Origin of the sequence: Bacteroides sp. K03 (assembly GCF_019734355.1) — a bacterium.
Lineage (GTDB): Bacteria > Bacteroidota > Bacteroidia > Bacteroidales > Bacteroidaceae > Bacteroides > Bacteroides nordii.
In genome coordinates this window covers 57,672-115,342 of record NZ_JAASHC010000015.1, presented here as the reverse complement: position 1 = coordinate 115,342, position 57,671 = coordinate 57,672, and the positions used below count along the sequence as shown (strand labels likewise).

At 38.5% G+C, this 57,671-nt stretch carries 58 protein-coding genes and 3 tRNA genes (2 of these 61 cut by a window edge); 18 read left to right on the top strand and 43 right to left on the bottom strand.

Annotated features, from left to right (window positions below; all coding sequences use genetic code 11):
• From HCG69_RS12310 to prmC, 23 genes are all read right to left on the bottom strand, one after another.
• Nucleotides 1-130, bottom strand: the 5' portion of a protein-coding gene (locus HCG69_RS12310; protein WP_221650271.1) for a DUF3137 domain-containing protein. It extends 803 nt beyond the left edge of the window; only the first 130 of its 933 coding nucleotides appear in the window; its start codon is at nt 128-130; the stop codon falls past the left edge of the window.
• Nucleotides 131-139: 9 nt separating this feature from the next.
• Nucleotides 140-691: a LemA family protein gene (locus HCG69_RS12305; protein WP_221650270.1), complete on the bottom strand. Its 552-nt coding sequence runs from the start codon at nt 689-691 to the stop codon at nt 140-142.
• 128 nt (nt 692-819) lie between these two features.
• A tRNA-Leu gene (locus HCG69_RS12300) sits at nt 820-899 on the bottom strand.
• A gap of 248 nt (nt 900-1,147) precedes the next feature.
• A complete protein-coding gene (locus HCG69_RS12295) occupies nt 1,148-2,791 on the bottom strand; it encodes a trypsin-like peptidase domain-containing protein (RefSeq protein WP_221650269.1) in 1,644 nt (547 codons plus the stop codon).
• Between the two features lie 2 nt (nt 2,792-2,793).
• Nucleotides 2,794-3,480, bottom strand: a complete 687-nt coding sequence (locus tag HCG69_RS12290) for a hypothetical protein (protein ID WP_221650268.1) — start codon at nt 3,478-3,480, stop codon at nt 2,794-2,796.
• A 734-nt stretch (nt 3,481-4,214) separates the two neighbouring features.
• On the bottom strand, nt 4,215-4,802 hold the full coding sequence (locus tag HCG69_RS12285; RefSeq protein WP_008021212.1) for a tyrosine-type recombinase/integrase: 588 nt from the start codon (nt 4,800-4,802) through the stop codon (nt 4,215-4,217).
• 306 nt (nt 4,803-5,108) lie between these two features.
• Nucleotides 5,109-6,134 (bottom strand): DUF3871 family protein, encoded by a 1,026-nt coding sequence (locus tag HCG69_RS12280; protein ID WP_221650267.1) that lies wholly within the window; start codon nt 6,132-6,134, stop codon nt 5,109-5,111.
• Nucleotides 6,135-7,134: 1,000 nt separating this feature from the next.
• Nucleotides 7,135-7,635, bottom strand: coding sequence for a hypothetical protein (locus HCG69_RS12275; protein ID WP_259010511.1), 501 nt, complete (start codon nt 7,633-7,635; stop codon nt 7,135-7,137).
• 64 nt (nt 7,636-7,699) lie between these two features.
• Nucleotides 7,700-7,900 (bottom strand): hypothetical protein, encoded by a 201-nt coding sequence (locus HCG69_RS12270; RefSeq protein ID WP_061447999.1) that lies wholly within the window; start codon nt 7,898-7,900, stop codon nt 7,700-7,702.
• Nucleotides 7,901-7,941: 41 nt separating this feature from the next.
• Nucleotides 7,942-8,106 (bottom strand): hypothetical protein, encoded by a 165-nt coding sequence (locus tag HCG69_RS12265; protein ID WP_002559005.1) that lies wholly within the window; start codon nt 8,104-8,106, stop codon nt 7,942-7,944.
• 324 nt (nt 8,107-8,430) lie between these two features.
• Nucleotides 8,431-10,248, bottom strand: coding sequence for a DEAD/DEAH box helicase family protein (locus HCG69_RS12260; RefSeq protein ID WP_221650266.1), 1,818 nt, complete (start codon nt 10,246-10,248; stop codon nt 8,431-8,433).
• Nucleotides 10,245-10,700 carry a hypothetical protein gene (locus tag HCG69_RS12255; RefSeq protein ID WP_151210502.1) on the bottom strand — a complete coding sequence of 152 codons (456 nt, stop codon included), beginning with the start codon at nt 10,698-10,700 and terminating at the stop codon, nt 10,245-10,247. Before HCG69_RS12255 ends, HCG69_RS12260 begins: the two co-directional genes overlap by 4 nt.
• A gap of 55 nt (nt 10,701-10,755) precedes the next feature.
• Nucleotides 10,756-11,265 (bottom strand): hypothetical protein, encoded by a 510-nt coding sequence (locus HCG69_RS12250; protein ID WP_221650265.1) that lies wholly within the window; start codon nt 11,263-11,265, stop codon nt 10,756-10,758.
• Between the two features lie 188 nt (nt 11,266-11,453).
• The gene (locus tag HCG69_RS12245; protein ID WP_131797394.1) at nt 11,454-12,302 is read right to left on the bottom strand and encodes a hypothetical protein; all 849 of its coding nucleotides are present in this window, start codon (nt 12,300-12,302) and stop codon (nt 11,454-11,456) included.
• 67 nt (nt 12,303-12,369) lie between these two features.
• Nucleotides 12,370-13,575, bottom strand: coding sequence for a site-specific integrase (locus HCG69_RS12240; RefSeq protein WP_002559000.1), 1,206 nt, complete (start codon nt 13,573-13,575; stop codon nt 12,370-12,372).
• A 158-nt stretch (nt 13,576-13,733) separates the two neighbouring features.
• Nucleotides 13,734-13,817, bottom strand: a tRNA-Leu gene (locus HCG69_RS12235).
• Nucleotides 13,818-13,831: 14 nt separating this feature from the next.
• Nucleotides 13,832-13,904, bottom strand: a tRNA-Gly gene (locus HCG69_RS12230).
• Nucleotides 13,905-14,422: 518 nt separating this feature from the next.
• The gene (locus tag HCG69_RS12225) at nt 14,423-14,872 is read right to left on the bottom strand and encodes a hypothetical protein (RefSeq protein WP_221650264.1); all 450 of its coding nucleotides are present in this window, start codon (nt 14,870-14,872) and stop codon (nt 14,423-14,425) included.
• Between the two features lie 20 nt (nt 14,873-14,892).
• Entirely contained in the window at nt 14,893-16,233 is a 1,341-nt protein-coding gene (gene argH / locus HCG69_RS12220) for an argininosuccinate lyase (protein WP_221650263.1), read from the bottom strand.
• A gap of 166 nt (nt 16,234-16,399) precedes the next feature.
• Nucleotides 16,400-16,810, bottom strand: coding sequence for an SRPBCC family protein (locus HCG69_RS12215; protein ID WP_221650262.1), 411 nt, complete (start codon nt 16,808-16,810; stop codon nt 16,400-16,402).
• 96 nt (nt 16,811-16,906) lie between these two features.
• Nucleotides 16,907-17,545, bottom strand: a complete 639-nt coding sequence (pyrE, locus tag HCG69_RS12210; protein WP_221650261.1) for an orotate phosphoribosyltransferase — start codon at nt 17,543-17,545, stop codon at nt 16,907-16,909.
• A gap of 80 nt (nt 17,546-17,625) precedes the next feature.
• On the bottom strand, nt 17,626-18,105 hold the full coding sequence (locus tag HCG69_RS12205; RefSeq protein ID WP_025868077.1) for a regulatory protein RecX: 480 nt from the start codon (nt 18,103-18,105) through the stop codon (nt 17,626-17,628).
• Nucleotides 18,102-18,938: a peptide chain release factor N(5)-glutamine methyltransferase gene (gene prmC, locus HCG69_RS12200; protein WP_221650260.1), complete on the bottom strand. Its 837-nt coding sequence runs from the start codon at nt 18,936-18,938 to the stop codon at nt 18,102-18,104. The genes HCG69_RS12205 and prmC overlap by 4 nt, the downstream gene beginning before the upstream one ends.
• Nucleotides 18,939-18,992: 54 nt before the next feature.
• Between prmC and ribD the strand changes: the two genes are divergently transcribed.
• From ribD to murI, 8 genes are all read left to right on the top strand, one after another.
• Complete coding sequence (ribD, locus tag HCG69_RS12195) at nt 18,993-20,033, top strand: bifunctional diaminohydroxyphosphoribosylaminopyrimidine deaminase/5-amino-6-(5-phosphoribosylamino)uracil reductase RibD (RefSeq protein ID WP_221650259.1); 1,041 nt, start codon at nt 18,993-18,995, stop codon at nt 20,031-20,033.
• A 138-nt stretch (nt 20,034-20,171) separates the two neighbouring features.
• Complete coding sequence (locus tag HCG69_RS12190; RefSeq protein ID WP_221650258.1) at nt 20,172-21,578, top strand: DUF6242 domain-containing protein; 1,407 nt, start codon at nt 20,172-20,174, stop codon at nt 21,576-21,578.
• Between the two features lie 65 nt (nt 21,579-21,643).
• Complete coding sequence (locus HCG69_RS12185; RefSeq protein WP_002558991.1) at nt 21,644-22,348, top strand: DUF6089 family protein; 705 nt, start codon at nt 21,644-21,646, stop codon at nt 22,346-22,348.
• 5 nt (nt 22,349-22,353) lie between these two features.
• The gene (locus HCG69_RS12180) at nt 22,354-23,088 is read left to right on the top strand and encodes an isoprenyl transferase (RefSeq protein ID WP_221650257.1); all 735 of its coding nucleotides are present in this window, start codon (nt 22,354-22,356) and stop codon (nt 23,086-23,088) included.
• Between the two features lie 25 nt (nt 23,089-23,113).
• The gene (locus HCG69_RS12175; RefSeq protein ID WP_221650256.1) at nt 23,114-25,762 is read left to right on the top strand and encodes an outer membrane protein assembly factor; all 2,649 of its coding nucleotides are present in this window, start codon (nt 23,114-23,116) and stop codon (nt 25,760-25,762) included.
• A 26-nt stretch (nt 25,763-25,788) separates the two neighbouring features.
• Nucleotides 25,789-26,304, top strand: coding sequence for an OmpH family outer membrane protein (locus tag HCG69_RS12170; RefSeq protein WP_221650255.1), 516 nt, complete (start codon nt 25,789-25,791; stop codon nt 26,302-26,304).
• 56 nt (nt 26,305-26,360) lie between these two features.
• Nucleotides 26,361-26,876, top strand: a complete 516-nt coding sequence (locus tag HCG69_RS12165; RefSeq protein ID WP_002558987.1) for an OmpH family outer membrane protein — start codon at nt 26,361-26,363, stop codon at nt 26,874-26,876.
• A 129-nt stretch (nt 26,877-27,005) separates the two neighbouring features.
• Nucleotides 27,006-27,848, top strand: coding sequence for a glutamate racemase (murI, locus tag HCG69_RS12160; RefSeq protein ID WP_221650254.1), 843 nt, complete (start codon nt 27,006-27,008; stop codon nt 27,846-27,848).
• 88 nt (nt 27,849-27,936) lie between these two features.
• Here the strand turns inward: murI and HCG69_RS12155 are convergent, their stop codons facing one another.
• Together HCG69_RS12155 and HCG69_RS12150 are read right to left on the bottom strand one after the other, a co-directional pair.
• Entirely contained in the window at nt 27,937-28,707 is a 771-nt protein-coding gene (locus HCG69_RS12155) for a fimbrillin family protein (RefSeq protein ID WP_221650253.1), read from the bottom strand.
• 24 nt (nt 28,708-28,731) lie between these two features.
• Nucleotides 28,732-30,693, bottom strand: coding sequence for a HAMP domain-containing sensor histidine kinase (locus tag HCG69_RS12150; protein ID WP_221650252.1), 1,962 nt, complete (start codon nt 30,691-30,693; stop codon nt 28,732-28,734).
• Between the two features lie 314 nt (nt 30,694-31,007).
• Between HCG69_RS12150 and HCG69_RS12145 the strand changes: the two genes are divergently transcribed.
• Nucleotides 31,008-31,241, top strand: coding sequence for a DUF2007-related protein (locus HCG69_RS12145; protein WP_002558983.1), 234 nt, complete (start codon nt 31,008-31,010; stop codon nt 31,239-31,241).
• Here the strand turns inward: HCG69_RS12145 and HCG69_RS12140 are convergent.
• Nucleotides 31,210-32,361, bottom strand: a complete 1,152-nt coding sequence (locus HCG69_RS12140) for a pyridoxal phosphate-dependent aminotransferase (protein WP_221650251.1) — start codon at nt 32,359-32,361, stop codon at nt 31,210-31,212. The two genes, HCG69_RS12145 and HCG69_RS12140, sit on opposite strands and share 32 nt — an antisense overlap.
• A gap of 188 nt (nt 32,362-32,549) precedes the next feature.
• On the opposite strand from HCG69_RS12140, the gene proB reads away from it, so the two are divergent.
• The 3 genes from proB to HCG69_RS12125 are packed head-to-tail and all read left to right on the top strand — an operon-like array spanning nt 32,550 to nt 35,889.
• Nucleotides 32,550-33,632, top strand: coding sequence for a glutamate 5-kinase (gene proB, locus HCG69_RS12135; protein WP_195448772.1), 1,083 nt, complete (start codon nt 32,550-32,552; stop codon nt 33,630-33,632).
• A gap of 16 nt (nt 33,633-33,648) precedes the next feature.
• A complete protein-coding gene (locus tag HCG69_RS12130) occupies nt 33,649-34,899 on the top strand; it encodes a glutamate-5-semialdehyde dehydrogenase (RefSeq protein ID WP_221650250.1) in 1,251 nt (416 codons plus the stop codon).
• Between the two features lie 33 nt (nt 34,900-34,932).
• Nucleotides 34,933-35,889 (top strand): acetylornithine carbamoyltransferase, encoded by a 957-nt coding sequence (locus HCG69_RS12125; RefSeq protein ID WP_221650249.1) that lies wholly within the window; start codon nt 34,933-34,935, stop codon nt 35,887-35,889.
• Nucleotides 35,890-35,991: 102 nt separating this feature from the next.
• On the opposite strand, the gene HCG69_RS12120 is transcribed toward HCG69_RS12125, so the two are convergent.
• From HCG69_RS12120 to rpmH, 7 genes are all read right to left on the bottom strand, one after another.
• Nucleotides 35,992-38,172, bottom strand: a complete 2,181-nt coding sequence (locus HCG69_RS12120) for a pectate lyase (RefSeq protein ID WP_255585904.1) — start codon at nt 38,170-38,172, stop codon at nt 35,992-35,994.
• Between the two features lie 204 nt (nt 38,173-38,376).
• Nucleotides 38,377-38,772, bottom strand: coding sequence for a rhodanese-like domain-containing protein (locus HCG69_RS12115; protein WP_025867691.1), 396 nt, complete (start codon nt 38,770-38,772; stop codon nt 38,377-38,379).
• 33 nt (nt 38,773-38,805) lie between these two features.
• Nucleotides 38,806-39,951, bottom strand: a complete 1,146-nt coding sequence (locus tag HCG69_RS12110) for a 1-acyl-sn-glycerol-3-phosphate acyltransferase (protein WP_221650248.1) — start codon at nt 39,949-39,951, stop codon at nt 38,806-38,808.
• Nucleotides 39,952-39,957: 6 nt separating this feature from the next.
• A complete protein-coding gene (locus HCG69_RS12105; protein ID WP_221650247.1) occupies nt 39,958-40,944 on the bottom strand; it encodes a D-alanine--D-alanine ligase in 987 nt (328 codons plus the stop codon).
• Nucleotides 40,941-42,017 (bottom strand): RluA family pseudouridine synthase, encoded by a 1,077-nt coding sequence (locus HCG69_RS12100; protein WP_221650246.1) that lies wholly within the window; start codon nt 42,015-42,017, stop codon nt 40,941-40,943. The genes HCG69_RS12105 and HCG69_RS12100 overlap by 4 nt, the downstream gene beginning before the upstream one ends.
• A gap of 40 nt (nt 42,018-42,057) precedes the next feature.
• On the bottom strand, nt 42,058-42,696 hold the full coding sequence (locus HCG69_RS12095; RefSeq protein WP_221650245.1) for a PASTA domain-containing protein: 639 nt from the start codon (nt 42,694-42,696) through the stop codon (nt 42,058-42,060).
• A gap of 418 nt (nt 42,697-43,114) precedes the next feature.
• Nucleotides 43,115-43,276, bottom strand: a complete 162-nt coding sequence (gene rpmH, locus HCG69_RS12090) for a 50S ribosomal protein L34 (protein WP_002558970.1) — start codon at nt 43,274-43,276, stop codon at nt 43,115-43,117.
• A gap of 191 nt (nt 43,277-43,467) precedes the next feature.
• Here rpmH and efp point away from each other — a divergent pair, with 191 nt between their 5' ends.
• Together efp and HCG69_RS12080 are read left to right on the top strand one after the other, a co-directional pair.
• Nucleotides 43,468-44,034 (top strand): elongation factor P, encoded by a 567-nt coding sequence (efp, locus tag HCG69_RS12085; protein WP_002558969.1) that lies wholly within the window; start codon nt 43,468-43,470, stop codon nt 44,032-44,034.
• A 137-nt stretch (nt 44,035-44,171) separates the two neighbouring features.
• Nucleotides 44,172-45,569, top strand: coding sequence for an alkaline phosphatase (locus HCG69_RS12080; protein ID WP_221650244.1), 1,398 nt, complete (start codon nt 44,172-44,174; stop codon nt 45,567-45,569).
• Nucleotides 45,570-45,643: 74 nt separating this feature from the next.
• Here HCG69_RS12080 and HCG69_RS12075 read toward each other — a convergent pair whose 3' ends face one another.
• The 10 genes from HCG69_RS12075 to HCG69_RS12030 form a co-directional block, all read right to left on the bottom strand.
• A complete protein-coding gene (locus tag HCG69_RS12075; RefSeq protein WP_221650243.1) occupies nt 45,644-45,886 on the bottom strand; it encodes a winged helix-turn-helix domain-containing protein in 243 nt (80 codons plus the stop codon).
• Nucleotides 45,887-46,131: 245 nt separating this feature from the next.
• Nucleotides 46,132-46,896: a UDP-2,3-diacylglucosamine diphosphatase gene (locus HCG69_RS12070; RefSeq protein ID WP_221650242.1), complete on the bottom strand. Its 765-nt coding sequence runs from the start codon at nt 46,894-46,896 to the stop codon at nt 46,132-46,134.
• 33 nt (nt 46,897-46,929) lie between these two features.
• Nucleotides 46,930-47,241: an iron-sulfur cluster assembly protein gene (locus tag HCG69_RS12065; RefSeq protein WP_221650241.1), complete on the bottom strand. Its 312-nt coding sequence runs from the start codon at nt 47,239-47,241 to the stop codon at nt 46,930-46,932.
• A 432-nt stretch (nt 47,242-47,673) separates the two neighbouring features.
• On the bottom strand, nt 47,674-48,369 hold the full coding sequence (gene radC / locus HCG69_RS12060) for a DNA repair protein RadC (RefSeq protein ID WP_221650240.1): 696 nt from the start codon (nt 48,367-48,369) through the stop codon (nt 47,674-47,676).
• On the bottom strand, nt 48,366-49,355 hold the full coding sequence (locus HCG69_RS12055; RefSeq protein WP_221650239.1) for a glycosyltransferase family 2 protein: 990 nt from the start codon (nt 49,353-49,355) through the stop codon (nt 48,366-48,368). The genes radC and HCG69_RS12055 overlap by 4 nt, the downstream gene beginning before the upstream one ends.
• A gap of 104 nt (nt 49,356-49,459) precedes the next feature.
• Nucleotides 49,460-50,656, bottom strand: coding sequence for an acetate kinase (locus HCG69_RS12050; RefSeq protein WP_221650238.1), 1,197 nt, complete (start codon nt 50,654-50,656; stop codon nt 49,460-49,462).
• A gap of 19 nt (nt 50,657-50,675) precedes the next feature.
• Nucleotides 50,676-51,695: a phosphate acetyltransferase gene (gene pta / locus HCG69_RS12045; RefSeq protein WP_002558957.1), complete on the bottom strand. Its 1,020-nt coding sequence runs from the start codon at nt 51,693-51,695 to the stop codon at nt 50,676-50,678.
• A gap of 131 nt (nt 51,696-51,826) precedes the next feature.
• On the bottom strand, nt 51,827-53,377 hold the full coding sequence (locus HCG69_RS12040; protein ID WP_025867686.1) for a hypothetical protein: 1,551 nt from the start codon (nt 53,375-53,377) through the stop codon (nt 51,827-51,829).
• Nucleotides 53,378-53,416: 39 nt separating this feature from the next.
• Nucleotides 53,417-54,214 carry a DUF4384 domain-containing protein gene (locus HCG69_RS12035; protein WP_002558955.1) on the bottom strand — a complete coding sequence of 266 codons (798 nt, stop codon included), beginning with the start codon at nt 54,212-54,214 and terminating at the stop codon, nt 53,417-53,419.
• Nucleotides 54,215-54,244: 30 nt separating this feature from the next.
• Nucleotides 54,245-54,928 (bottom strand): hypothetical protein, encoded by a 684-nt coding sequence (locus HCG69_RS12030; RefSeq protein ID WP_002558954.1) that lies wholly within the window; start codon nt 54,926-54,928, stop codon nt 54,245-54,247.
• A 207-nt stretch (nt 54,929-55,135) separates the two neighbouring features.
• On the opposite strand from HCG69_RS12030, the gene HCG69_RS12025 reads away from it, so the two are divergent.
• The 4 genes in view from HCG69_RS12025 to HCG69_RS12010 are tightly spaced (at most 55 nt apart) and all read left to right on the top strand, a layout consistent with a single transcriptional unit that may run on beyond the window.
• A complete protein-coding gene (locus HCG69_RS12025) occupies nt 55,136-55,474 on the top strand; it encodes a CidA/LrgA family protein (protein WP_002558953.1) in 339 nt (112 codons plus the stop codon).
• The gene (locus HCG69_RS12020) at nt 55,471-56,166 is read left to right on the top strand and encodes an LrgB family protein (protein ID WP_002558952.1); all 696 of its coding nucleotides are present in this window, start codon (nt 55,471-55,473) and stop codon (nt 56,164-56,166) included. Before HCG69_RS12025 ends, HCG69_RS12020 begins: the two co-directional genes overlap by 4 nt.
• 55 nt (nt 56,167-56,221) lie before the next feature.
• Nucleotides 56,222-57,139: a DUF2156 domain-containing protein gene (locus HCG69_RS12015; protein WP_002558951.1), complete on the top strand. Its 918-nt coding sequence runs from the start codon at nt 56,222-56,224 to the stop codon at nt 57,137-57,139.
• A 9-nt stretch (nt 57,140-57,148) separates the two neighbouring features.
• A protein-coding gene (locus HCG69_RS12010) for a GNAT family N-acetyltransferase (protein ID WP_195349481.1) crosses the window boundary here: on the top strand, nt 57,149-57,671 show its 5' portion. Its footprint extends 491 nt past the window's final position; 523 of the gene's 1,014 nt are visible here — the first part of the coding sequence; the start codon lies at nt 57,149-57,151; its stop codon lies beyond the right edge, outside the window.

Sequence of the window (57,671 nt, the reverse complement as noted above, 5' to 3'; positions counted from 1 at the left end):
TAAAAAAGAGAATACCGCCCCATAATCCCGCTTTATGACCTTGAGATTTAAGTTCCCGGCGTCTATCTTCCAAAGCCTGCAAAACAGAAGGTAATTCCTGCGACAATGATTCAAAGCGTGACTGTCCCATAGTAAGCTTTTATGAATTAAGTAATTCTTTTACATCAGGAGTAGTACGTTCCGATTCCTGAATAGCCCATGTCCCTTTACGGTTAAACCCAAAGACACCAGCCAATAAGTTAGATGGGAAGGTCTGCACTGCATTATTATAATCAGTGACACAGGCATTATATGTACGCCTTGCAGCAGCCAGTTGCTCTTCAGTTTCATTAATAGAACGCTGTAATTGCATAAAATTACCAGAAGCCTTTAGTTCCGGATAACTCTCCGCTATTGCCAATAAACCGGTATGGGCATGAGTGAAAATATCGTCCAGATTTGCTTTTTCACTATTTGAAAGAGCAACATAAGATTTGCTCCTCATTTCGGCCAGTTTTGTAAATACTCCCTCCTCATATTTAGCATACTGCCGAACCGTTGCTACCAAATTAGGAATAAGATCATATCTCTTCTTCAACATAACGTCAATCGTAGCAAAAGCATTTTCCGCTTGGTTCTTTTTCCTCACAAGGGAGTTATAAACAACTCCAACAAAAATAATCAGAAGTACAAGAATAATCACTATGACCATAAACTAATAGTAACGGCATCCTTTTGCCGGAATTAAACTCAATTGCCATGAAATAGATTGAATTCCCAATAGTAAAACAAAAAAAGCTCTGTAAATTTCTTACAGAGCTTTTTCACAAAGAACACTCGTACTCGAAGCGGGACTTGAACCCGCACAGCCGCAATGGCCAAAGGATTTTAAGTCCTTCGTGCCGGGTCACCATTCGAGCACCCTAATGACTATAAATCAGCTCATTACCCTTTTTACATCTATCAATACAACCATGTGGTTTACATATTGGTTTACATCAATCATGTAAAACAAGATAAGTTATTCAATAAGTTAATACCCTCTTTGCAGCGTAATACTGCACTGCAAAAGTAATGAAATTATTTGTTCCAATAGTCAAATTACAGCATATTGATAATAAAAAAACAGCAAATGAATTTCTTCAAATGCTGTTCTTATTATTATCAATCAATAACAACCACATTTATTCCACAAGTCATTTAACTCCTGTTCCAATTCCGTATCACTAGTTAGATTATACGCAATCTGAATGTCTTCACAAGCTACCTTTTTCTCATTCAAATAGATACGACAGATAGCCCTATTATAATACGCCATTGCATCTCGTTTAAAATCATCTGTACTCAATGCTTTAGTCCAATCAGATTCAGCTTTATCCCACATATTCATATCCATATAAATAAATGCCCGTTGAGTATAATTATCTGGCTGTGCATTATTCAAATTTATCGCTTTTGTTATATCTTGCAAAGCTTCTTCATTCCTTTTTTGAGACCTATATAGGTGACAACGGTTTATATATCCTATTGGATTATTAGGATGATATTCTACTGCTTGACTGAAATAAGACTCTGCATCTCTATTGTTATCAACAACATAAGATATTATACCTAAGGCATTTAGGGATTGAATATCTTCGGCTTTCTCATTTAATATACTTGTAAATATATCAATAGCTTCATTAAAGTTTCCTTCATGCATAGTAGAATAAGCATATTCTTTTTGATAACTATCCATATCAACAGTAAAATTTGATTTGTATTTATCTAAATCAATATTTCTAAATTGCCATCCTCTTGAGGTATTTCCATAAGTAATACTAATTTTATGCAAAGTCGATTTGATTGGTGGAAAAAACACTTTGAACTTATAATTAGAAGCCAAAGATACTTTTGTCCCATTCATTTTATCTACTCCTATCGTTGATGAAGTAACATAATATTTACTATTGTTATCTAAGTCATGAATAAGAAAACCGTCATCGCCTTTATCTATCTCGCACCATATATACATTTCCCCCATAGATAGATTCAGATTCGTATATGAAAGATATGCGATTGTTACATCATCTTTAAATTCTATAGCATTCAAAACAACTTCACTATTCCTTTCATTAGGTATATTCAAGATAATAAAATTTTCTTTATTGTTAAATTTGGGATTAAAGCGATTAAAATCATTACTCGTCAATGCGGTAAGTCTTTCTTTATTTATAGATACCCCAAAATTAAGATTTTGCCCTCCTGTACGATTAAATGTCGCAACAGCAAACACTTCACCTTTTTCATTCAATAATGCACTACCACTACTTCCTGGAGAAATAGGTGCAGTTACCTGTATAATATCACCATGTTGTTTATCATTCCTTAATGACGCCACAATTCCATCAGAAACACTTTTCTCTAATCCTAAAGGACTACTTATATTATAAACTTTATCTCCTTGTTCTATGCCTTTAGTAGCAAATTCTAAATAAGGAAATTTTTGATTAGATAGAGCTATTATCGAAAACTTAATAATATCCCATTTTTTATCAGAAGCCAATACCTTATCTATTTCGTACTCTTTCCCATTGCTAGTTTTAAGCATTGCTTTTACAGCACCATCCAACACGTGGTAATTTGTTATCCCTGTACCATCACTATCAATAAAGAAGCCAGAGCCACTACCTAATGGAGCTCCGTATTCATCGTAAGTATAGATTATAAATGTTGCACTCTCTGTATCATGTATAATATCCTTCAGATTCTTTTGGCATGAACTAAAGAATGCTAATATAACACCAAGTATCAAAAATATATTCTTATTCATATTTATTCAATTTTAAAATTAGGATTCTTTTGTAATGTTCTCCGTTTATTTGGTGTATTTGAATTCTTTGATTTGGGTGTATGCGTTTTCACATTTTTATCTCGTTGTATAATATCCATGTTCCCTTGAATCTCTGTTGTGTAATGCAGAATTTTATTATCTGTTGAGATTTGTACAAAAGCCATATTGGTATATTCTCGTTGACCTATTGCAACTAGTGCAACACCTGTTTTATTATCATAAGAATTTTGATAGTACCATTTTGCATAACTAATTTTATCTATATTCCCATCATTAGTTCTTGCTCTCTCATAGTCTTCAACAATCAGTTTTCCCCACGATTGGCTGTTATGTAAAGGATGTACATTAGCCAAACAAAGCTCACCGTTATCTAAGTATAACGTTAAATACGCCCTTCTGCTCTTAATAATAGAAGTAATGTCTCTGTCATTTTCGTAAGCGTTAATAATACTAAGTCGACACAATTCCTGTTGATTAGTATTATTGCTTTTTAATTGAACTCCAAAGAAATGCCAAGACCCTGTGTCTCCTTCAAGTATATCCAATTCTTCTGTGTTTTCAGGTATAGCTTCAAAAATTGCAGAAAATTCAATTTCTTGCCCTGGGTGACATACTGTTTGTCCATCTTTATTAGCTATTCCATTTGTAAATAAAAGTTTATATTTCATATTCTTCACCTTTAAATACATAGAGTTGTTTCCATCTTTAGGGAGTGATAAATAGATATAACGTGAATTACTCTCATTAGACTTGTACAGGAAATCCACTTGTGTATGTGCACTCAATATCGTTATCTTCTTTATAAAAATATTATTTTGCGATGCATGTCTTACGTTAGGAAATACAATATCTTTAGAATATGAATAGGTGCATTGCCATATTGCTAATATGAATGTTATGACTGGTAGAATTTTTCTCATAAATATAAAAATTGGTATTCTTTAATAGAAATGGATTACGATTGTTTTTCAAAATTGGCAACATTGCTTAATAAGCCTTGCTACAGTAGGTATAATTATATATTTGTTTCCATATTATTCAACATATTTATGTACCCTGTTCCCTTTGGATAGCATTATACAATAAAAAAGGTGTGGGAACTATATTTGTTTTATCCTTAGATTAGGTCTTCGCATTACCTTTAGCATGGATAAAACAATAGCAACCCACACCAGTTTGATAATATCTAAAGCCTTATAAAACATATAAGATAGGTATATATCAAATGATGTGGTGCTATTGCTATCATCTTCATGCTAAAAATTAAAGTTGCGAAGTTTAATCTAAGAAGATAATTTCAATAACACCTTTCGTAATATGTCCTTTCAGCCCTAACACATTAGGTATCTGAAATTGCCACAAAGTTACGAAAAGCGTTCGTAATAGCAAGAACTATTGTTTATTAAAAAGTAAGGCAATCATAAGTATTTAATAGCTCTTCTTGTCTCAATCCTAAATATCTCTTAGTAATAGATACACTAGAATGATTAAATAATTCCATTAGCTTAACAAGTGCCAACTCTGAATTATCGCTATTCATATTATACACCTGTCTACCAAATGTTTTTCTTAATGAATGGCATGAAAAGTTTTTAACCGATAGCTTGTATTTGATTTGCATCTTTTTCAATAATACATCAATACTTTGCACCCTGTAAACTGTTCCTTTCTGACTTACCAAAATAGGTGCATTTATTCCAATCGGTTGTATCTGTTTATAACAATCTGCAATGTGTCGTTTTAGCTGTTGGTTAATTCTGATAGTACGCTGCTTTCCTGTTTTCTTCTCTACTATCGTAAATTCATCAACATTTAAAATCTGCTTCCAATGTAAGGCAAGCATATCACTTATTCGTAGTCCCCAAAAACAACCTATTGCAATAAGTAGGGACATCTTATAATCTTCATCTTTATAAAGAGAACGAACTAGATTCATAGCTTCTCCCCATTGTAGGTAATCGGCTGTTGTATTACTATATTTCAAGCTCATAAATATTCAATTTTATAGGTAAATAAATAAAAGTGAATATTCCACCAATACCACCAAGCAACCTATAAAGCTAACTTACTGATTTATAATGAAACATTCACTTTGTATATTAGTGACGATTATTCGCTTCTTCCACTGCCCATAAGCCAACTAAAAGAATAAGTAGGATTAACGGAACACAACCTGTTATAAAAGACAATACCACCCAAAAGAGCCAAACGAGTATCTTATAATAGAACATGATTCTTTATTTTACGTAGTTAATAAAATAGGAGAATACCCATTTCTGAATATTCCCCTGTTTAATCAATCAATAAACCACTTATATTTAGTGTCTCCATGCAAAGCGGCATTTATTCCCGTTGCTATTTCGGTTGCATTTACCGCTCTATCCAAAAATGAATCGATATAACTGCTTTTGTTTGCCCCTGTCAATAGATTGTATAATTTCCACATACTAATATCATTCCCCAAGCTCCCAAAGTTCTTATCATTAATATATGCTTTTGCAACTGTATTTATTTGCGAATCAGTGATAAGCATTTTAGGAATATCTTTCTGATAACCTTGTGGCAATGATTGATAAAGTCTCATTCTCCCAAGTAATTGACAAAATTGATGTTCTGTGAGATATGAGTTACCAAGTGTTTGCAACAAATGTAGATGTTTTGCAGGTTGGTAACTCTGAAACATTTCCAATACCGCCCGATATAAATCTTTGGTATTAGTAACTTCCAAGCAACTAAGAAAACCGTCTGTTGATACACACAAATTTGTGCATACTTTACAGGTAAAGCCTATAAATACTTTAAATCGTTCTGCTCCTTTCTTTGAATACAGATTTGTGTGATTATAAGCTCTCACACCACCAATAGTAAGAGTTAGCTTATTTCCGTTCACCGTTTCGTAAATCGTAGGAATCTGAATAATAAAAGCACATCTTTCGTAGTAGATAGTCTTATCACTTTCAAGAAGTTGATTTGCAGGTTTGTGTATTGCTTCGGGCACTCTCCCCTTAATAATGTGACTTACACGAATATCGGGCTTATCAATACTTTCACCACTGAAAAACGTATTTGCAGCGTCATAAACAGTATCAATAAATGCAGGGTGAGGAATTGTAAGCTCATTGTCTTTGGCGAATACGGGTGTAATACAATCTTCTTTTAAATGTTGCATTGTTACCTCTAACGTATTGGCTTCCAAGAAATGAGGATTCTCTTTTTTAACTTTTGGTTGTTCTTCGATTATTACCGCTTCTTCTGCATATTCACCAAAGTTACTTTCCCTTCTTACCTGTGGCACATTGCCAATAATTTGTAAATTTCTCATAACGAATAAAATTTTAAATGATTTATAAATTGATTACGTGGATTGAAATATATTTCGTTTCTCTCCAACTACTCTAGGGGGGGCATAAAAGGGTACTCTTTTCACCCGTACGTAACTTTCAATTCAGTAAATCATAGGAGAAGTAAGCTGATATATATTTAAGCTCCTATTTTTATAGGTAGGGGGTATTATATATAAAGTACCTATACTTTATTGCGTGCCTATGTATTACTATGCACTATAATAGAAAGGAGAGTATTATACTGCCATATAAAGATATGCTAAGTAGTAATATCAAAGAATGAGAATTATTTATTTTTTTACCTTGTTTATTATGAGTAACTTTGGGTATTCTTAAAAATCAAGAACTACCTGTTTGGCAATGGTTCAACTCCTTGAATTATATGTAAATCAAACAGGTTATATTTGCATTTTCCCACCCTTCCATTGGGAAAATTAACTCCCATATTTAAAATTGCGAACTGCTATATCCCTTGTATTAGACAAGAATTTAGAAGTTCCACAAAAAAAGCCGCAGTTAAGCACATTTGTAAGTGTACTCGCTTGCGGCTATTTTTGTTTTTAGTTGGGAGTAGACTAATTTATTCGTCAAAGTCTCTATAATGAGCTTATTTGTGGGCATTGACATATTTTTCAGTGTCTCATACTTCAAGTGCAGGATTAGCCTATATAACTCTTAATCTTTAAAAATCAGAACGGATACTCTGTCACCCTAAAAAATGAAGTTCATGCGCACATAAAGTTTAAATTCTTTAGTAGTAGGGGAAAATGTGTGTTATAATATATAATTAATATCAGATACTTTTTCCCCACTACTTTACCTATGTAAAGCTAAGGATGACTTATAGTACTAATAATCACATTTCTCTTTACCTTACACAGAAAAAATCACTTTTATTGCATCCTATTCTATAAAACAGGTAGGTACAAGGGAAAAAATACTGTATATTAATATATTAATAAAGAACACTTTTTCCCCTTATTTGGGAATTATGATATTCCCATTATCATCTATCTCTACTATTTTATTTACTTTCTTCGTGGGCAGTTTTTTCTGCTTGGAAAAGTCGTTTTCCAATAGAATATTTTCAGTATGTAAGATTAAAGGATTGCCAAACAATAGTAAATCAACAACTGCCAGCTCTATTATATATTTCTCATAAGTGTCTTCGTCAATTTTTATCGCTTTCAATATATTAGCTTTTGTCAATTCAACATTGCCACATCGAGATAATAGTAGTAATTGGATAAAGAAGCCTTTTATTGCTGCATCCAGTTCGATTAATGCAAACTTATTGGAGATAGTGATACATTGTTCTTCCATTGCAGGAATATGATAAATATTCCGTCTAGTTAGATAATAATAACCATTATCCACAAAATAAGGCTTTATATCCAAGTACTCCTCAAATTTCTTATTAAAACTGCTTACTGATTTACCTCCACTTGTTCTTTTTAATTCATCTAAAGTGATTCTCACATTATACCAATCATCTCTTGAAAGAGACAAACAGAAAAATCTATAAATATTGGCAGGTTTGAATCTATTTAGAATGGAATAGTTGACGGTTGCATTGCTTCTGCAAAATTGGGGTAGAATATTCATTAGTAGCGGATTGAATATTGTTTATAAATAGTAAATCTTTCTTCTCTTTTTCTATCTTGTAGTAATAAGCACTACCAAAGTAAATCTTTGCTTCTTTTCGATTATTGAATCGCTTTCCCGTAGGAATATGAATAATCATAGGTCATTGGTTTATTTTATAAATGATGTATCTGAATCTAATTAATGTTGTGGTGCAAAATAAATCGTATAGACTTTCCCTTGTATCTTTCTTTTGCTTTTAATATAGCCATTTGAGCTAGCCCATAAGCCAACTCTAAGCCTGTTATCTGTAATTCCTTGTTTTAGTGCTTTTTCTCTGATTTCTTCATAGGTGAATGTTTGCATAGTACTGTTTTAAATAAAAAATGGTGATAAAATAGTGTATCTTTTGTGCCTGTGCTATCTTATATACTATTTGTAATATATTGATACAAAGGTACTAAGTTTTTAGGGAGTGACCTAATACTAGTACCACAAACTGAAAAAATCGACTAGAAGTATTCATACAGCGAGAATATGGTGAACTATGAAAACAACATCGCAAAAAAATTATGAATAAATTTCTTTTCTGTTTACTAAGCCAAATCTTTTAGCCTGTCACTTCAAGATGAGGAACATTTTTCAAACAGGGTCTATAAAAGTATTTTTCCGATAAAAATGTCCTTCACATTATAATATTTCTTCAATCAGCAAATAACATCTTTCACCTTTGATTTTACATTCGGACACCATAAAAAAATCGCATATAGTCTTACTTGTTATGGCTTTAGGGGGATGTATATTCAATAGAGCATAAATTCTCTTTATTTCTTCTTTTGTATATTTACAGGTGTATTTTCGACCAACAGTAAATGAGTTCTTTATTAAGCGGATTACCTCTGTTCCGGTTGCCTTCTCGCTGTATTGCTTCTGTATCATGGCTTCCGTGATTTTCTTTTTGGAATATTTGAGTTTTTCAATCACTTCCTTACCTACCGTATCATAAGCTTCAACAATAAATGAATCAGCCGCAATCAAATCCCGCTTGTATTCCAGTTCCATTTCAGTAACACAATCTCCCAACATCTCCAACTGGCGGACTATCTCTTTACGCTTGTCTTTAATGGATTGAGATTTATTTTCCCTCTTTAACCGCTCGCTATCACCCAACGGACAATAGTAGCCCGCATGATAAACAATAAAAGAATCACAGTTATCGTATGCTTTATATAGAGAATTTTCATCATGGAAATAATTTTTCATCAATTCCTCATCCATGTAGTTGTCTATTGCAAACCAATTCTCTCTCCCGTTCCTATCAAGCATCCTATTGAAAGGAAGACTTTCCAATGCAGCACGATAAGCATCACGGGAAGCCCTGTCTATTGCACAATCATAAAAGTTCTTCATCGTTCGGTATATCTCCTTGCTGTAAACAAGATAATCTTTTATCTCCTCTTTGCTTCTTTGGGGCAATCCTTTTTTGGTATTACTTATATAGGTAATTGACGAGACACCATTTCTGAATCGTCCTACTATTTGAATTGCGTCTGTATATGGGTCTATCATAGTATGTTCCGCAAAATAGACATCGGTTAGCATTATAACATGAGGTTGCTCTTCCAATTCCATATCCACAGCATTGAAAAAACGGCTTGTGAAAAAGTTGTACCGCTTCATTTTATCCTTGTTCCACTGTTCGTAAACATTACAAAATCTGTTCTTTTTTAGTTTATCAACACTTTTTGGAGCACAAAAGACTGCGGAATCTTCCAACAGGTCTAGTTGCTTCATCAATGAATATATAATATCGGTTGAATTGATAAACACACAAATGGGAAGTGGCGCAGTTTCCTCATTGTCTAGTTTGGATAATACAGTTTTTAATGCTTGCAGTGTATTATTCGTATGATGCAGCCAAAGTTCCTTTTTATAATCGAAGGTCGGCTGTATTTCTATCATTTTAAAATTCTGTTCCTTAAATCGAGGGTCATTCAATTCTATCGGTGTGGCAGAAACCAATGCTTTTTGGTCAAACTTAAAGAAATCATCTATCGGTAGTGTTATGTCACTCCGGTAATCCGCATCCTTCACTAGCTTATGACATTCATCAAACAGAAGAAAACAAGAACAATGCGCACTCATTTCCTGTTCTTCAAATGCGTCCTTTACTTTCTGAAAACTTTCAGGAGTAGTAAGTATCTTATAATACTTCTTCTTGCTCTTCTCCAAGTAGTTTACAATATCGTCAGTATATACACCTTCATATACTCCGAACAGATTATCATCTTTATGCTTAGGGTCATTGCACTTACCAATTATAACAGGAACATTCGGCTCAATGATAATCGAGTTACGTTTTGCTGTGATTTCTCCATAGGTAGCACCAAGTCCGGTCAACTTCTTATAAAGAATAGTATTCGTGGGAATTTCGGGAAGAACTTCGGGAAGGTATTGCACCTTATCGAGTTCATTCTTGCTTACTTGAATCTGTTTCGTTGTTGTCATGCCACTGCTTTTATCGTTTCAATGTAATTCATTATTATATCCGTTCGTCTCATCCGGAAGAATATTTTTCCATTGTTTAGAGATAGTAATGCAGAAACGAAACAGAACGTTTCTCGCAACGTGGGAACAAATTGTATTGCATACCCCATATCTATCAGAGATTTCAATGTATCAAATTGAAAGTCAAAACCTTCATACGGATTGACCTTCATCGGAAATATCCCAAAATCCTCATCATCTCCATTCTTCAAATATTCCCACAGCCATTTCCATGACTGTGGAGAAAGCTGATACATGAAACGTCGAGTATTAATAGTTTCAACCCAAACGCTAGGGATATTATCACTGTTTTCCATAAATTCGATATTGATTCGTAAACGACGTTTCATCATAAGTTTTATTTGCGAATGAGCCGCCTCATTGTCGTATGGTAACCGGAAATTTATTTTCATATAAAAAAGAATTAGGAAAGGGAGAGAATAAACTCTCCCATTGGATTCAACATTATTAGGCAATCAGCTTGAAGGTTACAAGATTATTCTCTGCAAGGAATTGTTCAATCTCGTCAGTACGCTTCACATAGTAGTTCACTTCCCCTCGGAAAAACTTGGATACAACATGCAGGTAGCTTGCATCTTCTGTTACAAAATCCTTAAGAAAAATCAACTTTCTACCTGAAAGAGCATCTTGCTTGAACATTTCCGTTTCCAGTGCTTCAATCTCCAATGCGAGATGTTCTGTCATTAGATACTCATCCACCTTCATTTTTCCGTTCAAAGCGTTCACCACAATTTCGAGTAATGCTTCGTCAGCCCATGTTGTTATTTCCTCTTTTCTATTCCCGAAATCTGCCATGATTCGAACCTGTGCCTTGCCAGCAACTGTCTTAAAACGCACTTTCAGCTTAGCATTTCCAGCCCATGCATTAGCAAGACGTTCCACTGCGTTGCTATCCACTACTGCATTATTATTCACTCCGTTTTCAATTTGTAGTTTAATTTCAAAAAAGTTTTTCATTGTTTATTATTTTTATTCCGCCTTCTGTTCTGTTCGGGCATTCAGGCAAGGCATCACTTAGTGCACATCAGTTTTGCGCTTACACCGATAAAGCTGCAAAGGATATGCTCATGCCACAAAAAAAGGGAACAAGAAAAATACGATTTCCTGTCCCCTTTTTATCGGTCTAAAATAAAATGAATACTATATCACATATAAATGCTATTAAATGTATTTATTGGAGTATCTTTATATCGTCTCAAAATGACTTTTATATAATCACAACTATCTAATAGACTTTTATTTACGAGTATTCCGGTATAGTATATAAGATTAGATATTAATCGCTTCTCTTTATCTGATATTCCTTTGGTCTTTTTCCCTCTTTTTGCTACTATATTTTTCCGGGAATCAAGAAAGCGAATTATCATATTAGCAAAGAAATATGCCACAATGGCAGAAGAAAAGCTGACATTTTTACTTGGGGAAATATGACTAGTTGTCAGTCGACTATTACATTCAACAGTATCAAGCCGTTCATGGCACAATGACGCTAAGTATGAAATAGTACGGTTATTTTGCATCGTTATCACCTTCTTCCCCCCTATCTTCAATGTCAGTTCAACGGGCACATCAAATACAGTATCCATTGGTGTTTCTTTACTATAAACTTCAAGGATTGAATCAGAAAAGATTTGCAGTTCTTCTAGTGGACTTAATGAACACTCCCACCCATTGGCAAACTGCCCACGACAATAATCATGTACAAATAGAAGTAGATACCAAAATTTATCGCAATCAAGTTGTAATTGATGTAACAAAGAAACAATCTTGCTACTCTTTACATAAGATGAATAAGTAAATGGAATTTTGAGAAGTCCGTTATTATATCGTACCTTAAATATCTCCGGTGCAGACGAAGGAAGTTCATACGTTTGTTGACTTTCCTCGTCAAAATCAAAATCCGGTGTATATATCTGTGCAAGTAGAGAAACATACTCTAAAAGTTCGTATTCCTCTTTCACATACTGGTAAAGTGTGAATTTCTGAATTGGCATATCGTAATAATTATGCTGTAAAGATAAAAAATGCCGCTTCACCATAAAAGTAAAGCGACATTTTATTTCAAAGAAGATTCTTCATTGCTTCATCTAACTGCTTATTTTCAAAACTATCCAAGTAAATCTGTGTCACCCGTTCGGAGCTATGTCCCAAAGACTCACTGATTACAGACGTTGAAACTCCCGAACGCTTCAAGACTGTCGCATAAGAATGTCGAGCCGTATAACTGGAAATCTTCAATTCAATACCCAACTCCTTCCCAATATCAGCTAAATATCCGTTGACATTATCCAGTACATCATATATTCGGTTTCTTATCTGTCGTGGAGTTCGCTCTCTATTATCCAGTATGGGAAAGATATATTTACGCTGTGAGGAACGATAACGATTTACTATCTCAATCGCCTTCTCCTGTAATGGTAACATTATTAGCTTCTTCGTTTTCTGACGAATATACACCAAACGCTCACCTTCAAAATTCTTATCGGTAAGAAACGCCATGTCAGTGAAATTGATACCACCCATTAAGTAAGAGAACGCAAACATATCAACTGCCAATCTCTTATAAAAGCGAGATTTCGACACATCATACTCAATAACCTGCTTCACCTGCTCTTTTGTTATTGCACGCTTAGCTGTCTCCTTGTGTAACTTAGAAACCTTATACTTTTTGAATGGATAATTATCTGCTTTTACCAATCCCTCCACAAGGGCTAGATTATATACAGCCCGCAAAGTTCTAAAACGGATACCAATTGTATTATCAGCCAACTTATTACACCTCAACCATGATTCATAAGATTTCAGCCAATTAACATCTATATCAGAGAAATATATATCCAAATGACCTCTGAACTTACACAATGAATTATAAACTTGCTGAACAGAAAGCGCATACCCTAACCTGCCTTCACTTTTCAGTTGAGCTATATATTCATTAAATAAAATACCAACAGTCTTTACCTTCCTTACCGGAGTAACCGCTTCAACCAAGGTAGTAGGCGAATATTCTCGTTGTTCCATAGAAAATTCCAGTATCTGTTCTGAATACTTCTGTTCTTGCTCGTTTAGAACCTTAATAATTTGCTCCCTATTAGGACAATTGCGCTTAGGTTTATTCTTCTCAAAGTCCCAATTATTAGGTTTTACTGAAATCCCAAGACTGATATACTTTCGTTTACCCTCTTTACACACACAAATCATAAGCGGATGCTCTCCATTACGAAGAGTTTTTGACTTGTAGCACAACACATTAACTGTCGCTTTCATACATTTTTCGGTTTACATCTTGGTTTACATGAACCACATAATTCGTAGGAAATGTTGCTTAATTCAAAGCTAAAGGACAGTTCTTCTTAAGAAAATGCAGAAAAACAAAAAGCCCCGTAAATCAATGATTTACAGAGCTTTTTCACAAAGAACACTCGTACTCGAAGCGGGACTTGAACCCGCACAGCCGCAATGGCCAAAGGATTTTAAGTCCTTCGTGTCTACCATTCCACCATTCGAGCATCCTTTCAAAGAGAGCGGAAAACGAGACTCGAACTCGCGACCCTAACCTTGGCAAGGTTATGCTCTACCAACTGAGCTATTTCCGCGTTTTTTCAACGAGTGCAAAGATACAGAGTTTCCTTGTTTCTGCCAAATATTTTTAAAGGAAAGTTTATAAATGAAAGATACAAAGTTCATCCGGAGGATACGTAGTTATCAAAAAAGTAATTATAGAAATCTTTTAAGAAAGAAGAAAAGCATCAAACAAAAAGCCCGTTTACATGTAATCAATTGATCTACAATGACATATTTCTCTTATTTTAAATATGACCAAAGTGTACACTTTGGCATATGTTAATTGTACACTTCAGTCATACCAAAGTGTACAATCCTGATATGCTAAAGTGTACAATCCTGTAAAACGAAACCGGAGTGTTAAAATTAGAATTAACATCCTTAACAAATTACCTGTTTTTAGGATGAACCTAATACTAAGAGGAGATTAACGTATGAATTATGTATACCTAATAGTATTAAAGAAGGTACAATCAATTCATTACCCAAAAGCAGTCATACTTTTATATAACAGAGCAAGAGTTACTGAAAAAAGAGAAATATCCGTTATTTAATTACGAACTTGCAATGTAGTACCGCTCACAATCACATTGTATCGTTTCAGATACTCTTTTCCTTCTCCTTCTACCGGAGCTCCACTGCTACTCAGATTATACTTTGTTTTGCATTTGGGACAGATAGCAGTGCCCAGTCCATCATCCTGTACATCTATTGAAACATTACGACTGGCCTCCACCGGACAGGCTGCATCAAAAGCAGTGTAATCATACCCCTGAGAATAGATAGATTGCCCAATTATCAGACCTGCATATCCAACAGGAATACCGTTTACATTTTTTGCTTTCTTTATAAATTGCCCAGGGATAGCCAATTTAGAATACTCACCCTGTACCAGATCGCACGAGAAATAGAACGAAACATCCGGGATAGTTGATTTATAGGAGTCGTCACAAGCAACGACACCTATAAATAGCAATATGACAAGAAATAATCTACGCATCTATATTCTCCTTTCTTTAATTAACGGGCAAGTAAAGCTTTCTCTGCTTCTTCCATTCCGCGGAAATTAAACTCTTCTACCACCTTCTGCATCAAAGCAGAGATTTCCGCATTGCATAGATTACCAATACTTCCCTCATGCGTATGATGTACCTGTTTGCTATGTGAGAAATTTCCAGCTTCAATATCAAGTCCCACCTTTTTATAAGCATCCCGGAAAGGCATTCCCTCACGAGCCAGACGATTCACCTCTTCCACGCTAAAAATAAACAGATATTTATCATCATCAAGAATATGTTCATTCACCTTGATTTCATTCATAATATAAGTAGTCATCTGCAAGCAGTCCTTCAGTTCCTGGAAAGCAGGCAAAAAGACTTCCTTAATAATCTGAAGATCACGAAAATATCCTGAAGGCAGGTTATTAGCTATCATCATGATTTGTTGTGGAAGTGACTGAAGTTTGTTACACTTGGCACGAGTTAACTCAAAGACATCCGGATTTTTCTTATGTGGCATAATACTGGAACCTGTGGTACAGTCGTCCGGCAACTTCACAAAACCAAAGTTCTGGCTATTGAACATACAAGCATCAAAGGCAAGTTTAGAAATAGTCCCTGCAATAGTAGCAAGTGCAAAGGCAACATTACGTTCCAGCTTACCACGCCCCATCTGGGCATATACCACATTATAATTAAGAGAATCGAAGCCCAACAAACGAGTAGTCATGGTACGATCCAACGGAAAAGAAGAACCATACCCCGCAGCTGAACCTAATGGATTGCGGTTACACATCTTAAAAGCTGCCTGTAGAAAAAGCATATCATCTACCAGGCTTTCGGCATAAGCACCAAACCAAAGTCCAAAAGAAGAAGGCATAGCAATCTGCAAGTGAGTATAACCAGGCATCAACACCTCTTTATATCTTTCACTCTGAAGAATAAGTACATCAAACAGCTGTTCCACTGCTTCGGCCACCTCTTTCAATTGTGTACGGGTAAAAAGTTTTAAATCAAGAAGTACCTGATCATTGCGAGAACGGCCGCTATGTATTTTCTTACCAACATCACCCAAACGCCGGGTCAACATCAACTCTACCTGGGAGTGCACGTCTTCTACTCCATCTTCTATTACGAACTCTCCCCGTTCCGCTTCTGCATAGATATTTTTCAGTTCTGCCAACAACAGAGTCAGCTCCTCTTTTGTCAATAAACCGATGCTTTCGAGCATAGTGATATGAGCCATGGACCCCATCACATCATGTTTAGCAAGATAAAGGTCCATCTCACGATCACGTCCAACAGTGAAACGTTCTATCTCTTTATTTACCTGAACGGATTTCTCCCAAAGTTTCTGTGCCATACTATTTAGTAGTTAGTAGTAAGTAATTAGTAGTCAAGTAGTAAGTAGTCAAGTAGTAAGTAGTGTAGATACTTTTAATAATCAAAGCAAAAGGAGAAAAGAGCAAATGAAACATTTCTACTTAACTACTTGACTACTTACTACTTAACCTCTTACTACTACCCCATTAATATTGAATCATTGCCAACATATCCACCATTTTCTCCAATCCTTCCTGAAGCGGTTTCTGCACCATGGCTTTCATAAAAGGATTTAGTTCCATACCGATAGTAACCTTCAGCTTACACTCTTCATCAGTTGTTGCAACAAGCTGAATCCAGAGATTGAAAGGTAGCGGAGAGTTAGTGGTCTCAAACTTAATACATTTACTTGGCTCACGTTCCACAATCTTCAATGTCAACTGCCCAACAGGAGCCACACTGAAACTCAAGGTATCAGAATCAAAACTTATATCCTTCACCTTATCTTCCGGCAAACGATCTTTTAAGGCCTCCAGATTGCTAAGATCGGACAATTTCTCATAAACCCGCTCCTGGCTGTAAGGTATCACTTTTACAGTACTTTCAAATTTAGTCATCTTATTTTCATTCTTATAAAGACAAAAAAAGAACTATCCGAACAAAATCTGTCCGAATGGCTCTCCTTTAAATCCATCTATAATTAAATATCTTTGTTACTTTCCAGCGTCCCAATGTGCAGGGTCTTTACGCCATTCGTTCAAAGTCGCAATATCCGTATCCTCAATATAACCGGTTTGAAGTGCAACTTCAAGTACAGCTTCGTAGTTTGTCAAAGTCACCAAAGGCACTTTTGCATCCTTGAACGCTTTCTCTGCGACAGGGAAACCATACGTATAAGCAGCAATCATACCTATTACTTCACAGCCATCCCGACGAATTGCTTCTACTGCCTTCAAACTACTACCACCGGTGGAAATCAAATCTTCTACAACGACAACCTTCATTCCGGGACGAAGTTCTCCTTCAATTAAGTTTTCTAATCCATGATCTTTCGGGGTAGAACGAACATACACGAACGGAAGATTCAATGCATCAGCCACCAACGCTCCCTGAGGGATCGCTCCTGTAGCAACACCAGCAATGGCATCTACCTGCCCGAATCGTTCTAATATCAGACGAGTGGTTTCAATCTTCACAAAATTACGAAGAGACGGATAGGAAAGAGTTTTACGGTTATCACAGTAAAACGGTGATTTCCATCCGGAAGCCCATGTAAAAGGATTGGCTGGTTGAAGCTTAATCGCTTTAATCTTCAGTAACTTCTCAGCAAATAATCTCTCTAAGTTTTTCATAACTAAACTAACTTGATAATTATAGAGTGCAAAAATACAGAAATAGAACGAAACAAGAAAGAAGATTCCGGTTATTTTTTTTAATCGTCCTGTGCTTCATCATCCGACACCTCTATGCAGCACTTGATATCTTTCATTTCAAAGCCACGACTCATAGCAAAACGAATTAGTTTTCCATTTAATTCGTATTCATCTTTCCCGCGAACACTCTTACGTTTGGAAGCAAGTAAATCACGCAGCACTGCAAGATATTCTTCCTGATCGATCTCATTCAAATGACGCCAAGCCACATCGGACGGTATTTTTTTCATATATAAGCCCTGTCCTATTTTCATCTTTCCCCATTTGGCAAAGCGAAATTTATCACCAATAAAAGCACGGCAATAACGCTCATCATCAATGTATTTTTCAGCTTCGAGACGGGCAAGTATGCGCTCTATGGCATCGTAGGCAATACCCCACTTTTGTAATTTATCACTCACTTCTGCCCGGCAATGTTCTGCGGCAGAGCAATAGGCAGCTACACGGTTTAGCGCCTCTTCTTCGGTCATTGTATTCATTTATGCGTAGTTACAATTCTATCGTTTCCTGATATATCTTTTATAATACAAGGATGACAATACCCTAAATCAGTAAGCATACAGACGATTTCGCAACCGTATGCACGGTTTATTTCAAAGTAAAGTTTTCCTCCGGGGTTCAACAATTGTCTTCCCAACACAGCAATCCGGCGATAAAAGCGTAATGGATCATTATCGGGCACAAACAAGGCAAGCTCCGGTTCCCAATCAAGTACATTAGGCTCCATGTCTACCTTTTCAGATTCGGTCACATAGGGAGGATTACTAACAATAATATCAAAACGTTGCCTAGAATCTGTCTCTGCCAATACATCTTTTCGCTCAAAAGAAACGGCTGAACCCAGAACTTCATTGTTTCGCCGGGCTACAGCAAGTGCTTCTTCCGAAATATCCCAGGCTGTCACTTTAGCTTGTGAAATGGCAAGAGACAAAGAGATAGCAATACACCCACTTCCCGTACCAATATCCAATATCCGGGGAGCATCATTCAAATTCTCTCTAACAACAAGTTCCACTAATTCTTCTGTCTCCGGACGGGGAATAAGTACCCCCGGTGCTACGTAGAAAGAGCGTCCCAGAAAGATTGCCATTTTCCGTATATATTGTATCGGCTCATTTTTTCGTAAACGCTGCAGAATGTTTTCCAGTTCGTACTGTTTGCTTTCGGATAAATTAATATCTTTGCCCAGATAAATGTCGAGTGCATCCATACCCAACAGATCACACCAAATCATCATCGTCAGGCTTTTCAGTTCCTGAGGAGGATAAATATCTTGTAATACCTGACGGATATAAGTAGAAACCCGGTTCATGTCTATCTGTTTTTGGGATGCAAAAGTACAAATATTATAGTAAAAGGCTGAAAAATGGAAGAAGAAAAATACATGCGGCGCTGTATTGAACTGGCACAAAATGGTTTATGTAATGTGTCTCCCAATCCAATGGTAGGAGCTGTAATTGTATGTGACGGGCAAATTATAGGCGAGGGGTATCACATTCGCTGCGGACAGGCACACGCCGAAGTAAATGCAATTCATTCGGTAAAAGACGAGTCTTTGTTAAAACGTTCTACTATTTATGTTAGTCTGGAACCATGCTCCCACTATGGAAAAACACCTCCATGCGCCGATCTTATTATAGAGAAACAGATTCCACGTATCGTTATTGGCTGCCAGGACCCTTTTTCAAAAGTAGCCGGACAAGGAATACAAAAATTACGTAATGCCGGAAGAGAAGTAACTGTAGGAATACTCGAAAATGAATGTCGTCATCTGATACGCAGGTTTATTGTATTCAATACGCTCCACCGCCCTTACATCACCCTCAAATGGGCAGAATCAGTAGATGGATTTATTGACATAAACCGCACAGACGGACAACCGGTAATACTTTCAACTCCACACACTGCCTTGTTAGTACATAAAAAAAGAAGTGAATCGGATGCTATCATGGTAGGTACACACACGGCGCAGCTCGACAATCCTTCATTAACAGTACGCAACTGGTACGGCAAGAATCCGGTACGGGTAGTATTGGACAGAAATCTATCACTTCCCTCTGACCTGCACCTTTTTGATGGTAGTGTTCCGACACTCGTTTTTACATCCCAAAAACATCCGGAACAGAAAAACATAGAATATATCGTACTCGATTATGAAAAAGAATTATTGCCACAGATAATGAACGCCCTCTATCATCGTGGTTTACAATCAATATTAGTAGAAGGAGGTGCACAATTACTCCAATCGTTTATTGATAATAACCTATGGGACGAGGCATTTATAGAAGAAGCCAAGGTTACGTTAGATTCGGGTGTTAAAGCACCTGAAATAAGAAATAAAATTAGTTATTCCGATAAAAAACATTTTGGAGTAAAAATAAAGCACTACACGAACAAAAATGTGTAAATTGGCTCTATTCAGAGGGTTTTCTATCGATAAAAAGCCTGTTATTATCTATAATTTTATATAAAACTTCCCCACAATGTTCTATATCGGAAAAAATGTTCCTATTTTTGCAACTTGTAAATAAACACAATCTTTCAAATGAGAATTAAGTTTTTATCAGTAATTGTGAGTTTCTTGCTTGTGTCATTTGCCATGAGCTCTTGTCTTGGCGATGACGATCCTATTGAGTATAGCCCGAATGCACTTCTACAGGCATTTGAACTTGACAAGGTTTTGGGAGTTAATTATCAATTCACAATTGATCAGCTTACCGGAGAAATATACAATCAGGATTCATTGCCGGTAGGTTCAGATACGATTATTGATAGAATCCTGATAAAGACCATGACAGTAGCAGGTTTTGTTACTATCAGAAACTCAGCAAATACAGAAGACTCCATATTTAATATAGCAGACTCTGTAAATCTGGTAGGAACAGTGGAAAAACCTTTCAGATTTAAAGTATGGGCACCGGACATGGAACATACGAAAGAGTATGCACTATCAGTGCGTGTACATCAGCAACAACCGGATTCTCTGAATTGGGGTAAAGGCCCAATAGGTACTAATTTTGCACCTCAGATAAAAGGTAAACAGAAATCTATCATTTTCAATAACCAGATTTATGTTTATGGACCAAGTTCTTCTTCTGTATACTACACAACCCTATCCAATGGACAACTTGGAACAGATGGAACATGGAATTCAGCCCCAATCAACGGGTTGCCTTCAACAAACCTTACTTCAATCGTAAACTTCAACAGTACACTTTATGCAACAACTATTGCTGATAAGAAGGTATATAGTTCTAATGATGGTATAAATTGGGAAGAAGCACCTGCATTTGGAGATAACACCGTGGTTCTGATTGCTCCAATCGGAAACAGTCTGACAGGAATCAAAACTTTGAACAATGAAGATATGTTCTGTACAACAACAGATGGAAGTAATTGGACCGAGGAAGGTGTTGTTCCAAAAAATTTCCCACGTGATAACATCTCAGTTACGAGCTTTCAAAATATAACCGGTGTACCTAATATTATGATAGTAGGTAATATTCCGGAAGAAAATAAAACGGAGAATGATACAGCAACAGTCGCATGGGGATATATGCAAGGACAGGAATGGGCCGCTTTGGATGACTCCTCATACCCTTGTCCGTTACTAAAAGACCCTTCCATTATGTATTATGGAGGTGCTTTCTATATCTTTGGCAGAGACTTCAAAACTTTCTATAAATCCGAAGCCGGCATTGTATGGAAGGAAGTGACAAGGATGTTTATGTTCCCAACAGATCAAATCATTGAGATTAAAGACGAAGAGGGTAACATACAGACTGAACATAACTATGGTTTTAGAGGTGAAGAATCAGACTACTCAATGGTAGTAGACGAAAATAACTTTATCTGGATTATGCGTAGTTATGACGGAATGCCGGGTGCAATAATACCTAGCGGAGATGTATGGAGAGGTAAATTGAATCGTTTAGGGTTTGCAAGGCAATAAGCGAAATACAATTTTAAAGTTAATCAGCCGTTCTATTAATGGAATAACCAAGTAATAAGACGATTATGGCATTTACTAAAAGAACGCTGATACTATGTATATTGTTACTCTCACTACCGCTTCTCGGTCTGTATGCACAGGACGAAGAAGAATATAAGATGGAATTGGGAGGAGGTTTAGGTGGTAGTTTTTACATGGGTGATGCCAACTACACTACTCCATTTAAGAACATAGGAATAGCCGGAGGGTTCATGGCAAGATATATAATGAACCCACGAATGGCCATAAAGGCAAACTTAATGGCAGGAAGAATATCCGGCAATACGAAGAATTTTAAAAATAAGTATCCCGACAACGGAGAAGCAAGTTTTAAACGTACAATCTTCGATTTAGGGGCACAATTTGAATATAACTTTCTGGGATATGGGACCGGATATGGCTATAGAGGTGAACACAGATTTACTCCTTATATATTAGGAGGAATGGGATTTACCTTTGCCCCGGCACCTGCAGAAGGAGTATTTACCGTAAATTTCCCGGTAGGAATAGGAGTGAAATATAAAATAGCTCCACGAATAAATATCGGATGCGAATTTACGATGCGGTTCAGCTTGAGTGACAAGTTAGACGTTACGAACAAAGAAGGGCTGCAGTTAAATGATCCATATCGGATTAAAGGAAAGGGATGGAAAAACAAAGATAGTTATTCATATACCGTCTTTTTTGTGACATACGACCTTTTCTCCAGATGTAAAGAATGCAACAATTAAAAAAGATGTCCTATAAAGAGCAAATAGATTTTAGCCGGATACCGCAGCATGTAGCGATTATCATGGACGGTAACGGAAGATGGGCCAAGCAACGTGGACGTGAACGTAGCTTTGGACACCAGGCTGGTGCAGAAACTGTACATATTATAGCAGAAGAAGCCGCCAGGTTGGGTATTAAATATCTGACTTTGTACACCTTTTCCACAGAAAACTGGAATCGTCCTTCGGATGAGATAGCGGCACTAATGAGTCTTCTGTTCGATTCTATCGAGGAAGAAACATTTATGAAAAATAACATCAGTTTCCGTATTGTAGGTGATATCGATAAATTGCCCGAAAATGTACGGACACGATTGGATGCTTGTGTAAAACATACTTCACATAACACTGGAATGGCTCTGGTACTGGCTCTCAGTTATTCATCCCGTTGGGAAATAACAGAAGCTGCACGACAAATAGCAATACAAGTTCAAAAAGGGGAATTGGTTCCTGAAGAAATTACTGACCATTGTCTTGAAGCACATCTGACTACTAACTTTATGCCCGATCCGGATTTACTGATCCGTACGGGAGGCGAGATACGGTTAAGCAATTATCTGTTATGGCAGTGTGCTTACTCCGAACTTTATTTCTGTGATACTTTCTGGCCCGATTTCAGGGAGGAAGAATTGAGAAAGGCTATTAGTGACTACCAGAAACGGGAACGTCGCTTCGGCAAAACCAGTGAACAAATCAGTTAACTCAAAACTTATAATTATAACATAAATGCATTATCGTATTTCCTTCATACTCGTAACGTTTATCTGTCTGTTTGGGTTTGCACTGGCAGGCAGGGCACAAGATGCTAACACAGACGAATCTTCCAAACCTGTTATTTTATATTCAGGGACACCCAAAAAATATGAGATAGCCGACATTAAAGTCGAAGGTGTTAAAAACTACGAGGACTATGTACTTATTGGTCTCTCGGGGTTATCGGTAGGTCAATCCATTTCTGTGCCAGGTGATGAGATTACAAGTGCCATCAAGCGCTATTGGCGTCATGGTCTATTTTCGAATGTTAAGATCACAGCTGAAAAAATAGAAGACGGTAAGGTATGGTTGAAAATCAGCTTGACTCAACGTCCCCGTATTTCAGAAATACGTTATCATGGCGTAAAAAAATCAGAACGGCAAGATCTGGAAACAAGACTGGGATTGGTAAAAGGCAGCCAGATTACTCCAAACTTAGTAGACCGTGCTAAAACACTGATCAAACGTTATTTTGATGATAAAGGTTTCAAAAATGCAGAAATTATCATTTCTCAGAAAGACGATATATCCAATGAGAATCAAGTGATCGTTGACGTAAATATCGATAAGAAAGAAAAAATTAAAGTACACGAAATAACAATCGTAGGTAACAAAGCAATTAAGACCTCGAAGTTGAAACGTGTAATGAAAAAAACAAATGAGAAGGGTAAATTGCTGAATTTATTCCGCACCAAGAAGTTCATCAACGAGAAATATGAAGAAGACAAGCAACTAATTATAGATAAATATAACGAATTAGGTTATCGTGACGCAGTGATCGTTACTGATAGCGTAACACCCTACGACGACAAGACCGTCAATGTGTATATGGAGATAGATGAAGGAGACAAATATTACCTTCGCAATGTGACTTGGGTGGGAAATACCCTCTATCCATCAGAACAGTTGAATTACCTTCTCCGAATGAAAAAAGGGGATGTATATAATCAGAAGTTATTAAATGAGCGTTTGTCTACTGATGAAGATGCTATTGGTAATCTATATTATAACAATGGTTACCTCTTCTATAATCTTGATCCGGTAGAAATCAACATTGACGGTGACTCTATCGACCTCGAAATGAGAATTTATGAAGGCAGACAGGCTACCATCAATAAGATTAAGATTAACGGTAATGACCGTCTATATGAAAACGTAGTTCGTCGTGAACTTCGTACACGCCCGGGACAATTGTTCAGTCGTGATGACCTGATGCGTTCTATGCGTGAAATACAGCAGATGGGACACTTCGATGCAGAAAATATCCACCCGGATATTCAACCCGATCCGATGAACGGTACGGTTGATATTGCTTACGACCTTGTTTCCAAAGCAAATGACCAGGTAGAATTCTCCGCCGGTTGGGGGCAAACAGGTATTATTGGTAAGTTGAGCCTGAAGTTCACTAACTTCTCATTGGCTAACCTGTTGCACCCGGGAGATAACTACCGCGGTATCCTTCCGCAGGGAGATGGACAAACACTGACCGTCAGCGGACAGACAAATGCAAAATATTATCAGTCATATAGTATTTCATTCTTTGACCCATGGTTTGGAGGCAAGCGCCCCAATTCATTCTCAATATCTGCTTTCTATTCAAGACAAACAGATATTAGTAGCCGCTATTATAATGACAGTTACTATAACAACTACTACAATAGTATGTATAGTGGTTATGGCGGTTATGGTATGTACAATTATGGTAACTACAATAATTACGAAAATTATTATGACCCTGATAAGTCAATCCAAATGTGGGGACTTTCTGTAGGTTGGGGTAAACGCTTGAAATGGCCGGATGACTACTTCACTCTCTCTGCAGAATTATCATACCAACGTTATATATTGAAAGACTGGCAATATTTCCCGGTAACAAACGGAAAATGTAATAACATCAGTTTAAACCTTACACTGGCTCGTAGTTCTATAGATAACCCATTGTTCCCACGTCAAGGTTCCGAGTTCTCACTGTCGGCACAAATTACACCGCCGTACTCGCTGTTTGACGGAAGAGACTATAAAGGATATTACACTTCTACCGGAAGTATCACTCAGGACAACAGAAATAAACTGTATAACTGGGTTGAATACCATAAATGGAAATTCAAAGCTAAAACTTACACAGCTTTGATGGACTATCAGGCTCATCCGAAATGTCTGGTTCTTATGAGCCGCATTGAATTCGGTTTGTTAGGTCACTATAATAAATATAAGAAATCGCCATTCGAAACGTTTGATGTAGGTGGTGACGGTATGACAGGATATTCAAGTTACGCCACAGAAAGCGTTGCATTACGTGGATACGAAAACAGTTCTTTGACTCCTTATGGCAGAGAAGGTTATGCGTACACTCGTTTGGGTATTGAATTAAGATATCCATTGATGCTGGAAACAAGTACTAATATTTATGTGTTAGGTTTCTTGGAAGCCGGTAATGCATGGAATGATATCAATAAGTTCAATCCGTTTGATTTGAAACGTTCTGCCGGTGTCGGTGTACGTATCTTCCTTCCAATGATTGGTATGATGGGTATCGACTGGGCATACGGTTTCGATAAAGTATTCGGTAGCAGCAGTGCCGGTGGTAGTCATTTCCACTTTGTACTGGGCCAGGAATTCTAAATTGTTTCATTAAAAAACTAAACGTTATGAAGAAGTCTGTTCTATTTATCATGATGCTGTTTACTATTAGTTTAACAGCCAGTGCACAAAAATTTGCTCTGATTGATATGGAATATATCTTGAAGAACATTCCCGCTTACGAGCGCGCTAACGAACAGTTGAACCAGTCCTCTAAAAAATGGCAAAGCGAAGTAGAAGCGCTTGCCCAAGAGGCTCAAACGCTGTATAAGAATTATCAATCGGAAACAGTCTTCCTTTCTGAAGAGCAAAAGACTAAGAAAGAAGAGGAAATTGTAGCTAAAGAGAAGGAGGCTGCCGAACTAAAACGTAAATATTTCGGTCCGGAAGGTGAGCTGTTTAAAAAGAGAGAGAGTTTGATGAAACCCATTCAAGACGAAATATACAATGCAGTGAAGGAACTTGCTGAACAAAAAAGCTATTCTGTTGTAGTAGACAGAGCATCAGCAACAAGTATTATTTTTGCTTCTCCACGTATTGATATAAGTAATGAAGTGCTGGCAAAGTTAGGATATTCAAATTAATTTCATACATTTGCAAGCGATAACCCAAAGTAATCATTCAAATAAATAATAAAACTATGCTAAAGAAAATTGCACTTTTAATTATGCTGGTACTCCCGATGGGCGTATTCGCACAATCAACACTCAAGTTCGGTCATATGACTTCGACCGAAATTATTCCTACTATGCCTGAATACACAAAAGCTCTTTCAGAGTTACAGGCTTTGGAAAAAAATTATACTGATGAAATTCAAAGAACTCAGGAAGAGTTCAGTAAGAAATATCAGGAATTCCAACAGGCAATAGCTAAAGATTCTCTTCCGCAAAATATTGCAGAAAGAAGACAAAAAGAATTGCAGGATATGGCTGAAAGACAACAGCAATTCCAACAGGAGGCAGAACAAGGTATGCAGAAAGCACAGCAAGAAAAGATGACTCCTATCTACAAAAAACTGGATGATGCAATCAAAGCTGTAGGTGCTGCAGAAGGTGTTATTTATATCTTTGACTTGGCTCGTACTCCAATTCCTTACGTAGGTGCTCAGAGCATAGATCTTACTGCTAAGGTAAAAGCACAACTCGGAATTAAATAAGATAATAATATGTTGTAAGCAACAACCTAAAGTATAAAAACGAGCTACAAGCAGCAAGTTACCGGCTATTCTGATTAACCGAATGCCAATTGTAATTTGTAGCTTGTAGCTCGTAATTTTTTTACCATTATGAAACAGAAGCTTTCGCAAACACCTGGTCCTATCGGTGTATTCGATTCAGGTTATGGAGGATTGACTATCCTGAGTAAAATAAGAGAAACTCTGCCGCAATACGATTATATATATCTGGGCGACAACGCTCGTACCCCCTATGGTACCCGTTCATTTGAGATTGTCTATGAATTCACCCTTCAGGCTGTTAATAAATTATTTGAGATGGGATGCCACTTGGTCATCTTAGCTTGTAATACAGCCTCAGCGAAAGCGTTGCGAACGATACAAATGAATGATCTTCCACACCTTGACCCTCAACGAAGAGTACTTGGTGTGATCCGCCCAACAGTAGAATGTATCGGTAGCATCACCCATAGCCGTCATGTGGGGGTATTGGCTACGGCAGGTACTATCAAATCAGAATCTTATCCAATGGAGATACATAAGTTGTTTCCCGACATCTATGTCAGTGGAGAAGCCTGCCCAATGTGGGTTCCGCTAGTCGAGAATAACGAAGCACAAAGTTCTGGAGCCGATTACTTTATCCAAAAATATATCGATACTCTATTAAGTAAGGATCAGCAAATTGATACTGTAATATTAGGTTGCACACACTATCCGTTATTATTACCCAAAATAAAACATTTTATGCCTGCCGGGATAGAGATTGTTTCACAGGGAGAATATGTTGCCGGAAGCTTAAAAGACTATCTGCATCGCCATCCGGAAATAGCAGCTAAATGTACACAGGGCGGTAAATGTACCTTCTGTACAACAGAAGCCGAAGAGAAATTTATCGAATCGGCATCGGCATTTCTGAATGAAGATATAACTGTCAGACGAGTAGTATTAGAGTAAGAAAATATCTATCACATAATAAGCCCTCTCTGCATCATTAAAGGATATGCAAAGAGGGCTTATTTATTTTATTTGTTACCGATACAATCTACAATGGAATTGAACCATCATAAATAGTGATATCAACCCGGGTACCTCTGACTACGGCCTTATAGCTTTCTCCGGAATTTAATTGAACAGCTTCGCCAACCGTAGCAGTATAGGTCACGCCATTACTCAATCGTACCTGAAAAGGAGTCCCTTTCTCAATCCTTTGAGGTAAAAGATTAAGAGCTTGTTTCACCCCATTATCAAAACGATTAAATGCAGTATACTTTTTCTCATCCAATGTAATGATAGAACCATCTTTTAAATTCTGTACTCCCTTGTTCTTTATTAAAGCACTAACCTCAATATCTCCCTGATAAGAACGTCCATCCCCATCCAATACCTCTACAATTAGAGGAGCCATCACACGCTTAAACTGAAGACAAACTTGTTGTTGTCCGGCTACAGCTTTTGCCTTTCCAAACAGATAGTCATTTGTTCCTCCTTCCAATGCACGCGTTTCATTACTCGCCACAGCCTCTGGCAGACGAGGGTAATGAGCATAAAAAAAGACCTCACTCTTTTTGCTGAATTCCCCCCATGAACGAGTATCCTTTTTAAGATCGAACACAGTAAATTTATCATCCAACTCAGTACGCATCGAAATCACGTCAATGGAAGTACTGCTACTGGCACGCGATAGGGTTTCATCACCAATAACAACGCTGGTGAATTTAATTGTCTGTCCATCTGTCTGTTCAGTCGTTTCGTCTTGTTGACAACTCCATAAACAGCCCAATACTAAACTCATAAAAAGTACTTTTGTTCTCATCTGTCAGGGTATTATATATTAAAATTAAGAATACGGTATCACAAATACAAAGCGACACCCTTCTTTGTATTCCGGATCAATAGTCAGGCTACCATTCAGTTTTTCCGCAATTCCCCGGCAAATTGAAAGCCCTAAACCTGTACCTTGTGAATAGCTATCAATCTTCGTAAATCTGTCGAAAACCCACTCCTGCTTACCCAAAGGGACACCAGGTCCGGTATCAGTTACAGCAAAACATATTTTCTGTTTCTTCTTCATCACAGTATATGTCAGTGTTATACTGCCATGAGCTGTAAACTTTGCCGCATTATGCAACAAATTGATTAAAACCTGCATTATACGTTCAGGGTTACTTTTAACTATTAACTGATCATGTTCAGAATGAAAAAGTAGTTTCACGCCCTCCTGTACATCTCTACGAACACTCTCCAGACTCTGTTTACAGCAATCATTAATATTGGTCAACACATCTGCAGGCATGCTATCCGTTTTATCCAAATCTGATAATTCTAAAACATCCGTGACCAGGCGAAGTAAATTATGACTATTCGCCTCAATAATAGAGGCATATACTTTAGTATCCGGATCATCCCGATAGCGATCTCCCAGTATTTGAGAAAATCCTACAATTGAATTTAACGGTGTACGAATCTCATGACTCATACTCTGTATAAATAATGTCTTCATCTGGCTGGCATCTTCCGCAGCATTCTTTGCTTTTCTCAACTCCTCTTCTGAATGCAACAATCGTTTATTCAATCTGTTTTCTCTATATAGGAAAATAAACACAAAGATCAATAAAGCCGCCAATGAAATAATGAGAATCTGCTTGTTATACAATTCTTTCTTCTGCGCCTGAAGCATCAACTCCTTTTTTTCTGAATTCAGTTTTTCCATATTAACCAGAGTCGCAAATTCACTGATGGACTGTTCTTCATTACTCTGTCTGGCAGAATCTTCCAACTGAATATATTTAGACAGATAATCAGCTGCCAGGTCTTTTCTTCCCATAGCCTGATAGATTTCTCCCTTCATACGATAATGTCCGCTACGCAATGCATGTTCATTAAGACGTAATTCCTCTTTTATCAGTGCGTCTGCAGATTCTAAAGCTTTCTGATATTGCCCGATCTGCTTATAATAGAAGAATTCATTCTCATAATAAAGCTTCTTATTGATATCCAGTTTTTTATCATCTGTAATCAATTTCTCTACTTCCTGCAGTATTTTCCAAGCTCTTTCCGTATCAGATATAGCAATATAATAATGTATATAACCCAATTTTCCGAGAAGGATATGCACACTCGCATTAGCCGTAGCCTCAGCTTTTTTCAGCATTTCAAGTGCCTGAGGTAATTTATTCTGCTCAATATAATATTTTGCAACTTCAGTATAAGAAGGTGAAAGATTATAATTATCAACATGATAAGTTTCAGTCAGTTCAATTCCCTTCAAACAATATTCAAAAGCCAAGCTTTTCAAATTCTTTATTTCATAGATTTGATATAAGCTGTTATAACAGTAAAGTAGTCCGATTTTACTATCCTTGATTTGGGCATCTTTTAACATTTCCTGAGCTTCATAGAGAGCTATATTAGTCTTTCCGGTTTTAAGATAATGCAATATCAAACGATTGTTCCAAACAAAATAATAATATTTAAGTTGATTTGTTTTTTCAGCAAAGTCCTTCACTATATTCGTATAATGAATAATACTGTCTACATTATTTCCTTGAAAATAGTAGTAGTCTAATTTAAGCGCTAAAGCAACAGCCTGCATCCGTAAATCACCTCTCTCCTCCGACATCTGATATAACGTATCAGCCATATGAAGAACTTTCAAATTACTAACATTCTCCTGGCAATGCTGAAAATATGAGTAGAGTGTGCTATCTACATTAAACTCCTTTTCTTCTTGCGCATAAACCGTACTGCAAAGAACAAAAGAAATAACAAATGACATTCTTCGGAGGATTGTAGTTCTCATGATTATGTATTGATTAATGACCTGGCTGCAGATTGCAAATATACATCTATTTTTAACGTCCGGATTACAAATTGATTATTTTATTCAAATAATTGTCTACTTTATCCTATATATATAAGTCAAAATAAAGCAGATCACCATTTTATAAATGCAAACTATTCACGAACATTCTTTCCGCTCCTCTTGAATTTTACCATGTCTCCCCAAAGAGACATAATTCATTAAAACCCGCTATTTTTTTACCTCACCATGCGTTTTTTCAGAAATTATCGTGTACATTTGTGAAAGTATAAACACCTTATACCTCAGAAATTATGAAAGAAGAAGATAACAGCCGTCTGATCGAAGTGTTTTCCGGTTCAAGATGGGAAGCAGAACTTATCAAAGGATTGCTCGAAAGCAATGAAATAGATGCCGCCTTAAAAGACGGCCTCATAACAACAATAGCGCCTTATATCAGTCCCACAGTATCCGTTATGGTAAAAGAGGATAACTATGAGCCTGCTATGGAAATTATCAGAAGCCGCGAGAAAGCAGAAAACGATTAAGGCGATCGAGTGCCTCGCGAATATTCTCCAGTGAGTTGGCATACGAAAAACGTACGTAGCCCTCTCCTCCTGTGCCGAAGTCAACTCCCGGTGTAATACCTACATGTGCTTGCTCTAAAACTTCAAAAGCAAATTTATAAGAATCTTTTGTAAACTTACGGGCATCAGCAAATATGTAAAAAGCACCTCTGGGCTCAACACGGATACCAAATCCCATCTCACGAAGACGTTGAATCATATAACGTCGACGTTCGTCATACGTTGCTCGCATCTGTTCCACATCCGGAGCAGCATAACGAAGCGCGGCGATACCTGCTTGTTGAGCAATACTTGGGGCACAGATAAAAAGATTCTGCTGCAATTTTTGCAATGCTTTCATACACGATTTAGGTGCAATCACATATCCAAGTCGTAATCCTGTCATAGCAAAACGTTTAGAAAAGCCATTCAACACAAAAGCCTGATCAGTAAACTCCAGAATACTGCGGGCACGTCCTTCATAAACCAATCCATGATAAATTTCATCTGAAATGACCGGAACACCCAATGAAGCTATTTCTTTAAGAAACTTATCCTCCAACAATAACCCGGTAGGATTCATTGGTGAATTAATAAAAATAGCTGCCGTGCGAGTAGTGATAAACTTTTTGATATCCTCGATATTATACTGCAACCCATTTTCTTCGCGAAGTGGCACCAATACTGGTTTTGCCTGTGCAGCCAATACAAAATTACGATAACAGGCATATCCCGGATTCGAAAGAACCACCTCGCTATCCGGCCGACAAAGCAACAACAATACCAACAGAATTGCCGGTGAAGAGCCGGAAGTCACCACAATACAGTCGGGATCTACCTTCACACCATATTCCCGATAATGAAAATCAGCGATTTCGCGTCTTAATTCAGGGTCACCTAAAGAATGGGTGTAATGTGTTAAATGAGAATCATATGCTTTTTTTGCCGCTTCCGCTACACAGGCAGGCACGTCAAAATCCGGTTCACCTACCTCAAGATGGATAATATCGATGCCCTGTTTCTGTAATTCATTAGCTCGCTCTAATACGTCCATGACGATAAACGAGGTCATTTGTTCAACCTGAGGGTTAGTCTGTTTCATTGGTTTATCTGTTTTTTCGGGGTACAAAGATACGATTTTTACAGTATGAATGTTACCAGTGAAAAAGACTTTATTTTATAGCACTTCCGGTTTTGTATACATATTCTTATTTATCCGTAAAAACAAGTACCTATAACTATCATATCGATAAAAAGTTCTATATTTGTACTTCCAAATCGTTAGTAAAAATGAAACAAGAGTTTACAAGAATTGCCGTAAAGGTAGGAAGTAATGTACTGACGCGTCGGGATGGAACATTAGACGTAACACGTATGTCGGCCCTTGTCGATCAGATAGCGGAATTACATAAAGCTGGTGTTGAAGTGATCCTTATCTCTTCGGGTGCCGTAGCTTCCGGACGCAGCGAAATACGAACCATAAAGAAACTCGACAGCGTAGACCAGCGTCAATTATTCTCTGCTGTAGGACAGGCTAAGTTAATCAATCGTTATTACGAACTTTTCCGTGATCATGCCATACCTGTGGGACAGGTACTGACAACCAAAGAAAGTTTTGGTACCCGCCGACATTATCTGAACCAGAAAAACTGCATGACTGTAATGCTTGAAAACGGAGTAATCCCCATTGTCAATGAAAATGATACCATCTCCGTCACCGAGTTAATGTTTACCGATAATGATGAATTGTCTGGCCTTATCGCTTCAATGATGGATACACAAGCTCTTATTATACTAAGCAATATAGATGGTATATATAATGGTTCACCTACAGATCCATCTTCCTCTGTCATCCGTGAAATAGGACATGGAAAAGATTTGTCCAACTATATACAAGCGAGCAAATCGAGTTTTGGAAGAGGTGGAATGTTAACCAAAACCAATATTGCCCGTAAAGTAGCAGATGAAGGGATTACCGTAATCATAGCCAATGGAAAACGGGATAATATTCTTGTAGATTTATTACAACACCCTAAGGAAACCCTCTGTACACGCTTCACTCCGTCGAAAGAGCCTGTTTCAAGCGTAAAAAAATGGATCGCCCACAGTGAAGGATTCGCCAAAGGAGAGATACATATTAATGAGCAAGCCACAGAAGTATTGGCTTCGGATAAAGCTGTAAGTATTCTTCCCATTGGTATAATAAAAATCGAAGGTGAATTTGAGAAAGACGATATTGTACGTATTTTCAACTTCGAAGGAGTACCAGTGGGAGTAGGTAAAGCAAATTGTGACTCAGCACAAGCACGAGAGGCGATGGGCAAACATGGTAAGAAAGCAGTGGTACATTATGATTATTTGTATATAGAATAATATGACTTTTAAGAATATGAAGTTAAACGAAACATTTATTGCCGTACAAGCAGCCAGCCGAAAGTTGGCACTACTGAGCGATGAGACAATTAATCAGATATTGAATGCAGTAGCTGACGCAGCCATTGCCGAAACTCCTTTCATTCTAAGTGAAAACGCAAAAGATCTTGCACGAATGGACAAGACAAATCCGAAGTATGATCGTCTGAAACTCACAGCAGAACGCCTGGAAGGAATTGCCGCAGACATTCGTAATGTAGCTACCCTCCCCTCGCCCTTAGGACGAGTACTGAAAGAGACAGTCCGTCCAAACGGAATGAAACTCACTAAAGTCAGTGTCCCTTTCGGTGTTATCGGCATCATTTATGAAGCACGCCCCAACGTGAGTTTCGATGTATTTTCTCTCTGTCTTAAAAGTGGCAATGCCTGTATTTTAAAAGGAGGCAGCGATGCCGACAGCTCCAATCAGGCAATCATAAGCGTTATCCATAAAGTATTAAAACAATTCAACGTAGATACGCATATAGTAGAGCTTCTTCCTGCTGACAGGGAAGCAACCACCGAGCTACTTCATGCAACAGGTTATGTAGATCTCATTATCCCACGTGGAAGCAGCAATCTGATAAACTTTGTACGCGAAAATGCGACAATACCCGTCATCGAGACAGGAGCAGGAATCTGCCACACCTATTTTGACGAATACGGCGATACAGAAAAAGGTGCAGCTATCATCAATAATGCAAAAACACGTCGCGTAAGTGTGTGTAATGCACTCGACTGTGTTATTATTCATGAAAAACGTTTGAATGACCTACCGGCTATCTGCAAGAAATTACAGAATAGTAATGTTACTATTTATGCCGATTCTCAGGCTTATCATGCTTTGGAAGGACATTATCCGGAACATCTGTTAAAGCAAGCTACAACAGAGAGTTTTGGTACGGAATTCCTGGATTATAAAATGGCTATAAAGACCGTGAAAAGCTTTGAAGATGCTTTGGGACATATCGTAGAGTACAGTTCCAGACACAGCGAAAGTATCGTTACAGAAAATAAAGAACGCGCTACCTTATTTTGTAAGATGGTAGATGCCGCTTGTGTATATGCCAATGTGTCCACAGCTTTCACAGATGGTGCACAATTCGGACTGGGAGCAGAAATAGGTATCAGCACACAGAAACTCCACGCACGTGGTCCTATGGCACTTGAAGAAATCACCTCTTATAAATGGATGATCGAGGGAGATGGACAGACGAGAGAAAATTAAAGATTAATAACTAATAATTAAAAACAGACAGGTATGAAGAAATTTACTTGCGTGCAAGACATAGGTGATTTAAAATCAGCCCTTGCCGAAGCATTTGAAATAAAAAAAGACCGCTTTAAATATGTAGAACTGGGAAGAAATAAAACATTAATGATGATTTTCTTCAATTCCAGTCTGCGAACCCGTCTTAGTACACAAAAGGCGGCACTGAATCTGGGCATGAATGTAATGGTTCTCGATATCAACCAGGGAGCCTGGAAACTGGAAACAGAACGTGGTGTCATTATGGATGGTGATAAACCGGAACATATTTTAGAAGCAATCCCGGTTATGGGCTGCTACTGCGACATCATAGGAGTACGGTCGTTTGCCCGCTTTGAGAATCGTGATTACGACTATGAAGAAGTAATCATCAACCAGTTTATCAAATATTCGGGACGTCCTGTATTCTCAATGGAAGCAGCTACACGCCATCCGCTACAAAGTTTTGCCGATCTGATCACAATCGAAGAATATAAGAAAAAGCCTCGCCCGAAAGTAGTTATGACATGGGCTCCGCATCCACGCCCATTGCCGCAGGCTGTACCCAACTCCTTTGCGGAATGGATGAACGTAACTGATTATGATTTCGTGATCACTCACCCCGAAGGTTATGAACTTGATCCTAAATTTGTTGGACATGCCAAAGTAGAATATGACCAGATGAAAGCCTTTGAAGGAGCAGATTTCATCTATGCCAAGAATTGGGCTGGCTATACAGGTGATAATTATGGTCAGATATTGAGTACCGACCGCAACTGGACAGTTAGTGACCGCCAAATGGCAGTTACAAACAATGCATATTTTATGCACTGCCTGCCTGTACGCCGAAATATGATTGTAACAGATGATGTAATTGAAAGCCCTCAGTCTATTGTAATCCCGGAAGCAGCCAACCGTGAAATATCAGCAACAGTGGTACTAAAAAGATTACTTGAAGGATTGGAATAGAACCTATCGAGATATATTAAAAGCCAAAGCTCCGGTTATCCTACAAAGACAACCGGAGCTTTTTTCATTAACACCTAATCTTACCTTTTTACTCAAACATCATTAGAAAAAAAACTTCTTACCATTTCTAATATAGAAAGTCCCTTTCTGTGGATTTCTGACAACTCTACCTGAAAGATCATAAATAATGCCATCTTCATTTACAGCATCATTCAAAGCTTCATTAATACCGGTTGGATTTGAAGAGGTCAGGTTGATATAGAAAAGGTTATTTGAATCTGCTTTAGTAAGTTCATGGGAACCTGCATTAAGCACATATGTAATGATATTACCAGAAGTACTCACTACTTTTATATCATCTATTTTAATATTCGGTGTACTTCCTTCTGCAAATACCAGGGTCAAAGTCATTTCTTCTTCTATCGTAAACTTCACAGAAGTAGCACTTTCCAATTTCAAACACCAGGTATAAACCGTACCATTTACAGTCGCTATACCCTTGTCTTTAGAGTAACTACCAGTTACCGAATAGAATGAATTTGAGGGCTTTTTATCAGCAGTAAAATAACATGTATAATCACCATCTACAGGAGGAACCGGAGGTGTAGGGGGAACCGGAGTAGTACCACCACCAGAGGTATCACCAAAAATTCCTACTAAACTGGTAGTATAATTGGTTATCGCCGTTTTCAATGCAGTATTCACGTCAGAAGAAGTATCGTCTACAGTATTATCAAAAGCCCATTCAAAATCACCGTGTTGCATACGTCCTGCGCCATACTGTCCGGTAACAATACCAGGCACATCGGTTGCTGCATCGGCTGTATAGGTATACATCTTACTCTTATCCGTATCAAAGTTATTATAAGAAGTACCACCGGACAAAGTTACATAAGAAGCAGGGACAACCTCATCACGAGTTTCTGCTTCGTAGCAATCAAAACTTGTTGCAGATTGCTTGTGAGTAACAAGTTTGAAATTAGAAGATTTCTCAGCATAAACATTTCCGAAAGCTTTGATCATTCCACCACTTTCTCCGGAGAAAGTTCCATTCTTTACTCCATTAACAATATCTGTTCCCTGCAAAGAAATGAGCATCGGCTTATTGGCATTACGATAATAATTGCTTTCTACAAATACATTGGAACCTGTAGTAGCTCCTACCCCATATTTCGCAATTCCGTCAAAATAATTGTTATACACATGTACGGTCATTGTACGTACGCGAGGATGACGTGAATCGGAATGGTCAAACCAATTATGATGGTAACTAATAAAATTCTCTCCACTTTCAGACTTCATCCCACAAAGAGACATTTTTCCCGAATCCCAAAAATGATTATAGGAGAAAGTCATATATTTTGAATTGGTCTTACAGTCCAGAGAACCATCACCTTTTGCCTGGTCAGCAGCACTCCCTGTCTTTCCATAGAAAAAGTCAATGTTATGTATCCAGCAATTGCTATTATCCGTATCCAAAGACAAACAGTCATCCATGCAAAGCATGATAGCCAGATTTCTAACCTCAACACTCTTGCAGTTTCTCAGCAAAATACCAAAACCACGTATTGTAGCATCATCTCCTATACCTTCAAGTGTAATATTCATTTCACTATCAGCATTCTTTCCTTTAATTTGTAATCCTTCTGCACTACTGGAAAAGTAATCCATATCAGCAGCTTCGATTGTTCCTATAATACGAACAACCAAAGGAGTAGTATCATATCCTTTCTGACGCGCATCAATAATTGCTTGAAGTCCGGTGAATGTTTCAACTTTTCCTTTACTATCCGTAACAACATCGCAGGTCACTGTTTTGGCAGTTTTAGATGTCACATAAAGAACCTTTGCATTCTCTTTCAGTGTACCATCGTCCTTATATGCCCCTACCCCTGAATAATTAAAGTGGGCAAACCCTGCACGGTCATGGGCTTTCACTGCAAATGAGGAAGATTCTACTGCTATATCCATTTCGGTACCATCCTCATCAACGGGTACAACCTTAAACATATATTCTCCTGCAGTAATACCCAACGCATCTGCACGGCCATACGTACCATAATTACGAACCAGTTCTGTATCAAGTTTTATATAAGAGCCATTAACAGATTTATAATAAACATGATAAGTAGAAACACCGTCTACCAGATTCCAGGTTACATAACCTGATTCAAACCATCCGCCGGTCTCTTTAATAGAAACGGCAGCCGAAGAAACAATCGATACCAATAAGGTAAACACAGACAAAAGTAGAGTCTTGATTTTCATAGTCTCATATTTCATATTATTATTAGAAAAAGTGTCAGTTTGACGACTGCAAGATTACGGAGAATTAAACCAGTGAATGTGGAATAATAAACTTTTTATGTAGAAAAAACGGTTCGGATGACTTATCTAATAAAGATAGGTCATCCGAACCGCTATAAAAAGACAATAACTATGTCATTATTCAATTACATAGCCAACTTTCTTAATAGAACAGGAGAATTAATGTTCTATTTCTTTTGCTTCCTGCTGCCAAGCATTAAATCCTTTATCAAGCTCATAGACTTTATAGCCTCGCTTACTTAAAATTTCGGCTGCTTTCTTGCTCCTTTTCCCGCTACGGCAATAAAGAGCCACCGGTCTTTCTTTCTGAAGCGTAGAATCAGCCATAGCAGCAAATGAATCATCCAGAACATTGATATTTACCGCTCCCGGGATATGTCCTTCCGAGTACTCGGCCAACGTACGAACATCCAAACGCTGTACATCATCCGCTTTAATAAAAGAATCAAAATCTGCGACCGATAGTGATTTGAAATCAGCTTTCGGTTGCTGACAAGAGAATAAAGTGGAAATCAAAAGGAAAAAACCTGCAAATAGTTGACTCATCTTTGACATTGTTATACTATTAAAAAACAAATATTATTTTCATTAAAGAGCAGACAAGTAGTTAGTCAACGGATTGGCATACATCAACAATAACTTCTCACGCAGAAATGGAACATCCTTATTGGGAATGTCAATCTTACCCAACTGTTGCTCAATATAGTTTTCAAAATGTAATTTCTCTTCCTGCGTATAATGACTGACAAATTCACAAGTACCCGATAATAAATCGTGCGCCACATAGTTTCCCGAATAAATACGATAATTACTATGAATGCGTTTATCTATCACAGAAGAGATATGCGAAAACAATTCCGGCTTTGGTAAACTACGATCAAGCTGCTCTAAAACATCATTAATACAAGCACCTGCCTGAAAATGTACTTTCCCTTTATAACCAAACAACCCGGTCTGCATATTTCTTAAATCATCCTGCGTTGTTTTCTTATATCCCTCAATATCTCTCTTCAACTGAAATTCCTGAGCCTTAAGAAAATCACAGGGATCATACTCATACGAAATGGCAATCGGAGCGATATTTATTTCCATCAGCCGGTCAATGGTATCTCCTTCGCCTCCCATAGCCAACATTTTCAATACACTATCCTGTGTACGGTCATTAGAATCTTTGGCACGTCCTTCACGTTGAGCAATCCAGATGGACTGATCCTTCTCCATAATCGTATAGTGCATATAGCGTGACATGCGGGCAGATGATTCTAACATTTGCCGCATAGTCAATGCACGCTGTACTATAAACGACTTATTAACACGAACCAGTTTCTTAATCCACGGATAAATCAACAGATTATCCCCGATAGCTATCTCTACGGTATCCATACCTTGATCTACCAGCAAGATAGAAAGAAAACCCGAATCAAGTATAATATCCCGGTGATTGGATATATAAGTATAAGCTTTATTTTTATCCGGCAATGCCGTATGATCCAAACTCAGACCATCGGTAAAGTCTTTTGCTATCTTCCATAAAATACCATAGCAGAAAGTTTTCTGAAAATCCAGTTTTGTTTTACAGGCACGCATCTTCTGTGCCAGTATTTCAAAAGGCACATTCGGAATGGCATCACAAGCAGCTTTTTGAAATGCCGGATCAGCAATTAGTTCCTCAAATATTTGAGGAAGTTCATCGTCATTGTAAGGACGTATTTCATCAAACTCTATTGTATCCATAAGCAGCTATAAGTTATGAGAAAACTTATTCTCTATTATATCAGTCATTACTTCTTTTATATCCAGTCCGGCAGCACGTACTTGCTGAGGAATAAAGCTGGTAGTCGTCATACCCGGAGTCGTGTTAACCTCCAGCAGGTTTATCTTATCACCTGCTGTTATGATATAATCTACACGAATAATGCCGGAACAACCCAGAATATCGTAGATAGCCGAAGTCAGAGTTTGTACGCGACGCGTGAGATCATCAGAAATACGGGCAGGAGTAATTTCATCTACCTGACCGTTGTATTTAGCATCGTAGTCAAAGAACTCATTGTCGGTAACTACTTCCGTTATAGGGAACACCACTGATTTCTCTTTTGTTTTATAGCAACCGCAAGTAATCTCCGTACCATCCATAAAGGCCTCAACAAGTACTTCCTGCGCTTCATTGAATGCTTTAGCAATAGCCGGCTGTATCTGTTCACGCGTTTTAACCTTTGTTACTCCAAAACTGGAACCACCCAGACTGGGCTTGATGAAACAAGGTAACCCAATTTTCTCAACAACATCTTCATCCGAGACAGACTGCCCCTGACGGAGCAGCAGAGATTCTGAAATACGAACCCCAAAAGCCTTGAGATATTGGTTACAAGTGAATTTGTCATAGGTGATAGCAGCCGCCAATACTCCACAACAAGAGTATGGAATACGCAGCATATCGAAATATCCCTGCAGACGACCGTCTTCCCCCGGAGTACCGTGAATGGTGATGTAGGCAAAGTCAAACTTCACTTTCTCCGTACCATTTACAAAACTAAAATCATTGCGATCTACAGGTGCTTTCTTTCCGTCGGGCAATTGTACTTCCCAACGGAGTCCTTCTATCTCAACGATATACAAATTGTACTTCTCCTTATCTATAAAGGAATATATTCCCTGTGCACTACGCAGAGATACATAAAATTCGGAGGTATACCCTCCTGCTATGATAGCAATTGTGCGTTTCATTCTAATTCTCTATTACTTATATAGCCTCTCCACTTCTCTATCAGTTGGGCCATGTCGTCAGGCAACTCTGAGGTAAAGTTCATCTCCTCCCCTGTGACAGGATGAACAAACCCCAGTGTCATGGCATGCAAAGCCTGCCGCGGACAAGTGTCAAAGCAGTTGTTTACAAATTGTTTGTATTTACTAAAATGAGTACCCTTCAGAATCTCATGCCCCCCATAACGCTCGTCATTAAACAATATATGACCGATATGCTTCATGTGGACTCTGATCTGATGGGTTCGTCCGGTTTCGAGTACACACTCCACCAGAGTGACATACCCCAAACGTTCAAGCACCTTGTAATGAGTTACGGCATGCTTTCCAACCGTTGGATCAGACATTACAGCCATCTGCATTCTATCTTTCGGATTACGGGCAAGGTTACCAATAATAGTACCCTCGTCTTGTTCTACAATTCCCCATACCAGTGCACGATATTTACGTTTGGTTGTTTTATTAAAGAATTGTATTCCCAAATTGGTTTTTGCATCCGGTGTTTTAGCTATAACCAATAATCCGGAAGTATCTTTATCTATACGATGTACAAGACCTACATGCGGGTCATTGGCATCATAGTCCGGATTATCTTTCATATGCCATGCCAAAGCATTCACCAATGTTCCATGATAGTTCCCATGCCCCGGATGCACCACCAGGCCAGGAGGTTTATTTACCACCATCAGGTATTTATCTTCATAGACAATATTAAGAGGAATATCTTCGGGAATTATCTCATTCTCATAACGCGGACGATCCATCATGACCGTTATCACGTCAAGCGGCTTCACCTTATAACTGCTCTTTACCGGTTTGCCGTTGACCATCACAAATCCGTCAGCAGCAGCTTTCTGAATACGGTTACGCGAAGCATTAACAATACGCTCAAACAGATACTTATCGACTCTCATCAAAGCCTGTCCCTTGTCTACTACAACCCTAAAGTGTTCGTAAAGCTGGGCATCGGCTTCCTCGCCAACAGGTTCTATATCATCAATATCAGTTTCAATATCGTCCGGCAATTCCTCTATCATACAGTTCGCTCTCTTTTCTATAACAAGTAGGTAAATTTACTTAAAACCAGGAGTCATCTGCCGACACATCCGTAGTTCCTGCAGCATCCTCTACTATCTCAAGAGAATCACTATCCTGAACCAGCGTCTCTCCATCGCCCACCAATAATGTCAATATAGCTCCCACCGGAACTTTATCGCCCATGTTCAATTGACGCCCTTTATACTTCACACCATACACCCAGTCTTTTTCTCCTGAAATCAATTCACTCTCGGATAGTTTAAATCCGGCAGCCAATATCTTGGCCTGCGCCTGACGCACAGAGCTATTATCAGCAACATCCGGAACAAGACGTAAAGGAACGTCCAATGTATTTATAGTCAAATAAACAGTTCTTCCTTCCTTCACCTTCTGCCCGGCAGATGGGTTTAATTCCAGAATACTCCCGGCAGGTTTGTTTTTCACATAGCTGGAATCCGAGACCACGCATACCAAACCATGATTACGAAAAAGCATTTCTGCCTCTCCTACTGTCATGCCTTTGACATCCGGCACCACGACAGCTTCACCATGACGAGTATAAACATCCAGCCATTTCAACACTCCAAATAACAGCAGAATGACCACTGCCATCATAGCTATCAGGTTTAACCAAAAGTACTTATTGGTCTTGAATGAAAAAAATTCCTTTATCGTCATAAATCTTAGCCGTTAATCCGGGTCAAAGATACAATTTTAAGTACATAGTAGCACAGAGTTTTACAGAGTTTTTAGTTTTCTGATGCCAATAGGATGCAATTAAACCACATAATAACATTTGCAACTCATTACTACATAGATTCTTTCGTATAGCTTGACATACACAGATACATAGAAAGCCATAACGGAACGATGTACGAGATGCACATCTCGTACTGCGCGACATGCACATCTCGTGCTGCTCCACATGTACATCTGGTAATGTACGAGATGCACATGTCGTACATTGTATCCCACCGAACAAAGGGGACTTCCCCGTAGAAGAAAGTGAGCTCCCATTAGGGGACAAAAAAAAGAAGTAAAGACAATGCCTTTACTTCCCCAATTTCTTTTTGTACAGCTATGTGGCTAAAGAGCCTTATGCTTTTACTCCGTTGTATTCGTCAGAAACAGTCAGTTTCTTACGACCTTTTGCACGACGGGCAGCCAATACTCTACGACCGTTAGCTGATGCCATTCTCTCACGGAAACCGTGTTTGTTTTTTCTCTTTCTGTTAGAGGGTTGAAATGTTCTTTTCATTATTATATCTTGTTTTATTGTTATTATTCTACGTAATCGGGCTGCAAAAATAGGCACTTTTTTTAAATAAACCAAGAGATAACTCATTTTTAGTCAAAAGATTTTGTGTTTTTTGCCGATTTAGATTACTTTTGCACTCGGAAATATCAGTCGATAACTCAATAACATTATAATAATAAAGGATATCAAGTATGATTAATGCTCAAGACATCAAGAACGGAACCTGCATCCGTATGGACGGAAAACTCTATTTCTGCATTGAATTTCTTCATGTAAAGCCTGGAAAAGGTAACACTTTTATGCGTACCAAGCTGAAAGATGTAGTAAGCGGTTATGTTCTCGAACGCCGTTTCAACATCGGTGAAAAGCTGGAAGATGTACGTGTAGAACGTCGCCCTTACCAGTTTTTATATAAAGAAGGGGAAGATTATATCTTCATGAATCAGGAAACTTTTGACCAGCACCCTATCGCTCACGATTTGATCAACGGTGTTGATTTTCTGCTTGAAGGAGCCGTATTAGATGTTGTATCTGACGCCTCTACAGAAACCGTACTTTACGCAGATATGCCCATTAAAGTTCAGATGAAAGTTACTTATACAGAACCGGGCATGAAAGGTGATACAGCCACTAACACACTGAAACCTGCTACAGTAGAATCAGGTGCTACAGTACGTGTTCCATTGTTTATCAACGAAGGTGAAACAATTGAAATCGACACACGTGACGGTTCTTATGTAGGACGCGTGAAAGCATAACAAAAATATTTCATTTACACAACAAACGGTAAACCAATTGCAAGATAACCGCAATTAGTTTACCGTTTGTTATGTTTATCCCCTGCTTAATCATTATATTTGCCTATCAAATAAAAACCTTTTTAATTTATAACAAAATGAAGCGATTAATGTATGTATTATGCTTTGTCCTGATATCCGTCGTTGCACACGGGCAAGCAAAGTATGTGTTCTATTTCATAGGAGATGGAATGGGCGTAAATCAGGTAAACGGTACGGAAATGTATCGTGCAGAATTACAAAACGGACGCATCGGTGTAGAGCCATTACTTTTTACACAATTCCCGGTAGGTACTATGGCCAGTACTTTTTCCGCTACGAATTCAGTAACCGACTCATCAGCCGCCGGTACAGCTCTGGCTACAGGTTCTAAGACCTACAACGGTGCTATCGGAATGGATGATCAAAAGAATCCTCTACAAACCGTAGCAGAGAAGGCCAAGAAGGCTGGTAAAAGAGTAGGAGTTGCTACCAGTGTAAGCGTAGACCATGCCACCCCGGCTGCTTTCTATGCACATCAACCCAACCGCAGTATGTACTATGAAATTGCAACAGATCTGCCCAAAGCTGATTTTGACTTTTATGCAGGATCGGGGTTCCTAAAACCAACTACAACTGCTGATAAGAAAGAGGCACCCAGTATTTTCCCTATGTTCGAAGAAGCAGGTTACACACTGGCACGTGGCTACAATGACTTTAAAGCAAAAGCTCCTCAAGCAAAAAAAATGATCTTAATTCAGGAGGAAGGTGCTGATGTTTCATCTCTGCCCTATGCCATCGATCGTAAAGAAGGAGATCTTACGCTGGCTCAAATTACAGAGAGCGCAATTGAGTTTCTTACCAAAGAGAAAAATAAAGGCTTTTTCTTGATGGTCGAAGGTGGAAAAATAGACTGGAGTTGCCACGCCAACGATGCTGCTACCACATTCAATGAAGTGATTGATATGGACGAAGCAATCAAAGTAGCTTACGAGTTCTACAAAAAACATCCCAAAGAAACACTTATCGTAGTAACAGCGGATCATGAGACAGGTGGTATAGCTCTTGGTACCGGTAAATACGCACTAAACCTGCAAGCGCTTCAATATCAGAAAAACTCAGCAGATGTACTTTCTACACAAATTAGCAAACTAAGAAAAGCTAAAAACAACAAAGTATCTTGGGAAGATATGAAATCGTTCCTGGCAGAAAACATGGGATTCTGGAAAGAAATACCTATTTCCTGGGAACAAGAAAAGAAATTGCGTGACGAATACGAAAAGTCATTTGTAAAGAACAAGGTGGTGTTCGAAGAAAGTTTATATTCGAAGAGCGAACCAATGGCTGCACGCGCCAAGGAAGTGATGGATGAAATCGCAATGATCAACTGGGCCAGCGGTAGCCACTCAGCCGGTTATGTTCCGGTATTCGCCATTGGAGCAGGTTCACAACTTTTCGGAGGGAAAATAGATAATATTGAAATTCCAAAACGGATAGCAAAAGCCGGAAGATATTAATAAAAACAAAAGTCCTCTGTTCAAAGTTAGAGGACTTTTGTTTTTTATACACTGATAAGGTATAACACACTATATTATCCAAAAGAAAATTCATATCTACTACTTTGTTCAGATATGACCATATTGTCTCCCCTTAGTTCAACGCTTATCTTTTTATCTCTTGCCAGCCATCCTAAAATAAACGCGAAACTTTCCCGATCAATTCTCATGTGAGCGGAAGACAACTTACCAAACAACTCTTTAGTATTAATCTCACGGGTTTCCCTCAATATGCGTCCAATCTTAGTCAACGCACTATTAAAATCTTGCTCGTTCATAGTTCTCCGTTTTTAAGTTAAACAATATATTATTCTATCGCAGAATCTATAAATAACAAATAAATCTTCTTCGATTTATTTGAACAGAACCTCCCTTATTAAAAACAAATATAGCATTTTAAATTAAAAAATAAAACTTTTACGCCTTATTTTCACACAATCCACAAGTAAAAAAAGCTTTTCATTAACAAATGCCACATTCCCTTATCTATAAAAACGTAACTAAAAGAAAAATAAACGAAGCATTATAATTGTGTCTCCCCCTCAATATAATTTTCCAAAAACAAGTTCTCACCATCAAATACAGCATACGAGAAGTAATTAATCCAATCCCCTAAAATCAGTATACGAGCGGTAGCACTAAGCATCAGGTCAAGTTCTATATGCCGATGTCCATAAAGAAAATAATTTATATTGGGATGACTTTTGAGATATTCTTTTGTATAAAGTACCAAATGTTCTTTATCTTCACCCATATAATCTGGCTCTTTCCCATCCTCACGCTTCATTCGGCTATGTTTTGCCCAAGTTAGCCCCAAGTCGATACTCCATCTCGGATGAATCATCGAGAAAAGGAACTGTAATGTCTCATTATGAAACATTGCACGCAAGAACTTGAACTTTTTATCCGGATCTCCCAAGCCATCTCCATGAGCAAGATAAAACTCCTTTCCATAGATTTCAGTGGTCAGTGGTTTTCGATGAATAATAGCCCCACACTCCTTAGTCAGATAATCCCCACACCAGATATCGTGATTACCAGTAAAGAAATGCACTTCCACTCCCATATCTGTCAACTCTGAGAGCTTTCCCAAAAAACGAGTATATCCTTTGGGAACAACCAGTTTAAACTCATACCAGAAGTCAAACATATCTCCCAACAAATAGATAGCAGCAGCCTTATGCTTGATACTATCCAGGAAATTCACTAACCGTCGCTCCTGTGTACGACCGTGCTCAATAGCACGAGAGCCCAAATGAGCATCAGAAAGGAAATAAACGTTTTTCATAAAGTAGATGTTTTTATATTCAGTGTTTTTATACTAAAGAAATCCCAACTCCAGTTTTGCTTCTTCACTCATCATATCCTTATCCCATTCCGGCTCAAAAACCAAATTGATGATAGTTGAGGTCACTCCTTCTATCGATTCTACCCGTTGCCGGACATCTTCCATAATAAAATCGGCTGCCGGACAGTTAGGTGCAGTCAGTGTCATATCAATAGCCACCTCACCTGTTTCAGATACATCTATTTTATAAATAAGTCCCAAATCATATATATTGACCGGAATTTCCGGATCAAATACAGTCTTGAGCATGTCTACTATTTTTTCTTCTATTTCAAACTTTGTCATAGTTGAGAGTTTTATTGATTACTTACACAAAAATAATGCTTTTCTATATAGAAAGGTTTATAGCGTCCCTCTTTTTATGTACTTTTGTTAATTATACGAATCAACAGTTGAATTTCTATTTTAACCTAATCAGTCTCTTTCCAAATGAGTCTGCATTACCATCTATCTCTTTTCCCGGTATTGAGCCCCCAAACTCGTAGAGCAAGGTATAGAGTCTCGGTGCGTGAGATTGTTTTACATGTACATGTAAAGCAGTAAAAACATGTACATGTAAAACAATACTGCATACCGGAAAAAAGAGTGTCCCTTTCTGAGAAAGACAAAGTACGACACCGGGCAAGGGTAACCATATTGCTTGGAAGTACTTCCGACACTCGAAGATGTGTTTGGCTCAACCATTGATTCACATTAATTATAAAGTCATCCTATTCTTTATATCATCCCCTCATCTGCGAAACTATAGTATTTGCCATCACAAACAATCACATGGTCTATCAATTTAATATCTATGGATTTGGCAGCATTGAATATTCGCTGTGTCAGTACCTGGTCTTCCTGACTGGGATGAATATTACCCGATGGGTGGTTATGAACAACGGCAATCTGGGTAGCACGTTGCAACAATGCTTCCCGAAGAATAGACCGCACATCCACAAACGTTCCGGCGATACCTCCTGTACTAATCCGGACAGAACCAATTACTTTGTTTCCCTGATTTATCAGCAATACCCAGAACTCCTCGAGCGCAAGATCGCACATCAACGGATGAAATACCTCATAGATATCTTTAGAACAACGAATCACGGCCCGTTCTTTTATTTCCTGTAACCTGCGCCGTTTGCCAAGCTCCAGAGCAGCCATAACAGTAATACTTTTGGCCGGTCCAAATCCTTTAAAACGAGAATAATCACGCACTTCCCAACGAGCAAGTTCATTCAAATCGTTGTGGCAGGAAGCAAGTAGCCGCCGCATCAATTCAACAGCACTCTCTTCTGTATTTCCCGATCCGATAAGGATAGCCAATAACTCTGCATCACTCAGTGCATCAGCTCCCTTTGCCATCATCTTTTCACGTGGACGGTCTTCTTTGGCCCACTGACAAATAGTAAGTTTTTGCGGCTCTTTCATTTATAGAAGTTTTTCCGAAATGCTTCGAACTCACCACGTTTCAAGATACAACGCTGCCACCAAGCTCTCCAAAAGCCGGTCCCATAGCCAATGAGTTGTATAAAGGAGGCGGCAACCGAATAAATGCCAATACGGAAACTACGGTTCTGAACAGTAGAATCCATACAGACCAATAAAGCATAAAGAACAATAGGCAGCAGACTAAATAGGCAAAACGGAGTACCAATAAGCAGTATTACTACTCCCAACGTAAACACAGCAGGAAGTAAATGTACCAGTTTCAATGATTCCGGATATTTTTTATAAAGATTGATACGGGCAATACCCGAATTATGTACTTGCTTGAAGAATTTCCTCAAATCCGTACGCCGCTTATGATATACCCAGACACCCGGAAAGAGTCTGCAACGGTATCCTTCTTTAAAGATACGGATACTAAAATCAATATCCTCACCAAACCGCATTTTAGAAAAGCCACCTAAGGCCTGGTATACCTCCCGTCTCACTCCCATATTAAAGCTGCGCGGATAGAACTTGTCCATCTTCTTTTTCCCGCCGCGAATACCTCCGGTAGTAAAGAAAGAGGTCATAGAATAGTTAATCGCTTTCTGAATATCCGTAAAGGAGTCATGAGCACGATCGGGACCTCCGAAAGCATCTGCCGGAGCTGTCTTTAATTCCGCTTCTATTGCATCCAGGTACCCTTCAGGAAGAATACAATCAGAATCTAATATTATCAGATACTCACCCCGACTTCGTTCTGCCCCATAGTTGCGGGTTTGCCCCGGACCGGAATTCGTTTTTTGGTAATATTTCAAATCAAGGACAGCCTTATATTTCTCAGCCACTTCCAGACATGGTATGGTAGACCCATCTTCTACTACTATCACCTCAAAATCTTTGAAACTTTGATCCGCAAGACTTTGCAACAGTTCATCGACCTCATCGGGACGATTGTATACGGGTATAATAACGGAGTATCTCATAGTTATTGTTTTATCTATATTGCAAAGATACATCATTATTTTAATAAAAACGGGGCTACTCCTAATTAGGATAGCCCCGCTCTGTATATTATCTGTTTTACAGATTATTTACCCACAACAGTCATTGTGTCAGACGCAATCAGCAACTCTTCATCCGTAGGAATAACTACTACCTTTACCTTTGAATCATCTGTAGAAATGATAGCTTCTTCACCACGTACTTTGTTCTTTTCGGCATCTATCTTCACACCCATGAATTCGAGCCCTTCACATACACCGGCACGACAACTTGCCTGGTTTTCACCGACACCACCTGTGAAAAGAATAACATCTACACCACCCAAAGCTGCAGCATAAGCACCAATATATTTCTTAATGCGATAGAAATACATATTCTCCGCCAGAATTGCTTTCGGATTTCCTTCAGCTACGGCAGCTTCCAGTTCACGCATATCACTTGATACGCCAGAGATACCGAGTACTCCGCTCTTCTTGTTGAGCAGATTAGAAACACCTGTCGTAGTCAAACCTTCTTTGTCCATAATGAAAGCCACTGCACCGGCATCAATATCACCGCTACGTGTGCCCATCATCAAACCTTCCAATGGAGTAAGTCCCATCGTAGTATCGATACATTTGCCATCCTTGATAGCAGCAATAGAACCACCATTACCGATATGGCAGGTAATGAGTTTCAAGCCCTCTGCTTTAATACCTAAGTATTCACATACACGCTGTGAAACATAACGATGAGAAGTTCCGTGGAAGCCATAACGGCGTACACCATATTTCTCGTACAGTTCGTAGGGTACAGCATAAAGATATGCGTAATCCGGCATTGTCTGATGGAAAGCCGTATCAAATACACCTACCTGAGGAATATTAGGAAGGATAGCTGAGACAGCATTTACACCTTTCAGATTAGCAGGATTGTGAAGCGGAGCCAAATCATTACAAGCAACAAAAGCTTCCAATACGTCTTTGTCCAGCAATACAGACTTGCTGAAACGTTCGCCTCCGTGTACCATACGATGACCTACCGCATTAATTTCATCCAGAGACTTAATCGCACCATACTCCGGGCTAACCAAAGTATTAAGAATGAATTCTACACCTACTGTATGTTCGGGAATATCTTTTTCAAGTACTTTCTTCTCTCCGTTCGGTAAAGTAAGTTTCAGGAATGAACCTTTCAAACCTATCTTTTCGATACCACCTTGTGCAATCACTTCCTTGCTGTCCATGTCGAACAGCTTGTATTTAATGGATGAACTACCACAGTTCAATACTAATATCTTCATTTTTGATTTCGATTTTAAATTATTTCGCCTTCTTGGCAGCAATAGCCTGATTAGCAGTAATAGCAATCATTCTGTAAACATCTTCAATAGAACAACCGCGTGAAAGATCATTCACCGGACGAGCAATACCCTGAAGAATCGGTCCTACTGCATCGGCATGTCCCAAACGCTGAACCAGTTTATAAGAAATATTACCCACTTCGAGGCTTGGTACTATCAGCACATTAGCTTCACCTGCAACCGGAGATCCCGGTGCTTTACTTGCACCCACTGAAGGAACCAGAGCGGCATCCGCCTGCATTTCACCATCAATATTTAGCTCTGGCGCCATTTCTTTAGCCAATCTTGTTGCTTCTACCACTTTGTCTACTACCTCATGCTTTGCAGAACCTTTGGTTGAAAAGCTTAACATAGCTACCTTCGGATCTTCAATTCCGGCAACAGCCTGTGCTGTACGAGCTGTACAAACTGCAATCTGAGCCAGCTGAGCAGCATCGGGAACCGGAGTTACAGCAACGTCTCCCATTACAAGCAGACCATTCTGTCCACACTCAGGTGCATGTGTCAACATCAACATTGCACCAGACACAGTAGTGATGCCCGGGCTTGTTTTAATAATCTGAAGAGCAGGACGAAGCACGTCACCTGTTGTATTACGTGCGCCGGCCAACTGACCATCAGCATCTCCGTTTTTAATGATAAGACATCCCAGATACAATGGATTGAGTACCAATTTACGGGCTTCTTCAATAGTCATGCCTTTTTTCTTCCGAAGCTCACACAACAATTGCGCATATTCTTCTTGTTTCGCATGATTTTCCGGGTCAATAATAGTTGCCTTACTGATATTTCCCAATCCCCACTTAGCAGCAGCCTCATGAATTTCATCCGGATTCCCCAGAAGAATAAGGTCAGCAACTTCATCTGTCAAAATCTGATTGGCAGCTTTCAGAGTACGTTCTTCTGTACCTTCAGGAAGAACAATGCGTTGACGATCCGCTTTCGCACGTGCAACAATAGAGTTAATTAAATTGAGCATAGATATTTAATTTTATGTATAATTCCGGTAGTAGGTGTTATTCACGCCGCAAAAGTACACAATTTTGCAATATCTACATTGCAAAACGGGGCGTTTTTACGCCCCGAATATACAATTATTATAATTTAACACTAACGAATGATTTGCGGAGAGACTTCCTTAAACTGTTCCATACACATTCCGATAGAAGCACCGATATAAGTAGGATCACAAATCAGGTATTTGGCACCATCGTCCAGCACCACATAATCACCGGGAATCTCCTCCGTAAAACGGACTGCTGAAGCAATATGATTGGGATAATCGAGTAAAATAGCATCTAAGCCTAACAAATCTTTCACTAAAGTAGAATACAAGATAGCACGGTCTTCACAATCACAAGCCGGATAAAAAAAGTTTTCTTCCAGGAAGAAAGGTTTCTCATAACCAAACTGTGCCCCATCGGTCTGATATTCAAAGCCTGTCTGCACAAACTCTATAAGTATATTAGCAGCCTCTCGCTGAGATTTACCTTTGATAGCTTCTTTCAGAGGAGGATACAAAGTTGCTTTTAACTCTTCACTCATAGGAGTGTGATAATATACCGACACATCACACTGCGGATAGCTCTTATAAAATTCGATCAGGTTCTTATTAACCACCGTCTCCACTTTTACCGAACCGGATTTAGGAGATATGGCTTCTGCATATTCAACCATATTAAACTCAGGCGCCGCATCGATAGAAAGAGAAACATAATTCTTTGCATTCGCAAAATCCTGCTTATAGGTATAAACTCCCATCGGCCCATTCTGCTTTTCCGCATCAAAGACATAATACTTGGTACCCTCCAATATTATATAAGGTATACCATATAATGCTGCGGCAGGTGCTACCATCAGTTTCAGTTTTTCGTTAATCTTGGAAAGGCGTACTTTATATCCCGATTTATTCAGAATAAACATTTGAAAAAAAGCAATATCATCTTTCTGCTGTTCACCATAAAGCTGTTCGCCAAGCTTCTTAGTAAACAACAAATACCCCCAGTCACTCATCTTCTTCTCTTCACGCAGAGTCATGCAATCCTTTATCAATTGTTCATGATCCGCTTTACAAAGCTGGCTCCACGCATCGGCAACATCTGCTTCCCGATTCCCAGCCAATGCAAGATTTTCGATTGCATCAGTTGCCACATTAAAGGAAGAACCGTAAAAATCAACAGGCGTCCGACGTACAGGACTCTCTGATTCCGGTACCACCGGAATATCTATTTTCACGGGAAGATAGGGCCGCCCCGGAATATACACTCCTGGTACAGGTTTATCCGTAATAGATGGTAAAGCGGGTTTCTTTATCTCAACCGGTTTCCCTTCAAGAGTAGGCCTTTCCATTCCCGGTATTCTTGGAGGAGCCGGTTTAATTTCAATGGGTGCTTGTGACCGTTTACCATCAAATACCGGTTGTTTGACAGGTTCAGGACGTACCGGCGCTTCTACAGCATCAAATGCCTCAAACTTAGTCCACGCTTCTCTAAGAAAAGTATCAAAGTCGGCATCTGCCTTATTTTTAAAATCATTAAACTCTTTCTGTTGCTGCTTTTGAAAACTATCAAATTCCTTTTCAAAGTCAACATCTTGCGCCATTGCCACCGGAACAGCCAATAGCCCAATCACAAAAGGAAAAATACACTTCATCTTATTCATCTGCGTATTGTTTTTAGTAACCAGCGACTCATTATTATCCTACTTAATCAACACCATCTCATAGAAAGCACAACGCTGGTTGACCGGGATTGAATAGACCCATTTCAGCACATTCTGATAAGTAACCACTTCTGTAAAAGGAATATTCTCTTTAGTAGCTACCATCATAATGTTGATCTTCTCATTGTCTTTACCCGGCTGTTTTTCCATAAGATAATCCACTGCATTACTGAAAGGAATCTTATACTCCTGCCCTGCTTTGAGCAGATTGTTTGCCTCGTATGTATTGGGATACAGCAATGCTCCTCCCGTACTGTCAAACCAGAAAAATTTAAGATAAGAATCCGTTCCATGCACCGTCAGCCGGCACGTAAACGCATCCCCTTCCTTATAAAGGGTTTCCACCCCCTTCACTTCAAGTGCATAGGCATTATCAGGTTTGGCATTCTTCTGCACAGTAGCATCAATCGTCACTACTTTATAAAGGCTACGGGTATCTGTGTCCCATATCTCTTCTATTTTTTTATGGGTAACATTTATCATGCCCCCAATAGCAAGCACACTCATCTGTGAGTATGCCTCATGAAACTCTTGCCCGTCATTCTGAGTTATCTGCCCGAAAACCGACCAGACGTTTTCCATCACCCCAGCTTTCTGTAAAGCAGCTTTCTTGGCTTCCATAAAAGCGCGCTCCTCAGCTTGCTTCAAAGTGATCTCTTCACTGACCTGCCAACGCCCCTGTACCCCTTTCACCTTAACAATGTCCTGGGCACAAAGGCTTCCGGCAGATATCAACAATAAAATAGCTATAACTCCGAGTAGCCTATTTATTCTCATTCAAATCTTTCCCTTTTTAATAATCGATCTTTAATATCCTAACTTATCCAGTTCTTTGGCCAGGTCTTCCGACTTCTTTGCCAATTCGGCACGTACTGCACTAATCGCAGCCTTATTCGCAGATTCCAGGCTATACCCAAGTGTTACCATCACCTCTACATTTTTGTTTTCAAGCGTTCTATATACTTCTACCAATGGCGTGATACGTCCCAAAGTAGCCGAAATCACACTTTTACTGGCAGCAACTACACTTGAAAGACTGGCAGCTTCTTCCTGTCCCATATCATCATTGGCCACTTTTGCCTCAATCAGCTGAGACACTTTTGTTTGAATCTGCCCCGCAAGTTCTATCTTGGCAGCATTGGTTGCCTGCAAAACAGCAGAAGACTGATTACCACCAATAGCTCTTGAAGAAGCAACATACCAGAACGGAGTTCCGTCCGGAGTCATTTCTGCCTGCTTCTGCCACGCATTCTCTATCTGCTTATCTAATGGTAATTTCCCAATTGGAGTTTTAAACCCTTCTTTTGTTAATTTCTTAGCTTCTTTACGTGCATCTTTAAGTGCCTTTTTTTTCAGTTCATTGTTCAAAACTTTCTCCTGTTTTGCCATTGTTTTGTAGTCTTTCTTGGTAGCCTTTTCTTGTGCAAAGGTATTTACAGATAACATCAGGGCAAAAACCGTGAAAACGCTGATTAGTAAGTTCTTCTTCATATTCGTCTTGTTTTAGTAGTTAATATTCGTTTTTTAAATCGGACATTGATATTTGCAAAAATATATATATTTTCCTTTCTATTCCTTTTTTCATTGTTTTTTTTCATACAATTGAATGGTTAAAATAATTTCTTCACGGAAAACAGTGACAACTCTCCTACTTATTTCATAACTTTGCACCGTTTTCAAATTCAATAGGTATAAAATATGATACGTCAGTGTGCCATTTTATTTGGCTGTTTGGCTTTGGGTGAATTGATTGTTTTTCTCACGGGAATTAAGCTCCCGTCCAGCATCATAGGAATGTTGCTGCTCACCCTGTTTCTGAAATTGGGTTGGATCAAGTTGCATTGGGTGCAAGGTATGTCCGACTTCTTAGTTGCTAATCTGGGATTCTTCTTTATTCCACCAGGAGTTGCCCTTATGCTCTATTTTGACATCATTGAGGCACAATTCTGGCCGATAGTAGTTGCAACCCTTATCAGTACCATCCTGGTGCTTGTTGTCACCGGATGGGTTCACCAATTAACACGTAAAATCAAATGAATTATTTAGAAAATGAATTCTTCCTGTTGGCTATCACCTTCGGGATTTACTTCTTTGCCAAGTTACTGCAAAAGAAAACGGGATTTCTTTTGCTGAATCCTATTCTACTCACTATAGCCGTCCTTATCATTTTTCTGAAAATAACCCATATCAGTTATGAGACCTACAATGAAGGCGGCCACCTGATTGAATTCTGGCTTAAACCGGCAGTAGTAGCGCTGGGCGTACCCCTGTATTTGCAGTTGGAAACGATCAAAAAACAATTGCTACCCATATTATTATCACAGTTGGCAGGCTGTTTTGTCGGAGTTGTTTCCGTTGTACTGATAGCCAAACTAATGGGAGCTTCACAAGAAGTTATTCTCTCTCTGGCTCCGAAATCCGTAACCACTCCTATTGCCATGGAAGTAACCAAAAGCTTGGGAGGTATTCCTTCGCTGACAGCAGCAGTAGTAGTCTGTGTCGGATTACTGGGGGCTATACTCGGATTCAAAACAATGAAACTGATGCATGTAGGTAGTCCGATAGCCCAGGGATTATCCATGGGAACCGCTGCTCATGCGGTAGGAACCTCCACTGCGATGGATATCAGCAGTAAATATGGAGCGTATGCCAGTCTGGGATTGACATTAAACGGAATATTTACTGCATTATTAACTCCAACAATTCTCCGATTATTAGGTCTTCTCTAACAAAAACGTCCTCTAATTGTTATATTATTAAGCGAAATGCAAAATAGATTTTTATATGATAAATTTTAAGGATATTACTATCCAGGACAAGGATACCATTACATCTTACACGATGAACAGTAGTCGCCGTAATTGCGACCTTTCTTTTTCCAACCTTTGCAGTTGGAGATTTCTGTATAACACCCAGTTCGCCATCATTGACGATTTCCTGGCATTCAAATTCTGGGTTGGAGACGAACTGGCCTATATGATGCCTGTCGGAAAAGGAAATCTGAAAAAGGTACTGGACATGCTCATTGAAGACGCAAATCAGGAAGGGCAACCGTTCTGTATGTTAGGCGTGTGTTCATGTATGAGAGAAGAACTCGAGGAGATTATGCCGGGACAGTTTACATTTACTGCCGACAGAGACTATGCCGATTATATCTACCTGCACACCGATCTGGCTACGCTAAAAGGAAAAAAATTCCAGTCGAAGCGAAACCATATCAATAAATTCCGAAATACATACAGCAACTATGAATATACCCCTATCACTCCTGATCGTATTCAGGAATGTTTAGATCTGGAAGCCGAATGGTGTAAAGTGAATAACTGTGACCAACAGGAAGGTACCGGTAATGAACGTCGTGCCCTGATTTATGCATTGAATCATTTCGAAGCATTAGGGTTAACAGGTGGGATACTTCACGTCGACGGCAAGATCGTTGCATTCACTTTCGGGATGCCTATCAACAAAGAGACTTTCGGTGTACATGTAGAAAAAGCTGATACAACAATTGACGGGGCTTATGCCATGATCAACTATGAATTTGCCAATCACATCCCCGAACAATATATCTACATTAACCGCGAAGAGGATTTGGGTATTGAAGGTCTGCGAAAAGCCAAACTATCCTACCAGCCCGTTACTATTCTGGAGAAGTATATGGCATGCTTTAAAGAACATCCCCTGGAAATGATTAAATGGTAAAATAAAGAAATGACCAAACAACAGATAAAAGCTTTGTGGAAACTTTGTTTTGACGATAGCGATGCGTTCATCGATATGTATTTTCGCCTGCGTTATAATGACGAAGTAAATATTGCTATAGAAAGTGGTAAGGAAGTAGTCTCTGCACTTCAGATGATACCCTATCCTATGACTTTTTGTGGCGAACAAATCCAGACCTCATATATCTCCGGTGCTTGTACCCATCCCGATTTCCGGGGAAACGGAGTCATGCGTGAGTTACTTTCACAGGCATTTGCACGTATGAGGTATAATCGCGTAGTTCTTAGTACACTAATCCCCGCAGAGCCCTGGTTGTTTGATTATTATGCGCGTATGGGGTATATGCCTGTATTTCGTTATTCGGAGAAAAAAATATCACAATGGGACATAAGTCCTGTGCCGGATATCTTCATAACGAAATTAGCAGATGCCAATGAAGAAGTATATCAATATCTCGATAAAAAAATGTCTGAGCGCTCTTGCTGTATTCAGCATACTTTTAGTGACTTTA

Coding starts and splice junctions, on each gene's coding strand:
- HCG69_RS12020 (WP_002558952.1), top strand. CDS start 55,471: ATGAATTATTTAGAAAATGAATTCTTCCTGTTGGCTATCACCTTCGGG.
- rpmH (WP_002558970.1), bottom strand. CDS start 43,276: ATGAAAAGAACATTTCAACCCTCTAACAGAAAGAGAAAAAACAAACAC.
- prmC (WP_221650260.1), bottom strand. CDS start 18,938: ATGAACCGGGTTTCTACTTATATCCGTCAGGTATTACAAGATATTTAT.
- HCG69_RS12215 (WP_221650262.1), bottom strand. CDS start 16,810: ATGACTAAATTTGAAAGTACTGTAAAAGTGATACCTTACAGCCAGGAG.
- HCG69_RS12050 (WP_221650238.1), bottom strand. CDS start 50,656: ATGAAGATATTAGTATTGAACTGTGGTAGTTCATCCATTAAATACAAG.
- HCG69_RS12270 (WP_061447999.1), bottom strand. CDS start 7,900: ATGATTATTCATATTCCTACGGGAAAGCGATTCAATAATCGAAAAGAA.
- HCG69_RS12305 (WP_221650270.1), bottom strand. CDS start 691: ATGGTCATAGTGATTATTCTTGTACTTCTGATTATTTTTGTTGGAGTT.
- HCG69_RS12175 (WP_221650256.1), top strand. CDS start 23,114: ATGCATTATCGTATTTCCTTCATACTCGTAACGTTTATCTGTCTGTTT.
- argH (WP_221650263.1), bottom strand. CDS start 16,233: ATGGCACAGAAACTTTGGGAGAAATCCGTTCAGGTAAATAAAGAGATA.
- HCG69_RS12125 (WP_221650249.1), top strand. CDS start 34,933: ATGAAGAAATTTACTTGCGTGCAAGACATAGGTGATTTAAAATCAGCC.
- HCG69_RS12245 (WP_131797394.1), bottom strand. CDS start 12,302: ATGCCAATTCAGAAATTCACACTTTACCAGTATGTGAAAGAGGAATAC.
- murI (WP_221650254.1), top strand. CDS start 27,006: ATGAAACAGAAGCTTTCGCAAACACCTGGTCCTATCGGTGTATTCGAT.
- pyrE (WP_221650261.1), bottom strand. CDS start 17,545: ATGAAAAACTTAGAGAGATTATTTGCTGAGAAGTTACTGAAGATTAAA.
- HCG69_RS12150 (WP_221650252.1), bottom strand. CDS start 30,693: ATGAGAACTACAATCCTCCGAAGAATGTCATTTGTTATTTCTTTTGTT.
- HCG69_RS12225 (WP_221650264.1), bottom strand. CDS start 14,872: ATGCGTAGATTATTTCTTGTCATATTGCTATTTATAGGTGTCGTTGCT.
- HCG69_RS12115 (WP_025867691.1), bottom strand. CDS start 38,772: ATGTCAAAGATGAGTCAACTATTTGCAGGTTTTTTCCTTTTGATTTCC.
- HCG69_RS12120 (WP_255585904.1), bottom strand. CDS start 38,172: ATGAAATATGAGACTATGAAAATCAAGACTCTACTTTTGTCTGTGTTT.
- HCG69_RS12155 (WP_221650253.1), bottom strand. CDS start 28,707: ATGAGAACAAAAGTACTTTTTATGAGTTTAGTATTGGGCTGTTTATGG.
- efp (WP_002558969.1), top strand. CDS start 43,468: ATGATTAATGCTCAAGACATCAAGAACGGAACCTGCATCCGTATGGAC.
- HCG69_RS12055 (WP_221650239.1), bottom strand. CDS start 49,355: ATGAGATACTCCGTTATTATACCCGTATACAATCGTCCCGATGAGGTC.
- HCG69_RS12190 (WP_221650258.1), top strand. CDS start 20,172: ATGAGAATTAAGTTTTTATCAGTAATTGTGAGTTTCTTGCTTGTGTCA.
- HCG69_RS12065 (WP_221650241.1), bottom strand. CDS start 47,241: ATGACAAAGTTTGAAATAGAAGAAAAAATAGTAGACATGCTCAAGACT.
- HCG69_RS12205 (WP_025868077.1), bottom strand. CDS start 18,105: ATGAATACAATGACCGAAGAAGAGGCGCTAAACCGTGTAGCTGCCTAT.
- HCG69_RS12025 (WP_002558953.1), top strand. CDS start 55,136: ATGATACGTCAGTGTGCCATTTTATTTGGCTGTTTGGCTTTGGGTGAA.
- HCG69_RS12265 (WP_002559005.1), bottom strand. CDS start 8,106: ATGCAAACATTCACCTATGAAGAAATCAGAGAAAAAGCACTAAAACAA.
- HCG69_RS12180 (WP_221650257.1), top strand. CDS start 22,354: ATGTCCTATAAAGAGCAAATAGATTTTAGCCGGATACCGCAGCATGTA.
- HCG69_RS12110 (WP_221650248.1), bottom strand. CDS start 39,951: ATGGATACAATAGAGTTTGATGAAATACGTCCTTACAATGACGATGAA.
- HCG69_RS12295 (WP_221650269.1), bottom strand. CDS start 2,791: ATGAATAAGAATATATTTTTGATACTTGGTGTTATATTAGCATTCTTT.
- HCG69_RS12255 (WP_151210502.1), bottom strand. CDS start 10,700: ATGAAAATAAATTTCCGGTTACCATACGACAATGAGGCGGCTCATTCG.
- ribD (WP_221650259.1), top strand. CDS start 18,993: ATGGAAGAAGAAAAATACATGCGGCGCTGTATTGAACTGGCACAAAAT.
- HCG69_RS12280 (WP_221650267.1), bottom strand. CDS start 6,134: ATGAGAAATTTACAAATTATTGGCAATGTGCCACAGGTAAGAAGGGAA.
- HCG69_RS12070 (WP_221650242.1), bottom strand. CDS start 46,896: ATGAAAAACGTTTATTTCCTTTCTGATGCTCATTTGGGCTCTCGTGCT.
- HCG69_RS12170 (WP_221650255.1), top strand. CDS start 25,789: ATGAAGAAGTCTGTTCTATTTATCATGATGCTGTTTACTATTAGTTTA.
- HCG69_RS12260 (WP_221650266.1), bottom strand. CDS start 10,248: ATGACAACAACGAAACAGATTCAAGTAAGCAAGAATGAACTCGATAAG.
- HCG69_RS12145 (WP_002558983.1), top strand. CDS start 31,008: ATGAAAGAAGAAGATAACAGCCGTCTGATCGAAGTGTTTTCCGGTTCA.
- HCG69_RS12130 (WP_221650250.1), top strand. CDS start 33,649: ATGAAGTTAAACGAAACATTTATTGCCGTACAAGCAGCCAGCCGAAAG.
- HCG69_RS12285 (WP_008021212.1), bottom strand. CDS start 4,802: ATGAGCTTGAAATATAGTAATACAACAGCCGATTACCTACAATGGGGA.
- HCG69_RS12290 (WP_221650268.1), bottom strand. CDS start 3,480: ATGAAATATAAACTTTTATTTACAAATGGAATAGCTAATAAAGATGGA.
- HCG69_RS12185 (WP_002558991.1), top strand. CDS start 21,644: ATGGCATTTACTAAAAGAACGCTGATACTATGTATATTGTTACTCTCA.
- HCG69_RS12100 (WP_221650246.1), bottom strand. CDS start 42,017: ATGATAGAGGAATTGCCGGACGATATTGAAACTGATATTGATGATATA.
- HCG69_RS12165 (WP_002558987.1), top strand. CDS start 26,361: ATGCTAAAGAAAATTGCACTTTTAATTATGCTGGTACTCCCGATGGGC.
- HCG69_RS12250 (WP_221650265.1), bottom strand. CDS start 11,265: ATGAAAAACTTTTTTGAAATTAAACTACAAATTGAAAACGGAGTGAAT.
- HCG69_RS12030 (WP_002558954.1), bottom strand. CDS start 54,928: ATGAAGAAGAACTTACTAATCAGCGTTTTCACGGTTTTTGCCCTGATG.
- radC (WP_221650240.1), bottom strand. CDS start 48,369: ATGAAAGAGCCGCAAAAACTTACTATTTGTCAGTGGGCCAAAGAAGAC.
- HCG69_RS12075 (WP_221650243.1), bottom strand. CDS start 45,886: ATGAACGAGCAAGATTTTAATAGTGCGTTGACTAAGATTGGACGCATA.
- pta (WP_002558957.1), bottom strand. CDS start 51,695: ATGCTCAATTTAATTAACTCTATTGTTGCACGTGCGAAAGCGGATCGT.
- HCG69_RS12015 (WP_002558951.1), top strand. CDS start 56,222: ATGATAAATTTTAAGGATATTACTATCCAGGACAAGGATACCATTACA.
- HCG69_RS12140 (WP_221650251.1), bottom strand. CDS start 32,361: ATGAAACAGACTAACCCTCAGGTTGAACAAATGACCTCGTTTATCGTC.
- HCG69_RS12240 (WP_002559000.1), bottom strand. CDS start 13,575: ATGAAAGCGACAGTTAATGTGTTGTGCTACAAGTCAAAAACTCTTCGT.
- HCG69_RS12040 (WP_025867686.1), bottom strand. CDS start 53,377: ATGAATAAGATGAAGTGTATTTTTCCTTTTGTGATTGGGCTATTGGCT.
- HCG69_RS12080 (WP_221650244.1), top strand. CDS start 44,172: ATGAAGCGATTAATGTATGTATTATGCTTTGTCCTGATATCCGTCGTT.
- HCG69_RS12035 (WP_002558955.1), bottom strand. CDS start 54,214: ATGAGAATAAATAGGCTACTCGGAGTTATAGCTATTTTATTGTTGATA.
- HCG69_RS12105 (WP_221650247.1), bottom strand. CDS start 40,944: ATGAAACGCACAATTGCTATCATAGCAGGAGGGTATACCTCCGAATTT.
- HCG69_RS12095 (WP_221650245.1), bottom strand. CDS start 42,696: ATGACGATAAAGGAATTTTTTTCATTCAAGACCAATAAGTACTTTTGG.
- proB (WP_195448772.1), top strand. CDS start 32,550: ATGAAACAAGAGTTTACAAGAATTGCCGTAAAGGTAGGAAGTAATGTA.